Source organism: Nesterenkonia alba DSM 19423 (assembly GCF_000421745.1).
In the GTDB taxonomy this organism is placed as follows: domain Bacteria; phylum Actinomycetota; class Actinomycetes; order Actinomycetales; family Micrococcaceae; genus Nesterenkonia; species Nesterenkonia alba.
This window is the reverse complement of the sequence record NZ_ATXP01000018.1, coordinates 1-46,385: the sequence shown is the minus strand read 5'-3', so window position 1 is coordinate 46,385 and position 46,385 is coordinate 1. Positions and strand designations below refer to the sequence as shown.

Here is a 46,385-nt window from a genome sequence, read left to right as displayed (position 1 = left end):
GACTTCTTCCACACCCTGGCTTCCAGGTGTGCCTCGCCCAAGGCCTGGGTCAGCTCGGCGACCTCGGCCTCCAGCTGTTCCTCTCGGGAGGATGGTCCGGACCTGCCGGCCACCAGGGCGGTCTTGCCGGCTTCCAGGAACTCGGCCTTCCACCGTCCGATGGACTGCTCACTGACTTTCTCCTTGCGTGCCACTTCGGCGATGGACATCTCGCCGGCCAGCACGCTCAGCACTATCCGGGTCTTCTTCTCCGCCGGAATCGAGGGTGGTCTACCCATGACTGACTCTCCTTCAGGACCTACATAACGGCCCTGCCACTAAGTCTGACGCGCGACATAGACGAGTCATATGGAGACCACATCGACAGCAACGGTTCCACAACAAATACAGGTCGTGAGAACACTGTTGACTTTGCTGGTGGCTTTGGACTGGTAGCAAACAACCAGAGACACTACTTCGATTACACAGTTCCTACCGTGAGAACTGGTGGGGACATTGTTTCAGCTACTCCCGTGCAGACAGTGATTGAGCGCTGGGAACACGGTGGTCTTGGTGTTGACCCTAATGGCGACGGTGGCGTCTTCTCCGCTCGCGCACACAGCGAGAACGGTAACGAGATTGACCTGTTCCGTGGGAATGACGAGATCAATGTTCGCTGGGACGGAACCTACACTCCTGGCAGCAATGAGACCATCACTGTGATCGATGACGTAGAGAACGTATTCTCCTACGCTGCAGACTGGGCAACACCTTCTTCCAACCCTGAAGTAGTCCACGTTTCCTGGAACTATGAGCTCGAGTTCGCAAGCACTGTCCCAAGCATGGTGAGACCAGGTGGTAACACTGGTGCTTCTAATGGTGAGTCTTACTTAGGTGGCACTGAGACTGTTACAGACACTACTTACTCCCGCTGCTTCTACAACGCGGCACCTGGTGTAGGACAAGGTGGAGCAACCTCGGATGTACCTCGTGAGTTCAACGGCGTCTTTGAGAACGCTGGAACCTCCCTACCAGTATTTGAGGGAGACATGTTTGCAGGTGACGTTGCTGAGGTTGGGTTCTTGAGGAACGCGAGAGGGAACTGATCGAGGACGGTGACGAGTGATGCAGAGATATACCAACAAGTCAGCAGTCGTGGATGCTGAAGATGCATTCGGCCCTGGCGAGGAAACGTTCTGCTGGATCGTGACTCTGATCCTCTCGATTGGTACTCCGACCTATTTCGCTTGGAGCTGGAGCAATGACCTGGGAGTGAACTTCTGGATCACGCTGCTAGTCGTCATGGTTCCTGTGATCCTCATTGCGGCCACGTTCCTTGTTCTTGTCGCGCGGATGGGTGCAGGAGGTAGGAGCTGATGCTTGATTTCAAAGAGTTCGCAGCTGCTGACAATCCACATTTTGGTCAGAAGGAGCACAAGCGTCCTGGCACTATCGCGGATCGCAGCAACAGACGCGAGAACGAGGATCTTGCTGAGTACGCACAGAGACGAGCTGCTCGCTTTGACGGAGAGGAGAACAAGGACAGCTAAGAGTCCACATATGTAGACGAATTGACCTGTAACCAACTGTTCTTCTGCTAACTCTTGTTAACATGCATCCGATTTTGAAGATTTAGCACGTTCTGTGTCGCTGCTTGTTAGAAACTCTTGTAGTGGTTCAGATAATGGACGTCCATTGGTTTCGGCAGATCACGTGACTGCCCGGATTAATCCCATTAAGTTCCACGCTAACGTTACAACAGGATCACATAGGTACAGAACTAATACAGGGGTACAAGAACAGATGACAGCAGATAACACAGGGAACAAGACAAACCACTCCCCTACTTCACGCGCAGCTCGTCAGAAGAGCATCTCAAGCCGTAGACCGCTATCTGTAGGGGCAACATTCCTACTACCAGCAATAGCACTGGGAACGCTCACATCAAGTGGCACACTCGCAAACCACAGCTTTGAGACAGAAGAAAGATGGGATGACAGCGAAGCTCCTGGTTTGACAATCAACACCGCCGTTCATGACGACGATGAGCCGGAAGACCCAACCGATCCCCCGGAAGATCCTGAAGACCCAGAAGAGGACGAACCCGAGGAACCGGAGGACGAGGAAGAGCCTCCTACGGATGACCCTGAAGAGCCTCTGCCACCGTGTGAGGTTTACTGGACTTCAGACAACACACCTGTTTACAGCTTTGACGAGACAACTACTGCTTACCTTGCTGATACTTACGGTTGGGAAGGGCAACACGGTTTTGTCAGTGACTCCGGTTCAGCTGGTATCGAGACCACAACAGAAGGTGTGAGCATATACAGCCCGATTGACACGATTACCAATGATCGCCTTGGGTTCAGTATTGACATTCCAGAGGACTGGGTTGAAGCAACAACTGTGCGAGTAACACCTAACGTAACTCGAGTTGCTGGATACGAGACTTACAGCATTGAAGACTGGAGCAACGTCGAGTTTGCTTACCCACAAGAAGCTGCAGAGCAACAACTTGAGAGGCTACCGAGCCGTGTAATCGACGTTCGCTATGACGAAGCAGGCAACGTTGCTGAAACCATTGTGCGTCAATATGCGAACAGGGAAGAAGGACTACGACCTGAAGGCAGAGACTATGAACCACTCCAAGAGATAACACGCTTTGATGGTGACTGGAGCAACAACTTTGCACGTTACACATACTTTGTAGACGGAGAAGAAGTAGACCAAAACGTTCGTTCTTACTCCCCTGACGACTTGGTTGAGATGTCAGACAGTACAGAAGGACTTGAAGACGGCTTCGTTCGCTACCGTGCTCCATACGGTGACTCTTACGGAGAAGGCAGTATTCTTGGTATCGGTGATTTCGGTGGGACTACAACATTTGAAGTTGAAGCAGGAGAACGTCTCGACGTTGAAGTAGAAGCAACACCACAGAATGCTGGCCTGCAAGAGTTCCTACAAGTCACCAGACACGGTTTGGACATCAGTGTTACCAACGACTGTGTTGAGTTCGAAGCAGCAGACAGCATGGACCAGCTCGTTGCAGACCTGATTGACAACATTGACGGTGTAGACACTCCAGACGAGCTACGCGCTTACCACGTCAACAGGCTTGAAGAACTACACGAATACACACTTGGCTATGACATGGCTCGCACCCTGTTCCGCTATGAAGCCCGAGAGCAGAGCGACCTATACGAGACAGTTGGTCACAGGCTTTACCTAACTCAGTTCCTCTTTGAAGGAGACACTGAGCATGAGCTGCTCAACTCCCCGAGCGTCAACGACCGCACTGGTGAATACCCATCTGATTGGGACAACGACGAGATTGCCTTGTTTGAAGTGGAGCGTCACGGCTTCAGCACCAGAGACGAACTAACAGACTACTTGCAGGCAGACGCTGCACAAGTGCTTTCAGACGCCCCACAAGGGCTTCTGAGGGACGAACTCATTGACTACTACTACAACTCCTACACGGACGGTATCTGGGTTCCTGCAGGGGCTGTTGGCAGTGTTAGTGGGGACTATCTTGAGGTTGCTGACTTGCGAGGATTCCTTGCTGACGAGATCGAATGGAGCGAGTTCATCTCCGAGGACGATGCAGCTGTAAACGCGACTATCGAGCACCTACTCGACTCCTACGGCGGTGCTTCCCACGCTGACAGCACTGACTCAATGATCGACTATCACTTCGAGCGCTACACAGCTTCCCTTGAATACCACTTAGGGTTTGAAGGCGATGCTTACACAGCTCTTATTGCTGAGATCAAGCAGCACGTTGACAACAACACTCACTTGACCGATGGCGAGACGCTCTCTGAAGAAGAGATCATGGCTTACCTTGACTGGGCATTCACTCGTGAGGGAGAGAGCCTGCCAACACTTGAAGAAAACGCAGCAAACTACGCTGGTGACGCTCTTGAGTTTGAAGGTGAGCACAGATACGACACTGACCGTGCTGGGGCTTTAGAAACGCACACAGAGGCTTTCGATAACTGGTTGCGCAGCCTACCGACGAACACTCTGCCGTCTGAGATTACAGAGGACGAAGCAAGAGACTGGATCGTCAACTACGCGATTGACTTTGAGGAAGCATTTGGCGAGAACCCATACGACTGGGCTGACGGTCAATGGATCCCAAGCATCACGAACCTTGTAGACGAGCTTTATGCGGAAATCGATCCGAACGAGCACCTACAGGTCTACTTAGAAGAGAACCCGGAACTCTGGAACACACAAATGTTCTTGAACATGGAAGCTGAGCGTCTCGACACTGATCGCGATGGTGTCAACCAATACTACGCTTACGCAGCTCACGAGTATGCACGCCAGAACAACTGGACTACAGCTGCTATCGAGGAAGCACCACGACAGGTCATCGCTGCAGAGACTGCCGAATACTACCCAGACTTCGATGTAAGCCAGATCAACGCTTTTGACGTTGTGAACGGTGAAGAGAACTGGTACTCCGACTACAACCCACGCACCTGGGACTTGGAGATGCTACAAGCCGAGCTAATGGCAACAGGTGGTTACTTAGACCTTGAAGAGCTGTTGGAAGGCGAGAACGACCGTCGAGCAGAGCTTGGTGACGATGGTAGGAGCCAGACAGGTGCCTACTACGAGGACGTTGCTCAGAGTGGTCGTGTTCTTGAGATTGGCAACTCGCAGATCAATGTTTCCAGCTGGAGAGCATACATCGAGTGGTTGGATGAAGGACGTGTGATTGAGGGACCAGAGGATCCTGAGAACTGGGATCTGGACGACCTTGCTGACCGCATCGAGTATGTGGCCGAGGTTGAAGACGGACGTGCTTACATTGTAACTGTGGTGGAGAGTGATCTTGAAGCAAACCGTGTATACAACGCGCAACAACGCTCCATCGTCTACTTGATGGATGAATACGACGCTCCGGAAGCTCTTGCTATTGAGTTCCTCGAGTCACTGGACGTTGATGGTTTCAGAACCCAGGATCTTGACCTATGGGCAACTATTGATCGCTTCAACTGGGTTGAGAACCGTCACGGTCAGTCACCTATTCACGGTTTGAGTGACGCACTGAACCTCCAAGACTGGGACGACTTTGAAAACTCAAGTCGTATTGACCGCGATCTTGCTGAGCAAGCAGAACGCTTCAATCTGTTGATCGAACGCGACTATGACGGTGACTTCGAGGCTTGGGCAGCCGATGCTCAGAGCACACTCGATGCTTACTTTGAAGTCGGACACGTTACTGACGCACAGTTTGCAGCTTGGTTAGCTCCGTTGATCGAGGCAGGACTTGAGGTTCCAGCAAACGAGGATGGTCAGCCACTCATTTCAGTTGAGTTACTGAACAACTTGATTGAGCTTGGTATTGACCTCGGAGTTGGCAGCAGTGGTAACAACATGGTTGCTAACTGACAGCACGCTAACAGCATGGTTTGAAGCCACGCTTGTTAGAAACAATAGGGAGCCTGGTTTTTCAGTTGAGAGACCGAGAGGCCAGGCCCCTTAACGGGACACACGCATACAACAGGATCACATTGGTACAGCGCTAACAGGAGTACAGAACGAATGACAGTAGAAGGATTAGAACACAAGAAGCTCAGCCGAGCTATTACAGCGGGGGCACTGGCTAGTGTTTTTATGCTAACAAGCGCAGCTGCAGCATCAGCGTCCACAAGTGGCAATGAACCCACTGAAGAAGGACTACAAGAGATGCTGGATGCTCTTGAAGAGGATGGCACACCTGAGCCGGAACAAGGTGCAAGCTCAATCACAGCAGAGGAAGTAGAAGCGCTTCGTGAGGCTGGGATCCCAGAATCAGACGCATCCTCCATCAGCTGGCAAGAAGTAGAAGCACTTAGAGAGCTTGAGCAGGATTTCTCAACTATTACTCCTGAACAGTTCGAGGAAGTAAGACAACAAGCTTCCAGCAGTGTTCCTGTTGAGAACTATCAAGAAGCAGAAACAGACCACATTCACATTGAGAGTGAACAAACAACTTACCCACTGGCTCCAGGTGAGACAGCATACTGGTTCGTTGACGTCAGTTCGCTAACAGGTGAGGAAGCAACTGCTTACACAGACCTTAATGTAAACGGTTCCTTTGAAGCACAGATCAACGTGTACGAGGAGAACGCTGGCGAGGTTATCTACTCGGAGTCCAACGCAAACATTTTTGACACTGTTGTGCTTGACGAGTTTGAGCTAACAGAAGGTGTCAACTATGTGATCTCTGTCACTGCTGCTGACGATGCCCCACAGAGGGAACAAATCAATCTTGAATTGATCGTGTCAGCGATGGGTGAGTCAACACCGATCACACCGGAACCTCCTACAACAGAGGAGCCACCAACAGATGATCCAACTGATCCTCCTACTGACATCTCCACTCCCCCAGAGCCAGAGGATCCTGAGACTCCAGAGCGACCAGATCGTCCGGTACCACCAGAACTTGAGCACCCTGAGCGTGAAGACCCAGTAGTTCCTGAGTCAGAGCGCGATGATCCAACAGTGACTCCAGAAGAAGACGACACTATCGAGATCCCAACAGGTTATGCACCTGAAGGGCCAGTGCTATGGGGCTTCATCTTTGCTGGTGTAGCTGGTTTGGCAGCTATCGGTGTCGGAGCTTACAGACTACTTAGAAACAAGAAAGCAGCTGCAGCAGCTTCCACAATCGCTGGGGGTGGCAACAAATGACATACACAAGAGAACTTGACGTACTTGACCAGGACTTTGATCGCAGCCTTGACCTCGCTGAAGGTGAGGCACACGAAGAACCTGTAAACAAAGAGTCCACAAATGTAGACACCAAACCTAACCGCAAGAAGATTGCTCTTGCTGGGTTGGTCGGAGCTGGCGCTGTTGCCGGTGTTGCAGCATCTATCTTCTTTGTTGGAGGAACAGGCGCTGACTGGTCCGATGAGGAGTCCACAGGCGGTTCCTTCTCTACTGGTGACTTTGAGATCGAGATCAGCACTGACGGCGGCGAGAGCTGGCAGGACGGCACAGACCTTGAGAACAATGCAGGGCTAACGCTTGCAGACCTTCCAGAGGACTTCGCTTTTGAGGCTGGCGACACAGCACAGACTGTCTTCTATGTGAGAGCAGCAGAGCCGACCACACATGATGGCGTGATCGATGCTGCCGAGGTTGAGCACTTGTTCTCCATTGACGACGAGATCGATGGCGAGTTCAGCTGGACCATCATTGAGCGCGATTCGGAGGACTTCCGTTTGAGTGGTGTTATCTCTGAGGACGAGGACGCTGCCGTTGAGGAACGTGAGGGAACTGTTGTTCTCCCTGCAGACCAGACACCAGTTGTGTTCGGTTTGGCAGTAGAGGCACATGACACTCTTCCAGAGTCAGAGGAAGCCTACGAGTTGTCCGCAGCGTGGAACTTGACTGCATTTGTAGACGAGAACAGCACTCACGAGGACAACAACATTGATTTCTCAGCTGACGCAGGTGAGGACGATGACGCTTGAGGATCGTTTGACAGCTGAGCAGGTTGAACTGTTGAGAAACTTCCTCAGAGACAACAAGGAAGACATACAAGAATTGTTTGCAGAGGATGCAGACGAGGAAAAATAAGATACGGAACTAAACAGGAGTATAGGAACAGATGAAAACAGAGAAAGGGGCGAACACAAGCTCACAGAACGCTTCTAAAGCGCAAACAAGTAAGAGACGTAAGAAACTAGCAGCTGCATCCGTTGCAGGCGTTGCTGGGCTATCACTTATCGGCGGCGGAACCCTTGCAGCATGGAATGATGCCGAGAGAGCACAGGTAGACATTGAGGCTGGTGCTTTTGGTCTTGAGATTGCGACCAGTGCTGACGAGGATGGCAACCTTGAGTGGCTATCAGGTACAACACCTGGTTCCACAGCAACCATTGACTTGAGCACATTCATTGAGGACAGCGTTGGTGGAAGTGCTTGGCGACCATGTGACATGGTGACAACAAATGTTTTCTTGAGAGCTTCAGAGGAGACAACCTATAACGGTGTTATTGAGGCTGAGGCTATCGCTGAGCAGGTCAACGGTCAATTTAACGAGGACATCGCTTACTACATCGGTAACGAGCATATTGCTATTAACAATGACGGCGCTGTTGGTGAGGTAGATGTTCCTGCTGACGGTGAGCCTATCGTTCTGGATGCTCAGTTCTTGCTTAACAACACTGACAACGAGTCACAGGATCGTTCTTACGAGGGTCTTTGGACTTTCAATGCTGAGCTTGCTGATAGGGACTATGAGGGAGCGCCGCTGCTGAATGAAGGCGGTGGTGTTTCTGTTGACTGGAGCGCCATCAACCTAGAGAGCACTATCCTGACAAACCAGGAGTACAGAGACAACGGTGGTGGGAACTTCCTTGTTTTCGAGGGGCAGGATGAAGATGGATCAATCTGGGCATACGATCCGATAGCAGGCGATGTGATTCTCGGAGATCCGCCGCACGCTGAGAGCGATCTACTTGAGCACTTGGACCATGATGACTTAGAAGAACGGGGTGTTCTTACTGTTTCCGAGGGAATCGACTACACCTCACACATTGACCAGGCAGCTTGCTTGGGTGGAGCGGATGGCCCTGGTGAGCCAGAACCTGGTGAGCCTGGAGCACCTACCGAGGAAGTTATTGTTGAGTACGAATCCGACTCTGTTATCTTCAATGTAGGCGATCAAACCGGAACTGCTTCTTCTTTGAGCATATACATCGGTGACAGTGCTTCTACAGTCAACATAGCTGGTCGTATTGAACCAGACGAAGACCTCGTGCTTCTTCCTGGTAGTGGATATACGATTGACGCTGACGGAGTCGGGCACTTTGAGGGAACTGACATGGAAGCAGGAGTTTCTACTATCAACTTTGCTTCCGCTGATGGTGTAGAGATTACGCCTGATACTCACGGAAGCGTTGGTTTCGACATTGTCTTCACATCTGGTCACGGCGTTTGGCAGTCAGGTTCCTTGAGCGACACATGGAGATCGCCACTCTTCCATTTTGAGTGATCTGATTCGAGTCACAGCTCGTTAGAAACATAGGGGAGCTTGGTTTTCAGTTGAGAGACCGGAGACCAGGCTCCCTTTCACATTGAGAGCAAAGTGTCTACAGCGGCCCTACCGGACGGCAGACTTCCGCAGACGAAGTCGCGGTGGACAAATAACAGGACCGACAGAGCCTTCAGAAGGGAGGCAGAGTAGCAAACAGGAGTACAGAAACAAGATGACAGCAGAGGACACAACGGATGTAGACAAGGCAGGCACAGACCACTCCCCCGTTAAGAGGTCGAGACCCAAGACACGGAATATGAGAATAACTCATTCCCAAGTAGTGCTGAGATAACAGTTCGCTCTGAAACCACTGGTGGAAACAATATGGTTTTGAACGACTGACCTGCTCGCAGTTGCTCGCCTGCGTTAACAAAGTGAGCTGCTGTTTCCCTCGATCCTGTTGGAGCAGAGAAGAGCCCCCGTTGCACGGCGTAGCGGGGGTTTTTCGTGATCTCACCCTCCCTGACAAGTGCCCACATACAAACTCCGACAGTCTCTTTGTCAACATATGTAGACATTAATTCACGGAAACGATGATATTTCGTCACAGAGCTTGTTAGATAAATAAATACGATGTTAAACAACGTCAACACTTGTCAGCATCACCTAACGGTGAACCACCTGCATTCCAGTAGGGATGCTCACAGAGAACACAGGAGAGCACAGCACATATGTTTACAAGAGAACACAAAGTTATAGGATTAGACCTAGACAACACATACACAGACTTCACAGGCGGTTTGCGAAACTTCATCGCCCACAGTGACAACCTCGACGTTCGCACAGCACTCACAACACTGCCAACACCAGACGGCTATGACTGCGCCAACTGGGACTTCACTGACAGCAGCTTCAAAACCTTCGTGGATGCATTCAAGGCAGCAGAGAAGCAAGGCATCTACTCAAAGCTCGCTCCACTCCCCCACGCTCAACAAGCTTGCTACTACTTAGTCAACGCTGGCTACAGGTTCGTTGCAATCACAGCTCGCAAGGAACAACACCGTAAGCACACAGAACAGTGGGTACAAGAACACGCACCGTTTGTTGATGGCGTGATTCACAGCGATGACAAAGCTTCCTGGTTCACTGGCAACGGTGGGTTCATTGATCTGTTCATCGATGACAGCCCTGCACAGATCGCAGACTTCAGAGAACAAGATGTTCCGCACATTATCTTCAACCAGCTGTATAACGAGGACTTTATTGTTAACGGTTCAACACTGGATCGCATCGTGAGCTGGAAACACGCGCCACTCGCAGTCAGGTCAGCATTTGATTTCGATGTTCGAGTTAAGGATCTCGCAGCTTAATTGTAACGACATGGTAACGATCAGCACTGATTGCGGTTTTTGGACTCACTGCTGGTTAGACACAAATACATAGCCACTCATACAGAACAAACACAGGGGTACAGAACAGATGCAGAAAGGAACAGACGACAAGAAGTACACGATCCTATTCATAGATACAGAGACAACAGGTATAGATGCCAACAAGCATGCTCTGCTTGAGGTGGCAGCGATCCTCACGGATACGCAGGGGACCGAGATCAGTAGATTCGAGAGAGTTGTCCACTACTCCCCTGCTGAGTTAGATCATATTTTCAGTCTCATGGATAACAAGTGCATTCAGATGCACAACAACAGTGGACTACTGCGGGAGCTGGTTAAGCAAGCAGATGTAGACAGCGGTCTTCAAAGTGTTGACACACAGTTTGCTAACTGGATCCAGGCGCAGACAGGTGGGAGCCGACCTTACCTGGGTGGGAACAACACTGCGTTCGATAGGAGCTTCCTTGAAAAGTATCTGCCTGCTGCTAACGAGTGCACACATTTCCGCACAGTGGACGTGACCTCAATCTGGTTGTTTGCAGAAGCAGCCAGTGTGCCATCACCGCACAACAAGGCGAACTACACGCACCGTGCTATGGACGACATTGAAGAGTGCGTCAACGCATACCGCACATACTTGCAGACCATGAAAGCAGGACAGGAAGCCGCTGAGGCAGTCCAAGCTCCTGCACCACAGAAGCAAACACGGTTCACGTTTCACCTGTCCTCAGAGGAAGCCCTTGAGAACTTGAAGACTGCACTTAACGGTGAAGCACCCAGAGAGCTAACTGGAGCCGGTGTGAGATGAGCACCGCTGTAAGGCCACAGGAGCCATTGTCAGCCGTTGACAGATACAGAGAGCTAGTAATCCTCCCACACGGGAAGGAACAGCGACACAACGCCGCCCTGGAGGATGCTCTACGAGGACGAGACTCAAGCCTCAATCTCCCAAGCACAGAGAAACTGTATTCACTTGAGCGCATCTATCTGCGCAAGCTAACTGACTTGTATTGGTTTAACGAGCTCACTCCGGCAACACCAGTAGACAGTCAACTCATCGTGAACACATGGAACCTTGAGTCATATGAGGACAGTATGGACATCTATCTGTCCACGGTCATTGAGCGCTTGGTCGTGCTGCTCACCGAGTACAGGACAGCCGTTGTGGACATCAATACAGGAACAGAGTTTAGGCCAGAAGACAGTGGACTCATTGAAGCACTGAGCACAGACCTCCCGCTGGACTGGAAGCTTGACTTGATAGCCAGCATGCGACCGGAGAAGCAAACAGCCGCACAACAGCAGACAAACAGGATACAAAACTAACAGGGGTACAAGAACAAGATGAAAACAGCATTAACAGTAACAAGGAAGATTATAGACAAGATAGCAAGTGCACTCTTATGGGTGCTCGCCATACTCGGGATCAGCGCCATCGGAGCAATCGGCGTAGCTGCCTACTACGACGCAGAAGTTGTCTTATTCAGCACAGGGTCTATGGAGCCAACCATTCAAACAGGTGCAGCTGCCATAGCGATCCCACAGGATAACGAGGATATTGAGGTCGGAGACATCATGCTCTTCGATCCAGGACGTAACGCCGACAGGATCACTCACCGTGTTATCGACGTGAACAACCCGGAGACTATCGAACAGGTAATTGAGAACCAATACGATTATTGGACCTGGGAGGGTGAAGCTGACTGGTACTACGACATCACACGTGGGCACTTGGGTGAAAGCACGCTGGTTCAAGAGTTCGAGATCGTGGAACACAGCGATATCGAGGATGGCACTGTAACGGTTGCTGAAATGCAGGGGGATGCGAACGATCTGCCAGATGCTCGCCCATACCTATTCACTGAGGATAACGGCTTAAAGATCCTCTGGAACGTTCCCTATGTGGCACCTGCGATTGCTTGGCTGCAACAGTACTCAATCTGGTTATTTGGTCTACTCGGTGCACTGCTCACATGGGCTCTCTGGCCAAAGGACGAGGACGAGATCGCTGAGAACGACAGCAAGCAAGATGACAGCACTGGCGAACCAGAGGACAAGGAAGCAGCTGCTGACTCTGAGAACAGTGACGATGCAGAGCAGGAACCTGCAACAGAGGATGCAGATGTCAGCAGAGTTCTCTTGACTGATGTCGATGCTGCTATCGAGGAGAACCGCGAGAGCTGAGCAGTCACTGAAAAACTTCAGAAGACTTTTCTCGCGAGCATGTGGGCAGGATTAACAGCTGAGAGCACTGGGGAGCGATCTTCAGTGCTTTTTCTGTGTCAATGCTTGTTAGATAAATAAACACGATGTTAGATAAAGCAACAACAGCCAACATTGTCAACAAAACAAACACACAAGAGGTACAAGAACGATGATTTTCAGAAGAAAAGCAACTTCCGCTGCCGGAGGCGCGGTCAAGCAACTAACGACTACAACAGCTATCGCACTATTAGCACTCACAGGATGCGCAGAAAACAGTGTAGATGCAGAAGCACACGACACAACACCAGTAAGCACGTTAGAGGTTCCAGCAAGCAATACACAGATAACAGAACCAGTCACTGTTGACACTGATGTACAACCAAGCATTGACCTACCAGTATTCAGCACAGAGAAGTTCGCACCTGAAGTAATTGAGGAAGGACTTGAAAACGACGCCAGCATTGAGGAACTACGTGAGCTGCAAGAAGCACATGAGATAGCAGAGATTGAGCGTCGCGTTCAAGAACTCAACGAACAACGCGAACAAGAGCGACTCGAGGAAGAGCGTAAGGCACAAGAGGAAGCAGAACGTAAGGCTGCCGAGGAAGAGGCACAAAGACAAGCCGAAGCTGCAGCAGAGGAAGAAGCTCAAGCTAACAGTGGTAGCAATAACGGTTCCGGTTCAAGCTCCGGAGGATCCTCCAGCAACGGTGGCAACAGCAACTCAGGAGGCTCCAGCTCCAACAGTGGATCCAGTGGAACAGCCGAGGATGCTGCTCCTATCAGTCTTGAAGGCAAGAGCAACCAACAGATAGCAGACGAAGTAGCAGCCAGACATGGTTGTGGTGACTTCCAAATTGTTTTCAGAAACCAAGACCAGAGCGGAAACATTGTCTGGTATGAGGGTGGAGCACCAAAGATCGAACCATACATCTACTTGAGAAATGATATGGATGCTTACCAGACAGCATATGTAACTGCTCACGAGTGTGCGCACATTCGTCAATGGCAAGCATATGACGGGCACGTTGAGGAACTCTACGACGATGCCAACGCTGTTTACGGTGCTTTGAGAGCGGACTATCCAAGAAACGTCCCAGGTAAGTGGCACGGTCTGGAACAGAACGCAGACTGCATCGCCCAAAGCTGGGGGTACAGAACAGGCGGGTATGCCTATTACACAACCAACTGTGATGGAGCACGTGGAACAGCTGCAGACCAGATCAGCAATGGCAACAGGATCGGTTGAGAGCAGCTGACGACAGGAGATCGCTGAGTCGCGCGATATTTAGGCAGGACTGGAGGTGAGACGGAAGTGACGACATACAGATCGGATACAGAGCAGACAAGAGAGCAGCAGCCCTACGGGACTGCAGACCTGCATACGCAAGCGGATGCCGACGACGATCAGATCAATGACAACAGCAAGAACGCAAGTGACTCCCCGTTCCTCCGCATCCTCTGGTGGTTCAACCTCATCGCGGTCCCCCTGTCAGCAATCATCTTCATAGTTTCCTTGACTGCTTATGTGAGCGCTCAGAACGAACGAGAAGCCCTCGAACAAGAACGCGAGGAAGCACAACTTGCTCGTGAACAAGAGTTAGCCGCACAAGCAGACCTGATAGCTGAGTTAACAGAAGAAGAGCACCCGCTACGGGAGGATGCAGAACGGTTCCGGGACCGAGTGCCTGGATGCGAGGACACACGCATTGTCTTCACTGATCCTCAAGAGAACAACCTCTCCCCCGACATTGCAGCAGAAGGACGCTACGACGGCGTGCATCACAGGACACACAATGCTATTGAACTGAATGCTGAGCTGGACGTGAACCAGTACCACTTGAACCAGATCATCGTTCACGAGTGCGCTCATGTTCTGCAAGCAGCTGTATACAACCAACCTGGAGACTGGACTGAGCTGCGTGAGGTTACCTATGAGATCTATGGGGACGTTGAGCGAGATCGACCACTGCATCCGACAACGGTAGAAAACAACTCACAGGGACTCGAACAGCACGCGGACTGTATTGCTTATGTGTGGCATAGCCAGACCTATAGCAACTCGTGGGAGTCACTGAACTATGTCCCGGATCCTGATACCACTTGTTCCGGTGATGGTTGGACTGCTGCTGAGCAAGTTCTCAATGGCGAACGGATTAACCTTGAGTGGGATCAGCAGAAGTGACCCGGTTAGCAAAAAATCTCGTTAGAAACATCTTCGTAAGGGAGTTGTCAAACTAAACGCAGAGTACACAACAAAACAGGAGTACAGGAACAGATGAGTAAATACCACATTAGTAAGAGCGGCGAACCAGCACCATGTAAAGCAAGCAAGGGTAACTGTCCGTTGGGCGGTGAGAGCGATCACTTTGAGAGCAAGCAGGATGCTACTGCTGCAGCGGAACGCAGGTTTGCTGAGGAAGCAGGAGGAAGCTTTGGGAACGGCGATGACACGGCTGAAACCCCAGCGCTGCAGGATCTTTCTACCGATGAACTCTACGAGAAGCTTCACCAAAGCGAGCACAAGAGCTTCAAACAGAAGACCAACGTCAATAGTGCACTCGCCAGCCTCCGACGCAGAAGTGGATCAGAGGACTTACTCGAATACAAGGCACTCCTACAAGTAGAAGACGATTTCCAAAGCAAAGCATCCATTGAGGACACAGGAAGTGTTGGAGAAGAGCTATACAGACGTGCTGCGCAAGAGACCAGAGACAGGATCTCTGCCATAGACGCGGAGGAAGAGCAGCTGCGTCAGAGCATCGGCGAACGAGTTCTTATGCCGGAGCACACAAAGATGACGGATGACATCTACTACGACAACGCTTACACATTGATTGCCTTCACGTCAGATCGCCTACGTAACTCCGGAGCAAGCGAGACAGCCATCGGACGCTACCAGCAAGAGGCAACTGCAGGCGATCACTCACATCTTCAGCAAGTTTCAATGAACTACGGGTGGAAGATGAGGGTTGGAGGTCAAACAGCTTGGCGTTCGTTTCAAACAGAGGATCTTATGGACACTACTGTTTACTCGGTCGATGGCAACAACAGAACGGCATATAAAGGAACTTCTATTGAGACAGCATGGGAGACAGGGACTGCTCCTGCTGGACTTACAGAACGCCTGTACAACGAAGGTGTCGAACACTATTACGAGGATGGAGAGAAGAAGTTCAGGGCATTACCGGGTGGGAGCATTGCAAGAACGAGCACTGAAGCAGAAGACTTCAACAAGCTCCCTTACGAGTGGCAACGCGACATGATTTTCGGTAGCGAAGAGGAAACAACCGGCTAAACATCAATCGCACGAGAGAGCACTGAGGACGAGAGCTTCAGTGCTTTTTCTTTGTCCGGATGCTGTCAACAGTCCTTAACTGACTGCGAACACTCTGATCGCTGTGTCTACCCGTGTTCTCGGTGTTATCGCTGATCCTGCCTAACCACTGTCAACACTCGTCTATGTCAACAAAGTGACGACGCACACAATTAGTTCCCGAAAAACCGCACATTTCTGACTTCAGCTGGTTAGACAATCCTATGAGCGCATATAACACCTGTTAACGCAGGCCACACAACCACAAGCACAACCATATAAAAGTCGCTCAGGGTACAACATGAATAAGGCAACAAACAGCAAAAAGGATTACACAACAGAAGAAGCAGAGCAGTTAGTAGCAGACCTAGAGGCACTGTTAGCAGACGATGAGGACACAACAGGCAGCGACTTCTGGGATGACAGCACAACGGATAGCAATGTCAGCGCATACACATGGAAGCCGAAAGCTGACCTACTCCCCCGCAAGCACAAGAACCTATATGGGGTTACAGAAACCTCCTACAAGATCATTGCAGACGAGCTCGCAGCTGGTCGACGTCACTTTGGAGTCCCAGCAGCCAACCTTGCAGACAGCGACTTTGAGGACACAAAGGTCAAGGCCGGAGAAGCAGAAGCACTCACAAGCCAACACATTCTCAACTGGATCTACGACAGAGAGATTAACAACGCTGTATTAGTAGACAGCGTCAACATCCCTGGTCTACACGACAATAAAGACACCGACCATATTCTTATCCTGGGGAACACTGTCCTGGTTGTAGACACGAAATCATTCAAAGAGGGGTATCACTACAAGCTCCAGGATCGTGGAGGCAGCGGAGGCGGTGGAGCCAGACTCCTCAAGCACCCAATCGTTGAAGGCAAACCACTGGCACCATCAAGAGGTTTCCAGTTCCACTGCACACTGAGCACAGACGCACTGTTGGGACTATGGAGACGCTATCTGATTCCAGACGCCAACGTGTTCGGGATGATCTACATTAACTCATTCGACACGAGAGTAGAACGCAACCGTGAGTGGTTCGATGTTCCGTTCCCAGTAGTTGACAGGGAGAAGCTCTACACCTATCTGGACCGCCTATATATACACACAAGTGCCGCTGTGGACGCCGCAACCGGAGAGCCTGCAGGAAAGATGCTTAACGGTGAAATCATCGCTCAGATAGCCGTTGCTGCTACTAAGGGCGAGGGGGCTGACGTTCTAGACGCAATCACCAGAGCACAAGTAGAAGCAGATACCAGGACAAGCAAGCTCACAGACATTCAAGAAACAGCAGCTGCTCAACAAGCAGATTATTGGAACTCTACGCACTATCACATCTCAAGTTCATGGACGATTGCAGAGTGTGAGGACGAGGACTGTGGAGCACGTTCCTTCAAGTTGGACGAGGCTATGCGACACCTGCACTATCAGGGCGAGAAAACATACGGCATCGGTGACGACTACTGGTTGTCCCGCAACCAATACACGGTCGCAGCAGATGGTTCACAGGCTCTCGGCAAGGACGCTAAGAGAGGTTCCTACCGCTTCAACAAGCTCGGGGATCTCAAGCTACACCTGCTGACAGGTCGCATGGGTGACGAGGCGTACAGCCGCATGCTCAACAACATGGTTCAGCGCAACCCGAACGTTGGTCCCGTTGAGTTCGACAAGGGTGAGGAGTTCCTGGAGAAGAGAAACTCTAAGCTGCGCAAGGAGTATCAAGCTGGCGACCCACTATCCCCTCGTAAGAGCAGTGAGTATGCCAACGGTCCTCTCAACACTGTTAGCAAACTGTTCACGAGCTGGGATGAGGCGATGGACAAGGCAGTGAAGTCATCCGCTAAGAAGCTGGAGAAAGAAGGGCAAAAGTGGAAGGACTACGAAGCCAACAGAGATAACCGTGATGCTACCGAAGCTCGCAAGAAGAGGATCAAGAGCAACAAGCACTGATCGCTCTGATATTCATGTCACGTTCAATGGTTGTATTCACAACTAACCTGCATTCCAGCTGGGATGCTTGAGAACCGTCAGAGCAATGACTCCTGTAACGTTTGATACTCTGGCGGTTTTCTTATGTCCAGCTCACAAGCGAACGAAAGTTTTCAAAGTGACGACACACAGACTGGAACATTTCTGATATTGAGTTGTTAACATAGGTATACAACAAAATCACACGAGGTCATCTTCAGAGAGTGGTTGCTCTGAGGTTAGACCAAGCACAACAGAACAACACTGACTTGCTGTTTGTCGGACTATCTTCTGTATGTAGCGTTTGTACCCTGCTACTTGTTGTTCTGCTGTTATAGGGGAGGCTCCAACGTCCCGACTCACCGAGATCGCGGAGCTTCCTCTTCTTCTCTGGCCTCAGAAGAGCTGGACAGTTGCTTTCTCATCCTCGCCTGCAGAACCAAAATAGGCATCTGCAAACCAGCGACCGAGCTTGCTGTTCATCCACTCAAAAGCTTTCTCGCGCGAGTATCCGGCCTCCGAGAGAGCACTGAAGACCTTCATGTCAGCTTCGAGAGCAATGTCAAAACGATCCTCACGTGAAAGCTGTGCAAGCAGCTCTGGGTCAGTCTCGTTCAGGAAACGATACCGCTCTCCCAAATAGCCGAACCCCGCATACTCTGAGCGTTCCTGGTAATCCAGCTCCACCAGTTCTGCGAAGCTGCCCATCTCGTTCACAGCATCTGCCAACGACTGCTGTCCAGTGTTATCGATGATGGTTGCTGACATCTTGTTCCTCCTGCTCGCTCTCTGTTCTGGTCCGGTTCCTCGTCAGCAGCTCAGCTGATATCGACCCACTTCATGCAAGTGGCCAGAACGTTGTCGTAGTCGCCGCTGGTGGCCTCGTTGCGGAACTCGTTGATCTCGTCCTCATCCACGCCTGCTCGCCGGAGTGCAGTGGAGACAAGAGCGATGATGTGAAAGGCGTTCCCGTCCTCACCGATCAGCGTGACCTCGACGTCGGGATACTTGGGCGCGAACTCAGCAACAGTAGCCATCTCCCCATTGTCCCGTGCTTCCGCCTTGCAGTGAAGTGCCTCGCCGCCGTTCGGCTCATTTGCGCTCTCCGAGTAGTGATACTTCGTCATCTTCTTGTTCTCCTTTGTTGTCATGTTCTCTTCCTGCTTACGACATGACATTATCTCGAAGATACAGAGAGTTCCAGTCGATTGACTAACGTCAAAGCATCTTGCACTGCCTTCGTCGTGCTCTCAAGAATGTTTTTTGAGAACAATTCTGGGGAGCAGTTAGAGCAATGTGACGACGATCAGTTCGTTCTCAAAGTCACTGCTCGTTAGAAACTCATACAGGAGTCAAAGCATAGCCAAGACTTCAAACAGGATCGCAGGTTTGACGAAGGTCAAAGCAATCTGCATTCCGGTAGGGATGCTACAGAACAGCAGGAGAAGACAGTGAGGACAGCACTTGAAGTAATAGAGACAGACGCTTTAAAGAAGCAACGAGAGTTAGCTCGGAAACTTGTTGAGCACAACATAGCTATTATGGAACAACTTGAGGAACGAGAAGGACTAGATGCAAGCAGTGTTGAGTTCCACCCTGAAGGTAAGACCCTCTGGTCAGAGATCCTCTCAACTGTTGATTTCATAGAAGTCCTCAACCGTGAACTTGTAGAACGTGACAGTGAGTACGTCAACCGCAGCACAGCAGAGTTAGAAGTCCAACTGGACCTCGACAAGAAGGAAGCTCGTGCAGTGTCTACAGGAGGGTATGGACTGGGAAGCGATCTCGGTTGCCTTGTAGGAGCCGGAGACCACAACTCCGCTCGTGCACACTTTCAAACTCAAGATGATTTCAGCATCAAGGAAGCTCAGATCAAGCTGGTTGAGAAGGAACTGGAACGCCGCCAACAAGCAGCCTTAGCAAGCACTGGTGGTGACAAGTGATGCCGCATGTCTTTGAAAAGCACACGCTGGACAAGCTCACTGTTGACCAGCTGAAGCAGACCCATCAGACCTTAGTCGATGAGATGCACATCCTCCTGTTCGATCAGAAGCAAGCATTCCTGGCCGGTGACACTCGTGCCATCAATAGCACTCAGAAGCAGCTGCTGTTCCTCCGTGTGGGACTCGCTGAAGTTGGTTTCGAACTAGAGAAGAGGACTCGCTGAGCAGACGGACGGTGACGACAACAATGGACCGAACAGTAAATCCCCTCAGCATCGAAGAGATAAGAGCAGCAGAAGACGTTGATCTCATAGACCGCAAGATCCTGCTTGGATACCTCAAGGACAAGCTCTCCAACGACATCAAGATTGCTCGCTACTTCGGCAGGCACCCTGAATACGCAGACATCACACGTGAGCTGAACGCCATATTAGAAGAGCAATACGACGTGGACAAGGAGCTCTACCGTCGACACATGCTCAAGAAGGCCGAGGAAGAACGAACCCTCACTGGCGAGTTGGCAGACGATCAAGAGTTCGATGCTGCAGTCAGAGAACTTACACAGCTCCGTTCAGAACGCAACGACCAACGCATCGCTCAGTTAGCAGAAGAGTCCCTTGAAGAGTATCGACGCGAACAGAGAGCAGAAGCCTTCAGGAAAAAGAACGAGCAAGCAGCAGAACAGTGGCGAGAGAGCCAACGCAAGCTCGATGACTATATCCGTCGTGGAGTAGAGCACGTTGCACAGTCACTCGAGGAAGCAGGAGTCACCGAACGACTACAGAGAGCACAACAACGAACAGCACGCACAGGTGAGCATATGAGGACCAAGATTGAGAAGACAGTACAAGCAGCTCAGGACAAGCTGGCAGAAGAGAACAGGCAAAGAACTGCCCAACAAGCATCTGCGTTACCGACAGTCCCAACAGAACTGTCCCCTGCTGAAAACTCAGACCTTCGTACGGGTTCGTTGCCAACGGTGATCGTGGAACCTACTGATCCCCCAGTAGAAAAAACACCTGTTGCTCCTGCTCCCGCTAAGAACAGCACTGCTACCAAAGCTCCGGTAAGACGACAACGAGTCGCCACCAAACAAGCACACGCTGAGAAGCATGCTGCCACTACTCAACAGAAACGTTCTGGACTCCCCCACGACTACTCAAAGCAGCTCGCACGCAAGAAGCAAGCACCTGCTCTCAAGAAGGACAACGGTAAAGAGAACTTTGACTCCTTCATGGATGGTGTCGAGGAGACCTACCGCTCAGAGGCCGCTGCAGTAACGAACTCAAAGGACCAAGAACAAGAAACTGGTGTCTACAGGGATGGCACTCGAGTCATCCGTGACGAGAAAGAAGCCAAGACCCGCGAGCACATCAAGAAGCAGATGAGCAAGGCACTGTCAGACATCAAGGCAGCCTATGTAGACGAGCTCAAGCACCAGATAGCTGAAGGTATCCAAACACAGAACACGACCATAGGTGGAAAGCCACTGCTCTATGAATACTTTGCCTACATCTTCTTTGACAAGGCGCTCCCTCACATCTTGAGTGAACTGTCAGAGCAGACCGGGGAACGACTAGCAGAGATACAACGCGAGACCACGACAACCAAGGAACTACTGAACAAGGTTGAGGTCTACAAGAGAGCAAGGATCACTCTGATCCCGGAGTGGGTGGAGAAGGATCTCAACCGCAACCTCCTGGATGCCATTGCTGACCTTGACGAGGTATCTCCTACTGAGGCACGTGAACTGATCGATGAGTTCAAAGAATCAGCAAGCAAGTGACCAGCAGTTGCCTAACGGCATGACCTGCATTCCAGTCGGGATGCTTAAGAAAGCATGGAGATAGCAGTTCAGTAGGGCACGATCCGCGTTTCCTCCGATAACACCGCCCACATAACCGATCCTGCTCCCCTTGTTCGCTTGTTAGCCGTGAGAACAGGCCAACTCTGAGCGAAAATTTCTTCAAATTTTTTATTTCGCCATCTCACCGGCACTTTCTGCCAGTGTTCTCACCCTGTTACCACTTGTCTGCGTTCAAAGTGTTCTCAGTGTTGTTAGATAAATAAATACGATGTTAGATAAAGCAACCACGCTAACAGAGTAGAACAAACAAACACAACACAGGAGAACAGATAACGATGAAAACAGCAACAGTAACAGCACTAAGCAGCCTAAGCATCCTCGGAGCTATCGCATTCAGCGTATTCACTGGAACAGATGTAGATGCAGTAGAAGAAGCAACCAACGAGGACGCAGTGGTCACAGCATTAAGTGATGGCAACGAAGACCGCGAACATGTCAACTTCGATTTTAGGAACTGAACCGGATCGCGCGAATCTGAGTTAGAAAGCAAACAGGGTACAAACAAGCACAGAGGTACACAAACGATGGAAGCACTACTGAAAGGAACAAGGAACGAAGAACTCTACAGATTCTTGTTGGAGCAAGCTATCAACGCCTGCCAACGAGAGGAGAGCAAGTGAGCAACGATGGCATCACTCGAAAAAGCAGGATTAGGGATCGTAGGAATATTGGCAGCAGTCTTTGTTCCAGTATTCACAGACTACGACGTAGCAGAAGCACTCAGCCTTGAGGACAGTGTAGTAGCACCAGTGTTTACAGACATTGGAGACAACATGGACAACTTCAGCGAACGAGCACAAGGACTCGAGACCCAACAAGCAAACTTTGACCGCAGTTTAGAACAGCTCGGTACTAACTGAACCGATCAGCACAAAAACTCGTTAGATAGATAGCAAGGACTGAACCGGAACAGTTTGGCAACATAGAACAACAACAGAACAGGATATAAAACGAACACAGGAGAACAGATAACGATGAAAACAGCAAGCATACTAGGAATCACAGCACTACTATTTGGAGCACTGTTAGCAGCAGTATTTATTGTCGACAGTGTTACTCCAGACACGAACGGTTGGGGTGTCTCCTGCCGAGAAGACCACGACACTCAAATCATGGTTGAACAAGGCATGGCTGAATCCAACTGTGAACAGGAAGCACCAGACCACAATCGAGCACTTGTCATAGACAACGAGTGATCGCACAACAGGATCAACATATAGGTACAGAACTAACAGGGGTATAGGAACAGATGACTAAGTATCACATCAGCAAGAAGACAGGGTCACCAGCGGTATGTAAGGCAGAGCCTGGTAACTGCCCACTCGGAGCAGCGTCAGAGCACTTTGAGAGCAAGGTTGAAGCACAGCAAGCAGCCGAGAAGAAGAACGCTGCCAAGTTTGGACTCTTCGCCAACATGAAGAGTGGAGTTACAGGACACGCTAACGCGAACAACCTGCAGTCCAGTGGGGCTGCTACAGCAAAGCCACAGAAAACAACTTCACAGGCCACACACGCGCCAGAGAAGGCTTCGGAAGCAAACAGTGGGCCGTCAGCAGTGCAGTCAGAGTTCTCCCGCGACAGGGACGTACAACGCTTTGAGCAGACTTACTTTGAGATCAACCGTGTCTACCACAAGCAAAAAGAAGTAGAGCGTATGTACCAGGGTCAAGTGGCTACAGAAGAACTCGATGCAGCACGTGTACTGCTTGCACGCGAAGAGGTTCGGTTGTCTAAGGAACTGACCAAAATAGTTTCAAGGTTCAATAACCCGCAGTTCTCCGCTGCTTACGCGCACTGATGTTGTTGCCAGCACTGAGAACAGGAGATGTTAGTCGCCACTGCTTGTTAGAAACATCAATATTACAGGATCTAACACGTTGAAGCTTTATCTAACAGGGTGGCAGCAGGAGTTAGAGAACGAGAACAGGACATAGAACAGGATCGGAACACAGGAGAAGGACAGAACAATGGCTATTTACAAGATAGACAGCGAACAAGAGTGGTTCAACGCCACAGAGGTTGCGCTCATTTTTGGCTTCAGTGGTTACTCCGCGTTCTGTCAGGCAATCCGTAGAGGAGGTCACGCTGATCTCGTTGGTGAGAAGCTCGGTGACCATAAGAACGCTAAATACCGCTTCCACAGGTCAGACATAGAAGAGCACCTGAACGAGCTCACGAAACCAGTAGGCATGATGCACGCTGCTCGCGTGGACTACTTTGATCCGGATGTAGTGGCCGCAGCAGTGACAGCAGACGAGGACAGGCTTGTTCTTGTGGCTGTAGATGGTGCCAGTTGGTTAGACGCTCCACAGACAGCGAAAGCTCTTGGTTATCCATCACGAGAGGCTTTCTACATGGCTATCAAGCGTGGGAAGCATGATCTCTTGCTTGCTCACAGGAACGGGATCCGCACATATGCCTTTCACGTAGACGATGTGGAGAAGCACAAGCAGGAGCTGTTGGCAGCTGAGGGAGCTGTGGCACACAGAGGAACAATGGCGGCTTTTAGGAACTGAACAGGATACATATACATAGGAATCAACAACAGGAGGTACACCGCGATGGCAGGGAAGGAGAAGAACAAGAAGAAGGCAGGCGCAGCAGACGATGGTCGCAGAGTGACTGTGCTGGAGCAGAACAAGCCCGAAGAGTTCAAGACGATGGCAGAAGTGCACAAGATACTTGGTTTCAAGACCCAGACAAGCATGCGTAACGCGATCTCAAAGGGACGCTTGGATGACTTGCCTGCATACCGTCCAGAGGGATCAAAGCAGTACTTCTTCAAGGAGCACGAGGTCAGAGCATACGCGGAACAGTACTACCGCGAGGTTTTGGAAGAGAGTCGTGCAACTATCGGTGAGCTGCGCCGCAGCCACAATGAGGAAGCTGTTGAGAGAGCCATCCAGAGAGCAGCTCGCCTCAAGGAAGAAGGCGCATTCGACGCGGAGGATGCGGATTGATCTCCAGCTGCCAACAGTTGCAGACGTTTGATCCGATTGACGAAAAATCTGGTTAGAAACTCCTGTACGTAAAGAATTAACAACTACAGGAGGATGCTCAGATGTCACTACCTACATCAGGACAGAAGTTTCATATCGGAGAGAACGGCGAACCAGGCAAATGTACAGCTAAGAAGGTATCTTGTCCGTTCGGAGGCCCGAGTGAGCACTTCGACACTCAGTTGGATGCCCAGAAGGAAGCTGAGCGCAGGTTTAACAAGGAGTTCGGCGGAAACTTCAGCGAACCGTTCAAAACAAGGGACGACAAGGATTTACTCGATCAGGCACTCAAAGGCAGTCAATTAGCTCGCACCAGCACGAACGCCAAGTTCATTGCTCACCAGAAGGAAGCACTGCAGACGTCACTATCTTATGCGCAAGAGAAGAAAGCGAAGATAGACCGACTTCTCGAAGAGATGGACGATGACACTTACCCACATCTCAACAGTGAGAGCTTAGAGTTGTTTCACGAAGTAGTGGCCGATGAGATGGAGGAGTCAGGAAAATCTCTCAAACACGATATGACTCCGCTCGACTTCATCGAAGCTCACAAGAAGAGATACGACGACTACGAAGCTCGTCTCAACGAAAGAGCCGAGAAACTCGAGGATCGCCTTGAAAACCGCGTAAACACGAAGCCACTAGAGACCATAAACAAGAGAGAGCTTAACCTCCTCAAGAAGACCTCCCAACCGCACTACGACAACACTGAGAACGCCGATATGAAGTGGGATGCACTGGGTCAGGGCGTTAGCAGCAGAGATCGAATCCTTCACGCGATGGGCGCTGGTCACTTCAACATGCGATTGACCAAAGACAGCCGACCTAACAGTGTTCTCGTATCCCACGACGAGATCAACGAGCTGGTCAAGACAGCTGAGGATAAAAAGGCATCTGCCCAAGCATTCAAGATGAGTGGCAAGCATGCACATCAAGCAGTGGCCAACCTGAGAGCCAAGTTCCACGAGCCAAAGTATGTATCGGTCGGACTTGAAACAACCGTCCCTGCTGACAAAGCCAACGAACTGTATTACACGGCGAGATACAACCAGCTTCAAGAGTATTTGGACCGACCTCAATCACAGACAGACCCAACAAAGCGAGCCAAGTATGAGCGTGACCAGGAGAAAATTCTGTTCCGCTGGAGAAAGATTAACCCTAAACGTAAAACACCGAATCTATGGGATAAGTGGATAAAGGGGGTGCCGCGCCTCTGAAACACAACGATATTTCCGGCGTCTGCTTGTTAGAAACAACAGTATTACGTGAGATAACACGTTGTTGCTTTATTTAACAGGTTGGCAACCACTAACTGCACGTATAACAGGATCAACAGGATACACAACGAAACAGGAGTACAGGAACAGATGACACACAATACTGAGATCATAGACGGCGTTGAGTACAGAGTGCTCGGCAAGATAGAAGACCTACGCAAAGAGGTCAAGAGCAAACTGGACGCACTCGGGGATCCAACACCGGGAACAGAAGAGTTCAAGCAGCTCGTTGGCTTACAGATGGAAGAACTATCTCTGGGCATCGCTGAACGCAAGTTCTCCGATGGGATCTACCGCGTGGAGATAGACAAGACAGTTTACGATCCAGCGAAGCTCTGTGAGGAGATTGAAACCCTTAAGGCGCTCGAAGCCTACTGGGACGCGGAACTCGATGCCTATCTCGAAGTAGAGAAAGAAGACGAAGGCTACAAGCTGGACAAAGGTATCCGAGACTCAGTCCGTAGGGATCGCGAGAGAGAAGAAGCCAAGCTTAAGGATGTTGAGTCCGGCAAACTCTTGAGCACAGAGAACGCTGGGTGATCCACAATGCGAGGACTGCTCAAATTCTTAACCATAGTCATAGGCGCACCGTTCGCACTGTTCCTCGTGGGAGCCACCTGGACCTTCATGTTCTATGTGGTCGGCTATTTCGCAGTTGAAGCGTTAGCACTGGTAACAAGCCTTGCAGTCCTCGGTGGATGCATCTTCGTAGGAATGAGAATATTCCGTGCCATTGACCAAGTAGGAGTCAAGAGCTTCCAGTACAACCCTGCAAACGACGCTGACCTGGTGAAACGCACTGAGAACAGAGCACTCCAGATCGATGAGATCGCTGAAGTCAAGCAGAAGGAACAGATCGAGAAAGCACAAGAGCAATCAGAGATCGATGACCTGCTTGCACAAGTCAACAAGGGCAAGGAGAACAGCGAGTTCGACGTGACTGCTATGTACGAGGACGAGTATGGCAACGCTCTCGATGACCTAGCTGGCACAGCATTCGGGCAAGACGACGAGAGCAGCTATGACGATCTATCGGGGAGTGTATTCGGAGGGGACGACACTACTCCAGCAGCCCCACAACGAGCTGCGCTACCGCACAGCAGATCTGCCGTCCAGCAGGGCGGCTCTAAGCCACGCAAGCAATCACGTGGCATCCCAACACCGGGCAGCACTGACAACGGCTCACAAGGCAATTCACGCGGTTTGCCATCACCTGTAGTCGGAAGTGGACGTTCGTTACCAGAACCGGACTTGAGCACTGCAGACGATGAGGTTCTGCCGCCAGAACTTCAAGAACAGATCAACCAACGTAAGAAGGAGCGCGGGTTGCCGCAATTTTGAGGAGGTGAGAGCAGATGCTGAAGGATACCCGTGAAGTCATTGTATGGACGTACATCATGTTTTTCACTGTGAGCTTCGTTCTCGCCGTGCTGATGCACTTTGTTTTCATCGACCCAGTGATTGATTGGGGAGATCTTAACCAGGATCGTCGCGCGGAAGTCGCAGAACAAGGCTGGTAACGAGGATCCTGCCCACCGCTGCTCTCCCCTGCTAACACCTGTTAACGAGGCCAACACAACAGTTCTCGCGTTCTTAGAATTAGGATCGTTTCAGAGATCGTAATCGTTGGTTACAGCATGCAGTCATGTGGTTAGTCGTGGCTAAAACTGCCCATATAACCTGACATAAGAACCATTATGGGAACAAATAATCGCGAAACTTCGATCCCATGTACTAATCGACAAACCGAAATCGGGTATTAGTGCATGCGAATTAACGCGAGCAAAGCAGGTAAGGCTCTCTTCAGAAGTGTCCCATATCGAGTGATCCACATCACTCTGTCACCACTGTTAACTGAGGTCGACCTCTGCTGTCAGTGCGTTCTCGCTTGAGATCCATCCTCTCACTGGCCAGTTCTCAACGTCCACATATGTAGACACTGGCGTGTCGTGGGCGAAGTTCCCTCAGATCCTTTGTTCTCACCACCACTCCCCTGCTCTCGGCGCTTTCGCTCAGCCAATTGGCAACATGTCTGCACTTGATCCGCAGGTTACGAGTGACTGCTCGTTAGAAACCACCCTCGAATAGTTCATAGAGCTACTCAACAGGATCGAGAACAGTTCTGAGAACAAGCTCAGAGCTGCAGACAACAGGAGAAACAGAACGATGACACAGGAAGTAAAGAAGAAAAGAGGTTCAGGTAGCCCCAAGGGAAGCAAGAACAAGCCCAAGACCACTGTAAGCGCCGCTGACAAGCCTAAGAAGCGCGGTCATGGCCGTCCAAAAGGCTCAAAAAACAAGAAGCAGGAACCAACACCGGCAACACAAGCGAGCACAGCAGCTCCTAAGAAGAAGCCTGGTCGTCCGAAGGGATCGAAGAACAGCACTGAAGTACCCAAGATCGGTGAGTATGACCCGAACTTATGGGCGCACTGCGTGAAGTGCCGCACTGTCTACCGTTCCAACAACAAGATTGGTCACTGTGGAGCCTGCTGCCGCACATTCAGCGGCCTCGGTGCATTCGATGCCCACCGTCAAGGCAATCATGGTCCAGAACGCCACTGTGCAGACCCTGCAACCCACCCTGAGAAGGAAAAGTGGTGGACTGACCAACTCGGTATCTGGCACAAGGGAGATCGCTTCGATTCGGAGACTCTCGCAGGGTTCCTCAAGCAGGTTAAGGCCGAGAAGTAGGCGAAAACCCCAGGTCAGAGCACTTTTTGACCGCAAGCTCGTTAGATAAATAAACACGAACGCACAGTTCACAGCTGCTCACCGTGAGTAGCAGAAAGGAGCCGCAAGGCAACAACACAGGAGAACAACAAAACAATGACAGCAACAGCAAACACACAGGAAGGAGCCACTGAATACAGAGAACCAGTAGTACCGCTTACTGGTGAGTTCTATCTGATACCGGAGAAGCTTCCAGGAGAACGTCGACGTAAGAACCCGAAGCTGAGAGTTGACTTGACTCCATCAAGCGTTGCAGGGAAGACACTCTCCGAAGGCTATTTTGAAACAGTCTCCAGCAAACAGGGTGGGTTCAATCGGTGGTTGCAACACTGCTGTTTTGTGTCGATTGTAGCTGGTCGGCGAAGACTTCTGCCGGGGTTCTGAAACCTAGGACTTTGCGTGGTCGATTATTCAGGGCTAACGCTCACGTAAATGGGAGACTCAATATCATCGGAGGAAGAAGGCCCCGGGACAGTGATGCTTATTGCATCTACTGGCCCGGGGCCTTCTCTATTAGGGGATATTCATATAGGGGATTACATTAGACGCTCATAGCTAAGCAACTCTAAAAATTGCGTTGTTATATGAGGCCTTCCGCCACCTCAGGCCCTTAGTCACCCAAGACCCCTTAGTGTGCGAAACATTCGTCAACTAGCTCTGACGAAAGCGGCGAAGAGCGCTACCAGCGACCATAACTGCACCGGAAACAAGCAAGGCTAGGCTCAAGGTAACTGAACCGATATTGGCATCGAACCCAGTCATAGCTAGGTCCCCTCCGCCAACATCAGTTACGGAACCGGCAAAGGTGCCGTCATGGTCCTCTTTAGGCTGCTCAGGTTCTTCTGGCTGCTCAGGTTCTTCTGACTGCTCAGGTTCTTCTGGCTGCTCAGGTTCTTCAGGCTGCTCAGGTTCTGGTTCCGGTTCTGGTTCTGGCTCAGGTTCCGGCTCCGGTTCTGGTTCAGGCTCTGGCTCTGGTTCCGGCTCAGGTTCTGGTTCTGGCTCAGGTTCTGGCTCAGGTTCCGGTTCCGGTTCTGGTTCAGGCTCTGGCTCTGGTTCCGGCTCAGGTTCTGGTTCTGGCTCAGGTTCTGGCTCAGGTTCCGGTTCTGGCTCAGGTTCTGGCTCTGGTTCAGGCTCTGGTTCCGGTTCTGGCTCAGGTTCCGGTTCTGGCTCAGGTTCTGGCTCTGGTTCAGGCTCAGGTTCCGGTTCTGGCTCAGGTTCTGGTTCCGGTTCCGGTTCAGGCTCTGGTTCTGGTTCCGGTTCTGGTTCAGGCTCTGGTTCTACAGGGACGGGGGGCTGGCCGCCTTCACCGTAGTGCTCGTTATACATATCGATCTGGACCCAAACGATAGAGTCCCCTTCTCCTGGGCCGTCTTGGAAAGCGCTCCAAGGAAGGAAATCTTTTCCGATCCACTGGCCACTTGGCTGATCGTTTAGAGATTCAAAGTGGATTCCAGCGCTGCCTTTACTTCCGTCCGCTTTGAGCCACTGAATGTTAACGTGGCCGCCATCTTTAAAAGTGTCTCCGCCAGTTAATTGGATACCTTGGCTTGTCACCTTGTACGGTGTTTCGCTATCAGAACCTGACATTTTTCTCCTCTTGAATACGCCCCAAAGTCACGAGTTTCGAGGCACCTTCCAGGGATGCGGGCCCGGTTACTCTGTGAAAACAGTGATGGCAACTTACACAAGGGAAGGGAATACACCCCCCACTGCAGGGAAATTATCCACTACGGATTGGGCTGTGTCAAGTTTTTTGGACAGTTTGCTCGGGCTTTTTCTTCTTCTTTGTTAGGCCGCTTGGGTTGATGGCGTCGTGGTGAGTGTTTCGTGGTCGGTCCAGGCTTGAACCGGGGTGCGGTAGTCGAGGCTGGAATGGGGCCGTTGGCAGCTTGCTGTGCTTTCCACTGCGCAACACCTGCCCGATAGATCGGTTTGCCACCCCGGGTGGCAGCATTACGCCGTAACTCGCGTGAAATTGTCCCCGGATCACGGCCAAGGCGACGAGCAATCTCACGTACCCCCACCTCTTGGGATGTCAGGATCGCAATCTCTTCACGCTCATCAAACGTCAAATACCTGCCGACCGGCTCTTCTAGACTAATCGGTGTCATCCCACCAGCATGCCGGAACCAACGGATCCCCACCGGGCTTGACACACCGACCTGCGCTGAGGCCTCGACTGTCGTAATCCCGGTGGCGATCAACCGCCAAAATTCGCGCTGCACCGCACGGGACGGCTCAGGCCGCCCAGGGGAACGCATCGGGGCACGCAAGGCCCGATCCGCTGCCCATTGCCGGCGACCACCCGCTGACTTTTCCAATGTCGACACGTTTTTCTGTCCCACCACACACACCTCCATGATCAAGGTGTTGCGACGACCATTTGAATCCGCCCAGTGGGCAAAGATCACGATGGGTGTTCGCCACAGAGCCGGTTGGAAGTGCGAGATCTGCGGAGTTCCCGAGGGACACGAAGGAAAACCGCTCGAGTGTGACGAAGTCTGGTCATACAACGATGACAAGAAAACACAGACTCTCGTTGGTTTCGAGGCCCTATGCCGCAGCTGCCACGGATTCAAGCACCAGAAAGGCGAAATGAGGCCCACTGGCAAGATGGCACAGCATGTGATGGCAGTGTCTGGTTGGAGCATCGATGAGGCCAACAAGAAGGTTCGTGCCGCTGTGAACAAGAAGAACAAGCGCGACGACATTGACTACATCCATCAGGACATCAGTGTGATCGAGAAATTCCTGAACAAGGAGCCACAGAGCTATCCGGTCAGCCGTGGTCGTCTCGGTCGCGATGTAGTGCTTACAAAGGAAGAGCTGGAGCTGGACGACGATAAGCTCTTTGAGATCCTGCAGCGCAATGCTTTCAAGACCCTCCTGGAGTCAGAGATCTCAAATGACAAGTTCGTGCTCTACGAAAAGATGGCGGACGTTGAGAGCATCAAGGGTAAGCGTGTGATCGAGTTCCACCACCCAGAGACCGGCGAGAAGCTCGCATATGTGAGCAAGAAAGACGATGTTCCATTTGGTCGCATTGACGTTGCTGACGAGGAAGCAGTGACTGCGTTCAATGAGTGGTTTGAGACAAACTACCCAGATCACATGAGGAAGAAGCTGGAGCTGCAGACGGAGGTCTTTGGTCCGGAGACTCCTGAATACCAGGAAGCGTTTGCTGGTTTCGAGGATGAGCTGAACGATCCAGAGGTGCTTAAACCGGAATTCTTGACCTTTACCAAACCAGTATTGCTTGGTGTTCCTGATCCAACGAAGGTTTCATTGATCTTCGTAGAGGCGACGCTGGACTTCAAGAACGATGCTGTTATCTCTGCAGACACTGGTGAGGCGATCCCTGGTGCGATCATTGATCCGGACATCCACCGCCTGGGGAACTTCAACTTTGTAGACAACAACGCTACGAAGCAGGCACTTGTTGAGCAGCTGCCAGAGGAGTTCAGGAAGTTCGTCAAGCTAACAGATGCCGACTTGAACTGATCGTCGTCACTTCGAGAGTTAGTTCCTCTCCCCTACTGAGGCCCCGAGTTCCGCGTGTTCTCGGGGTTTTCTCGTGTCTGCACTTGTTCGCACGCACTGCTCTGAGAACTCCCTGATCCATGCTGTCAAGCAGAAGTCAACACGATTTCGGCAACTTTTTGAAACCGTTACCATTTTGTTATCTTATTTTCTTCTCCCGCGTCATTGCTGGGAAGCAGACATGTTTACTTGCTCAAAACTGCCAACTTTTAGCTCAAAAACCCCTTTTGTTGAAGATTGTTTGTTGACAAAGCTAATTCAGTCTGTCAGTATTTACATTGTTGGCAGAACAAAGGGTCAACAAGAAGACATAACAGATTGAAAGGCAGAAACATGAACCACGAACTGGTAACCAGCGGAAACGCTCTCCTCGCGAAGTGGATTGCGAGCATATAGGCGGCAAGCAGGTCTCAGCGATTGAAAAACAAATACCGGGGTCAAACCCCATAGAAGAGATATGAGGCGCACAGAGCGCCACACAAAACCTCCTGAAGCTGCACGGCAGGGAGGACAAGCAAACACACAAGACACAGTCCACCAGGACTACAACGAAAGGAAACAGATAAAAGATGGGTAAGCGTAGCAACCACAAGAACAAGCAGGCACGTCAGGCTAAGCAGGAAGAGTCTTCTAACGGAGCGCCGTCTCTGGTCACGCTTCTGAAGGCAATGTATCGCAGTGAATACTTTTCATCGAGTGAGGAGGATCGCGAGAAGGACTGCTGGCTGGAGGAGCATGTCTTTGATGGCGGCCCTCGCCTGTGGGCAGACGAGCCGGAGGGATTGTTCCCTTATGTAGCGCCTGGGAAGGAATTTAGCTACACCGGAAGCGAACTTCTCGCGGCATACGAACAGGCGGAGTCAGAAAACTTCATCTTTACTCAGGTAGATCTAGAGAATGACCTGTTCGAGCACTTGCAGGAGAACACCCTTGAAGACATGGTTTCAGACCTTCGCCAGATGAAGGACTACTTCTATCAGCGGGGCACTGAAGACGGCGACGAAGGCTGGATGACCAGCGTACGCCTGAGTGCCGATCACATCTGTGGATTCTTCACCTATGACGCTCTCACCGGGGCACTAGAAACCATTGAGAACATGGCACGGGACTCCCGTAACGCCTGAACCAACTATCAAACAGAAACAAAAGGTCTGAGAGTGAGTGCTCTCAGACCTCAACTAAACACGTCTAAATTTAAGGAGAAACTCCCAAATGACTATCAACGATATGTTTAACGATACCACCATTGAGGATGTTATGGCACTGATGGGGGCAACGGATCCTGAACTGGAGTTCAGCGAAATGGCAGTCCACGTCGCCTATAACAAGGAGAGCATCCCCGCTCTTGGGACTCCCAACCTGCTCTCAGGGCACGACCTGCTCCACAATTTTATTTCGGGCAGCCAGGTCTTTCCCGCTGCTCATACGAAAGCACATGCCAACAAGCTCCGTGAGCTGCTGGACCAGGTAGAGCACGTTCCTGACAGCCGTTGGCTCGGGCTTACATTCACGGAAAGCCCTCGCATCTCAATGTGGGCACCTGCTGACGAGTTCAAGAATGCTATCAAGGTGTTCTGGGGGATGCAGAACCCTCCTGCTGATGGGAAGTCGACCATGACTGTCGATGAGCTAGTCCTGGACTACAAGGACGAGGTTCGTATTCGTCTGATGTCTGGACACACTGACCTTGAAGAGTTTGTGTCCCACAAGCTTGAGTGGTCAGAGAAGCGCGAGAAGGACCGCGAAGCGCTGAGCGCTCGTATGGACATTGAGCAGGGCATTACCCGCTGGATCTCTGGAGCCGATCACGCAGAGGCATTCCGCCGTGCGCTTGCTGAGGACTTCGTTCTCAACGAGGAAGAAGTCCTGCGTCGCTTGAGGGTAGTAATTCAGAAGGAAGTAGTTCGGGGAGGCGACAAGGTTGCTATCCCGCAGGTGGCTGTCGAAGAAGAGCTGGGTACCAAGTATAAGGACGTCTACTTGAGCGAGCTTGGTCTGGTTCACGAGAACACTCTCAACAGCGTTCTTCAAGACCTTGTATCTGAGCTGGGAGGTGCTGCCTGATGGGTAAGCGTTCAAACCACAAGAACAAGACAGCACGTCAGGATAAGCAGGCGAGCTCTCGCTCTCCTCTGTACAACGTGACGGTACTTATGGCATCAGAGGATAGACTCAATCGTCTACGCATGGCCACAGACCACCTCATGAACAAGCGCCCCTTGGACGACCCACATCTCATTGCTCACTTCATGGGAATTACCGTTAACGAGGTGCTGCGTCACGTCGGCGTTGAAGACAAGGATGACTACACAACGAACGAAGTTCGTACATGGGTTCAATCGCTCTGCACGCTCAAGTACCACTGGTCAGAGTTCGGGTCATTGGAAGAAGTAGCCAAACTCTTCAATTTCCTCCAAATGGGACTCGACAAGGTAATGCTGGCCTACAAGCTCAATGGGCCATATAGCTGGCACGTCACGTACTGGGTTGACGAGATTGTGCCTGACCTCTTCGTTGACGGTCTAGACACTGACTTTGATTTCGAAGACCTGAAGATAAAAGAACCAACCGCCTGAGAACAACACAAACCATCAGAAAGGACAGACCAACGATGCTGACACCTACAAACATCGCTCAAGTCATCGATAAGGCATGCGAGGAAGCTGAGGATCTCGGGCAGAGCGCTACCGCTGAAGCTCGTGCGGTCTACTACTTCTTCGACAACTACGGGTTCTTGAAGGCCGAGGATGATATCCGCCCTGCGCTGCGGAATTACATGAAAGCAACAGATGTCACCCTGCCTTCCGAAGCGATGACAGAGATCTCCGAGAAAGAGTTCTATGAGACCTCTCGCCCAAAGCTCCTGCTCCTTCTATGGGAGGAGCAGTTCAAAGACAGGATCGTTGAGCGCCCTGAGCGCATCGAAGATTTGAAGAACAACATCGCAGTTGCGAACGAAGTGCTGACAACTGATCCCGCACGTGGTCGCTCAGACGGAGACGACGAGTTCTACGAGGACGTGCATCGCATCTTCACTGGTGACTGGGTGGACAGCAAGACCACATGGCTGGAGAAGCTCACAGCTAAGCAGGAAGAACTCCTCGCTGCGATGGAGAGCAAGAAGTAAGCAACTCAAAAACAAACAACTGAATAAAGTAACTCGGTCCTGAGCGTTGCCGCGCTCTCGACCTTAGAGAGTCATGTTCAAAAACAATAAGGAAAGAGGAATAATCCCAATGACTACAACTAACGATAACACAACTGACAACGCAATCACGTTCGCTGAATGGCTGACTCGCGAGATGAAGCGCGAGTACATGGATGCAGTACTGAACTCTGACCTCATTCCTGCTGTCGCAGTCACTGTCGTAGAGAGCGATTTCCGAGAACAAGCACGCGAGTGGGAGAAGAACCCCGAGCAGATCTTCACTGATGTTGTTGTAAGTCCTGAAGGCGAAGAACTTGCGGTCAGTGCAGGCGAACTGCTGGAGTCATACAAAGCTGCTGCCGCAGACAAGTTCCTGCTGACAGCGGATGAGCTGGAGGGGGAAATCTATCACTTGCTGAACTGCAAGCAACTGCCACCAGAACAGTTTGATGCCACTGTACGCAGGCTCTACTGCCTTGCAGAGCACGAAGGCAACGGTGACCCGAACAACGTTTTCATGTTCGACGTGATCCCTGGCCACCCAACGATCCCAGGTCTGTTCACCTATGGGACGTTCTCACAGATCATTCAGATCGAAACCGCAAGCAAGTGACCGCACCTGAAGAACACGAGGAACAACGATAACGATGAGCAAGAAGAAGACCAACAAGCAGAAGCGATACGCCACTCAGAAGGCACGTACGAAGAACAAGACTCCGAAAACTCCACGCCCCAAGGATCCCTTTAGCGGCGGCACTAACGAGATGCAGCGCAGGTTCCTGGAGAGAGATAACCGTGGATACAAGTTCCTTCCGCCCCGCGAGCTCTACCAGATGCTCTGCGATGAGTACGAGAAGGCTTTGAGCATGGGCAAGGGAGACGAGTACCTCGAGTACATCTCCAAGGACATTGAGGACAAGTGCATCCAGGAACTCAAGACTGACTTCCCTGGTGCTATCTCATGGACGGTTGTCGATGAGTTCCTATACAAGGGACAGCACGTTGGCGGTGCCTGCAAGGACTGGGTGATCGCTATCGAACAGTTCAAAACACAGAAAGCAGGTGGCCAGCGGTGACTACACCACTCGTTCAGATCGATAACACAAAGTTGGAAGCACTCTATGAGGCCGAGTTCGTTGGCTACTCACCGGACTCCTATCACGGCAAAGTGCTGTACTTCAATTACGACAGCGATGCGTTCGCAGATCTTGTTCTGAAAACTCACAGTCGTGTCAACACAGCTCCCTACTCGCAGGAGAAATACGACAGCGGCTTCTACATGACTAAGGAAGACGCCTACGAGATCATTCGTGACGAGCACGGCGAGGACATTAGTACCTCTATCTCAAACGAGCTGGAAGTAGACGATCCAGACGAACGTTACCTGCAACAAAAGCAGGTAGCCGATGCTTACGAGAAGCAGCAGGCGGAAGGTCGCCTGAACACGACTGATGGCCCTGAAGAGCAGATCTTCTATGACTACATTGAGGACTCCGAGTTCAGCTACTACATCAGTCTTCATGAGCGAGAGCAGCTGAACAGCATCCAGCAAACTTTTGATCGCTGGTTGGGAGTTGCCTTCAACGAAGAGACTCGCAAGGAGGAACTGATCGACGGCACCGAGCCGATTGAGTTCTTCTTGAAGTGGGTCACGTTCTTCAACCGAACCATTGCCTCCCTGAAAGAGAAGAAGGTCAGCAAGAGTAGTGACCTGGTTCTTCTGTCACCTGAACTGCGAACTACGGTGGAGACACTGCTACGTGCTCTGGATGAGTACAACCAGAAGATGTCACACGCACACGAGCCGTTCAACTTCCCACAGTTTGATCTGGTGAAGACACCGTTGAGGATGTTGGAGCTTGGGTATAGCGCCATCACATTTGAAAGGGGGGAAGTTGAGCGAGAACTGTCAACAGGTGGGACTGTCACTGTTGAAGAGTGGGCACCGATTGTCCTCAAGCATTCTGAGTACATGAAGCTTGCAGACAATGATTTCAAGAGCATGCCGTCTGAGTGGCAGATTGAGGTCTTGAAGAAGATCTCGAAGTGAGGGCGATCAGTTTTGCAGTGTTCCCAGTGCTGATCTTGAGGACTCTGCTGGGAAGCATGTAGTCATGCAAGCAAGTTAATGCTCGCAGTTGTCAGCACTGTTGGGAAGCAGTTGTTGACAGTGCTCTCGATTCTCATTGAGGACAGTGCTGGTGACAGTGAGAACAATGCTGGGAAGCATGCTGGCAGCGGTGTCTTCAAAGTGAGGACATACAGATTTTCGCCGCTCCCCCAGTGTAAGCAAAGTGATCGTCAACAGATCGATGACGCTGCCTCCCCTGCAAAACCAGCACCGTTAGCACTGGTCGCAACATCTGAGAACAACACTGTGAGCAACTGCAATCGTTACCATTTCGTTACCAAAAAAGCCCGGATCAATCGGAGTGAATCGTTAGAAACATAAATATAGAAGCAAACACAGGAGAACAATAAACACTATGAATGACGCACAGCCAACATGGAAGGACGACGACTACTGGGACTATCAGTCAACTCGTTTCAAGAAGAACACTATAACTGGCAAGCTCGGTGAAGGAACATTTGGATTCGGTGCAATCAGCAGTGCATACCTAGCTCACGAGGAGAACCTTCCAGAAGACCATGCTTACTGGACTCTTGACCGTGACGAGGTAGCCGAGTATCGCAGAGACTTCGCTCAAGACTTCCTGAACGACATTTTGAGCAGGATGGACGAAGCAAGCAAGGGAGAGAGCATCACAGTTCTCAAAGGTCACTACACCGTCGCCTCAAGCACAGAGCCTTTCACGATCAAGAACACGCCCAAGAACAAGGAAGCAGTGGAGTCGCTCAAGAGCTTCCTTACAGAGCAGGACCGGAGAGAGCGCCTGGAGGAAGCTGGACTCATCGTCTCCGAGCTGGACACAACGCCGACTGAAGCCGCAACCCAGTATCGTGAGACCAAGCACAGTGCCGACGAGGAGGACAAGTGATGGCCATTGACAACATCCGCTTCACTGAAGACATCCCAGACGACGCCGAGGAACTCGAGTTCGAAGAATACTGGCTGGAAGATGTGCTGGGTGACGACGGCATCCTCTACACAGACGCTTTCTACGAGAACCTCCGAAAGATCGTGCCACTGGCAGACCAAGCACTCGAAGACGGCAAGAGCTACATTCTAGACACCGACGAAGACGAAAACCTTGTCTACATGGATCTCGAGGAGTTTAAGGACGAAGCAGAAGCACTGCTACCCGAAGCGACCGACCTCAAACTCGTTATATTCAAAACAGAAGACGAAGCAAAAGCATCGGGTCGCGCCAGAACCGATGAGAGCACGGATACTTTCACTGCCCTCGCAGAAGAGCTGGAAACAAATCACGGCTCAATGGATGAAGTCCTCAATGCGCTGGCAACAGAACTTAAAGAAGCGCAAGCCAACGGATACAAGTTCTTCTCTTCTGATCACACCGCAGACACTGCAAAACGCTATTACAGCATCGAGTGGGTTCTCGGAAACCCTCATATGGAGGAAAAGTGATCCCAGATGACAACCATCCCTGAACTCGAAGAAAGCACTGCGAACGAGCAGCTCGAGAAGCTCTACCGTGAAGGCAAGCTCTACCACTACCCAAACTGGTTCTACAGGGAGCGTCTCGCCAACATCGAGACCCTCAAGGGGGAACCCATCACCTACTCCCCTACTAATCTGCTGCGCTACTACACCTCAGAGAAGATCTGCGATAAGGCCGAAGAAGTTGTAGAAGATCCCAGCGCCTCTGAAGAGCTCAGGCAAATGGCATGGGCTGTTGTGGAATTATTTAGATCCGAATCCAGCTTCAAGCACGAAGCACATGAGTTCGCGGAAGAGCTCGGTGTTGTTTATCTCGGTGGCTACGGCTTCGACCACGAAGAAGAGTTTGAGAGCGCGGTCTCCGCCATCGGACGCCTGGTAGACGCTCCTTTTAAATCAGGCGACACCAAATACGAGGACTACACAGCTCAAGAACTCGCAGACGCTCGTGCACGCTTTGCCATCACAGCAGAGCACTACTTGAACGCTATCGAAGAACTCGAGAACAGCGATAACAACGGCATCCTTGTAGAGGCAGAATTCTGGAAGCAGGAAGAGTTCGTCTCCGTCTCGCCACTCGCGATGGCTCAGGCACTCGATTCTTACTATCAGCGCTTTTCCGAACTGCTCTGGCTCAACGCTCACCCCCATCGCCCAGTCGAGATCACAGAAGACGACTACATCAGGCAGATGCTGACCAGTGGTTACTCTGCTGCAGTGCTGGACAGCCAGCAGGACGCTTCCTCCGGGCTTCTTAAGCAATCAGTGCGGCTCTACAAGGTGGACGATCTGAAAACCGCTTACGATGGCGATCTCGGCAAGCTGCCAGAGGACTGGGCAATCTCCCTGCTAGAACCTGAGATCATCGAGCTGCCGGACAAGGACAATCGTCCTATCTTTTCTCAAGACGAGCTGATGCAACTGGTCGGACGCGTCGAGGACAAGGTCACTGCAATCCAAGAGCACCCAGATCTCATAGAACATGCTGTAGACCTGTTAGCAGAAGCTCAAGAGGGCGACGTCGACTGGGATGGGACGAGATCTTCGAGGCAACACAGTCAGAAGATGGTTCGGAGAATTTCACACAAGCAGAAGCCACTGCAATCAATCTGGCACGTGACATCGTTGATGTTGTCAATGGCGGGAGCGATGACCCGAACCTGCAGCTCAACGATCTTATCGACAAGTTCTCGGCAGCACTCAATGACCTGAAAGCAGAAGAAAGCAACGACAACGAGGGGGAACAATAATACTATGACTACTCAGGCGCACCCAGAAAACAACCAGGAACAGGATGAGAAGCTGGCAGGAAGAACACACGAAGAATTGACCTATGCTTGCACCTCAGCTGAAGATTTCTACAAAAACATCCATAACTTGCCAGCACATGTGTGCAGTGACAACAGGATAACGCTCAAAGCATCTGAGGTAAGGTTCTACGCTGATTCAGAAGAACTCTCCATCTATGCGAGAGAAAGAGTCGAAGAGGGCGACGAAGAAGAGCAAGAGATCGCTTTTCAACTCCACAGTGCTATTGAGAAGCATGGCAAAGACAGCCCACAAGCAGAAGCACTCTTTATTGAACTTGCTGAAGAGAACTGTGATACCTACTGCTCAGATCAAGAGTGGCAGGAGATGAGGAGTGCACTCGATTGGTTTAATACCACTCTAGGGGAAGCGGAGAACAAGTACCAAGCATGGCTTGAGTTGTCGCATTTTGTCTTCGACTTCCTTTATACAAGCGAGAGTCCAGAGACGCACCTCCACTTATCTGACGACGATCACACGGTCCTGTTTGTTGACAATCTTGCTCGCGCGATTGACATGTACTTCCATTCAGACGAAATTCAAACACTTCTCTCAAAACAAGAAGAAAGCAACGACAACGAGAGGGACAACTGATGGCAACAAAGCAACCACCGCCCATCGACAGGAAGACAGGCACTATCAATGTGACCCCCGAGAGAGTAGAAGAAGCACTCAGGTCTGGTTATGCGTGCTCAGCACACCCCCTCGTGCATCACAACATCTCTAAGCTGGCACACGAGACCATTGGATACTCGGAGGTCACAGGCAACCCTCGCTATCGCCATAGTGACCAGCTCTACTACTACACCGCCGATGAACTGATCTCGGTCGCTCGCTCACGCCTCGAAGACAGAGAAACCGACGAGGACTTCGACTGGGGCGACGCTGACGAAGAAGACGAGCTTGCACGCGCTATTGTCAAGAGCGTTGATGCCGGTGAGGAAGAAATCGGAGACCACCTGCAAGCATATGCAGAACTGCAAGACGTGGTATATCTCGTAAATACACACTGGAGACAAATCGATGCTGCGCTCGGATGGATCAAGACCTGCCTTGAAGGAACAGACGAAGACTTCGGCAGCAAGGTAGACCCAGAAGACCCCAAAAGTGTCCTCACAGCCCACGCTCGCTGGTTGATCCTCACAGCAGACATCTTCAAGCGACTCAATGATGCCAAGCTGTACTACAGCACAGTTCTCAAGGTCGTTGAGAAGGATGGACTCCATATAGAGAAGAAGAGCGCCAGCGGCAAAGAAGCCATATTTGTTGCTCCTATCTCATTGGCCCGAGCACTCGACATCTTCTGCTCAACCAGTGAAGGCGAAGAAACCAACTGGCAGCACTTCATCGGAGAACTCAACGGCAGCATCGTCTACAACGGCCACGCCTCCAACTACCAAGAATTCATGTTGAAGCATGGATACATGGCGCACGACATTGAGATGGACGAGGACAATGAGAAGCCATCCAAACTGAAGCTCTACTCCCCTACTGCAGTCCAGGAGCAATATGGCGACGAGTTCAAGAACTTCCCTGTCGACTGGTCCCTGAGTGTCATCGAACCAGAAATCATTGAACTCTGAGTGTCCACATATGTAGACACTTGAAGAGAAACGCTGTTAACATGAGCAGTGTCAACAACAAGCGAATAAAGAACAGCCACTCCGTGAACCGAAACCTTCCCAGAAACCGGCGCAGAGTGGCTGCTCTCTATGTATTAAGTTATCTCTCTGCTGTCAGAGCATCAAGCAGCTTGTTTCTCCTTAAACCATCCCGGATGCTTCCGGCGATACTCTGCAAGCACATACTGAACAGCAGATGCAGTGAAGTCCTCACCGTCTTCTGAGAACTTGAGCGTCAACTCAATCTCCTCGTCAGTATCCTCAGCATTGCCGAGATACTGCTCGATCTGAGACGTCCACTGCTTCATCTTGTCATCGCGGTTCAAGTCATCGAACTTCTTTGACTGCTTCTCAAAGATCTCGCGGAGCTTACCCAGCTCGCCGCGCTTCATCTCAACGGCAACCAGTGTCATATCTGGTTCCTCCTTACCGCTCGTCAGGGATCCGAGCGTCCTTGTCAACAACAAGCAGGCAACGTCTGCCCACCTGCCGACACCATAGCTCCGAGGTCGGACACGCAAACGAGACTCGCCGCGCAGCTAAGAGAAACGTCATACAAACGGCCACACGAGGCCACAGACGCCGCTGTGTGCGCCTCAAAGCTCAGCCGAGCAGTTTCCCTACCAGTTCCGCACTCTTCCCGCCTGAACGCCACAGAACAGCCGAGATAGGTCGATTCATACTCAACCGCCAGTTCTCAGGCCCGATACCAAGCTTCCTGTCCTCGTCTGTGAGCAACGGAGGAAGATGCTGCTCAAGGAACGACCGCCAGAACTTGTTCTCGCCTGGAGCACTCATCTGCTTTCCGCGAGGACTCGTGAGTACATATGGTTGCTGACCGAACTTGCTCATCTGCTCGTCCCGCCAAGCACGGAGAGCCAGATCAAGCTCCCAGTCAATATAGATTTTCCTGAACCCGCCGCCACGCTTCCCGTTGGGAACATGGATCATCGAATCCCGACCATCGCTGTCGCCACCCGCACGCGATCCTCTGTGAACCACCTGCTGCCAAAGAAGCTCGTGCCGCTCTGTTTGCCTCAAACCATGAAGAGTCAGCTGGATCCAACAGTGCTCAAACTTCCCGACCTCAGAAGCAATCTCTGTTAACTCGACTGCCAGCTCTGCATACCGATCAAGTTGTTCTTCTGTGACCAGTGCGTTCTTCTTCTCCGCCATCGCTACCGTCATCCTCGATCAGTCCTTAACTCGCTCGGCCTGGAGCTTCCCAATCTGCCGGAACAACTGCTCGGTCAAGTCGGCTTCGATCACGTGCTCATCGAAAGCAGCATCAGCATCCGCGCCAACACGCGACAACACCCTGCTTTTCAGCTCGTCAGTACCAATGATGCCCACATATGCCAACCCGGTTTTCAGAACATTCAGCTCGTCCTCGGAACACTCCGACAACATAATGTCTGCATCCAGACCATCTTTGAACCGTGCATCGATCTGATACTGCAGCTCAGAAGCAACCTTGACCTTGTTCTTGTGTTGTTCTGCGTTCTCGCCAATCAGCGCAACCGCTCGCTCAGCACCACCAAACTGGCTCAGTACCTGCTGGTTCTTCTTCTCGACTCGCTCTGCAGCTTCTGCCAGCAAAGCAAACTTAAGATCGTTCTCTGCTCCTGCAATCATCTTCATCTCCGACTGTGTCATCTGTATCTATATCAACAGGCATGACATTAGCTCGAAGATCAGCAGAAGAGGAGTCAGCAAACAAACATAGTCAGCTCTGTTTGCTCAGTTCATCGGATACTGCACGATACAGAGCATTCGGAAGCTCTTCTGCCTCAACATTTTTCTTGAAACTCTCCACGAGTGCCTCACGATCTGTGTCTACACGATCAGCAACATAGTTTTCGATGTTCTCAAACAGGTCAGGACCACTCATTCGATCCACGATCAGAGCCATCCCCTCCTTCAACACCTCCAACTCAGCAACACTGAAATCAGAGATAACAATGTAGAGCAGCTCGTCACGTGCTTCGAACTTCTGTGTCAGAGCCTCCGCAACCACGTTCTGCTGCCGATACTTCTCCAGCTTGTCCTCACTGAGAACCTGTGTTGAAGCGTTCAGTGCATCCTCGTTCGCAGCAAACACTTGACCTGCTGCCTCCCAGAGCACGGCCTGCTCCCACTCGATCTGCGCCATCGTCCTGCCTCTCCTGTTGTCCATGCTTACAGCGTCAATCTTGACCATAGCGGAGAACCTGGACCCACAACCCGACGACTCCCCCGCAGTGCCCACAACGCCGCCTTGATCGCTATGTCAACGAACTGATCGTCGCCACATTGCTTACATATGCCTACTGGTGACGATCTGTATGTCGTCACATCCTTGACCACCAGCAAACACCCGAGAACAGGCCCACAACGGTTCCCAATGGCCGCACCTCGCTCAAACCAGTTCCTTGCTCCGCTTACGCAGCTTCTTGCCGTCTTCACGCTTCCGCAGGTTCACAATCGCTTCCAATGCTTCCTCCTGCTCCGACTGCACATGTTTGCTCGCCCTGTGTGCAGCAGTATCTGAAAGCTCTGGAGGCAGGTTGTCGCTACCCGTCATGGCCACATACCGCTTCTGCAGTGTCTCCAGAGGAGACTCGTTCTCCTTCTCCGCTTTCTCAATCGAGCGACCAGCGTCCAAGATGCGCTTCTTCCTGTTCTCAACTGACATCTCATAGAACTCGTCCACAACATCAATAGAGGGTCGCAGGCTGTTAGCTGCCATCGCAGTGTAGTAGCGGGTCATCTCCCTATCAGAGTGTCCAAGCACCCTCATCGCAGTCTCAATGTCCACACCCTGACTGTGGAAGATCGTCGCAGTGATATGACGGTTCAAGTGCCCACGCCAATCAATGATGTGCGGCTTATGCTTCGGGTTCTCGTTGTCCAGATGCTTCTCGCGGAACTTATGCCACTTCGTCGTGTCCCGACCGTTCTTCCAAGGCTTACCCTCCTCGGTCGTGAGAACCAAGTCCTCCAAGCCCTTCTGCGGCCTCCACGTGGACTGCGCCTTCAACTCATCCTGCTTCTTCTTCCAAGCCAACAGAGCCTGCCTCAAGCCCTCACTGATCGGGAACACACGCTCCGAATGCTTCGTCTTCGTCTGCGGTTTCAGCGCATACCCATAACCAGACTCATAGAGGAACTGACGCTCAACACTCAACAGAGCCTTATTCGGTGTCTCCAAGTCCGTAATCGCTGACCAGCACAAGCCAGCACGCTCACCCTGTCGCAGACCCCAGTAGTTCAGTCGGAGCCAGACCTCAGTGAACTCATCCTCAAGATCACGAACCTTATCCAACAACAACAGTGCAAGCTCAGTCTTAGCCAGCACCGTCTTCAAGTCCTCTGGCGGCTTAATCTCACTGTTCTTCGGAACATAGGACTCACGAACAGGCGAGTCATAGAACAACTCGTCTTCCTCAACCGCATAGTTGAACATCTTCTTCAGGGGTCGATGCACGTTCCTGATACCAGAAGCGTTCAGCAGTGGCTCATCCGTCTCAACCCACTCACCCTCTTCTTTAACCTGCTTCTTCTTCGCAGGCAGAGTGTCCCGGTAGAACCTCTTGATGTCCTCCTTCTCAACCTGCCACATCTTCAAGTGACCAAGTGCAGGCAGAATGTGGTTCCGGAACGATCCCTTGTAGTGGCTCACAGTGTTAGCAGCCAGCTCCCCTGCTTCCACCTTCTTCTCTAGATCAGCAATCCAACGGTCGTAGTACTCCTCCAGAGTCATCTCCGCCAGAGCACGAGCACCCTGCTTACGAGTCCGACGCTTCTTACGAGTGATTTTGTCGTTGCCCTCGTGCGCCCTTCGTTCAGCGTTCTTGATACAACGCCGGTACGCCTCAATAGGTGACTTCTGCGAACTACCGAACACCCGTCTGCGATTGCCCTCGCTGTCCTTACCCATCTCAATCGCATACTTGTAGACCAGGATTTGCTTCCCAGTCTTCGGATCCTTACGCAACGTGGTGTAGGACGATCCTTCGCCATACGTGGTCTCGATCTTTGAACCCTTGACGTTGCTCAAGAGCTCTTCCTCAATCAACTGCTCAACACGACTCTTCCGTCCGCCAGCAGCAGGAGAACTGTTCACAAACTCTTCTTTGTCCTTGACACTGCTCTTCGCCATCAGCAGCTCCTTCCCTTATGTACCCTTGTCGCGCGTCAGACTTAGTGGCAGGGCCGTTATGTAGGTCCTGAAGGAGAGTCAGTCATGGGTAGACCACCCTCGATTCCGGCGGAGAAGAAGACCCGGATAGTGCTGAGCGTGCTGGCCGGCGAGATGTCCATCGCCGAAGTGGCACGCAAGGAGAAAGTCAGTGAGCAGTCCATCGGACGGTGGAAGGCCGAGTTCCTGGAAGCCGGCAAGACCGCCCTGGTGGCCGGCAGGTCCGGACCATCCTCCCGAGAGGAACAGCTGGAGGCCGAGGTCGCCGAGCTGACCCAGGCCTTGGGCGAGGCACACCTGGAAGCCAGGGTGTGGAAGAAGTCCGCGGAGGGC

At 51.5% G+C, this 46,385-nt stretch carries 52 protein-coding genes and 1 pseudogene; 43 read left to right on the top strand and 10 right to left on the bottom strand.

The window, feature by feature from the left end; translation table 11 throughout:
- Positions 1-278: transposase (locus H578_RS0111155; RefSeq protein ID WP_022873761.1), on the bottom strand; the 278-nt coding region annotated here is incomplete at its 3' end.
- Between the two features lie 198 nt (positions 279-476).
- Here H578_RS0111155 and H578_RS16300 point away from each other — a divergent pair.
- The 15 genes from H578_RS16300 (at position 477) to H578_RS0111075 (ending at position 17,834) form a co-directional block, all read left to right on the top strand.
- Positions 477-1,085: a hypothetical protein gene (locus tag H578_RS16300; protein WP_156837324.1), complete on the top strand. Its 609-nt coding sequence runs from the start codon at positions 477-479 to the stop codon at positions 1,083-1,085.
- Positions 1,086-1,104: 19 nt separating this feature from the next.
- On the top strand, positions 1,105-1,356 hold the full coding sequence (locus H578_RS0111150; protein ID WP_022873760.1) for a hypothetical protein: 252 nt from the start codon (positions 1,105-1,107) through the stop codon (positions 1,354-1,356).
- Positions 1,356-1,529, top strand: coding sequence for a hypothetical protein (locus H578_RS16295; protein WP_022873759.1), 174 nt, complete (start codon positions 1,356-1,358; stop codon positions 1,527-1,529). The genes H578_RS0111150 and H578_RS16295 overlap by 1 nt, the downstream gene beginning before the upstream one ends.
- Before the next feature lie 253 nt (positions 1,530-1,782).
- Entirely contained in the window at positions 1,783-5,385 is a 3,603-nt protein-coding gene (locus tag H578_RS0111135) for a hypothetical protein (protein ID WP_156837323.1), read from the top strand.
- A 153-nt stretch (positions 5,386-5,538) separates the two neighbouring features.
- Positions 5,539-6,669, top strand: coding sequence for a hypothetical protein (locus H578_RS16290; RefSeq protein WP_156837322.1), 1,131 nt, complete (start codon positions 5,539-5,541; stop codon positions 6,667-6,669).
- A complete protein-coding gene (locus H578_RS0111125; RefSeq protein ID WP_022873755.1) occupies positions 6,666-7,457 on the top strand; it encodes a hypothetical protein in 792 nt (263 codons plus the stop codon). Before H578_RS16290 ends, H578_RS0111125 begins: the two co-directional genes overlap by 4 nt.
- Before the next feature lie 137 nt (positions 7,458-7,594).
- Positions 7,595-8,983, top strand: a complete 1,389-nt coding sequence (locus H578_RS0111115; RefSeq protein WP_084710209.1) for a TasA family protein — start codon at positions 7,595-7,597, stop codon at positions 8,981-8,983.
- A gap of 713 nt (positions 8,984-9,696) precedes the next feature.
- Positions 9,697-10,335: a 5' nucleotidase, NT5C type gene (locus tag H578_RS0111110; RefSeq protein ID WP_022873752.1), complete on the top strand. Its 639-nt coding sequence runs from the start codon at positions 9,697-9,699 to the stop codon at positions 10,333-10,335.
- Between the two features lie 109 nt (positions 10,336-10,444).
- Positions 10,445-11,164 (top strand): exonuclease domain-containing protein, encoded by a 720-nt coding sequence (locus H578_RS0111105; protein WP_022873751.1) that lies wholly within the window; start codon positions 10,445-10,447, stop codon positions 11,162-11,164.
- Positions 11,161-11,682 (top strand): hypothetical protein, encoded by a 522-nt coding sequence (locus H578_RS0111100; protein WP_022873750.1) that lies wholly within the window; start codon positions 11,161-11,163, stop codon positions 11,680-11,682. Before H578_RS0111105 ends, H578_RS0111100 begins: the two co-directional genes overlap by 4 nt.
- 18 nt (positions 11,683-11,700) lie before the next feature.
- Positions 11,701-12,540, top strand: coding sequence for a S24/S26 family peptidase (locus H578_RS15765; protein ID WP_156837321.1), 840 nt, complete (start codon positions 11,701-11,703; stop codon positions 12,538-12,540).
- 190 nt (positions 12,541-12,730) lie between these two features.
- Positions 12,731-13,810, top strand: coding sequence for a hypothetical protein (locus H578_RS16285; protein ID WP_022873748.1), 1,080 nt, complete (start codon positions 12,731-12,733; stop codon positions 13,808-13,810).
- A 66-nt stretch (positions 13,811-13,876) separates the two neighbouring features.
- The gene (locus H578_RS0111085; RefSeq protein WP_022873747.1) at positions 13,877-14,746 is read left to right on the top strand and encodes a hypothetical protein; all 870 of its coding nucleotides are present in this window, start codon (positions 13,877-13,879) and stop codon (positions 14,744-14,746) included.
- A 93-nt stretch (positions 14,747-14,839) separates the two neighbouring features.
- Entirely contained in the window at positions 14,840-15,859 is a 1,020-nt protein-coding gene (locus tag H578_RS0111080; protein ID WP_022873746.1) for a hypothetical protein, read from the top strand.
- 319 nt (positions 15,860-16,178) lie between these two features.
- The gene (locus tag H578_RS0111075) at positions 16,179-17,834 is read left to right on the top strand and encodes a nuclease-related domain-containing protein (RefSeq protein WP_022873745.1); all 1,656 of its coding nucleotides are present in this window, start codon (positions 16,179-16,181) and stop codon (positions 17,832-17,834) included.
- A gap of 414 nt (positions 17,835-18,248) precedes the next feature.
- Here H578_RS0111075 and H578_RS0111070 read toward each other — a convergent pair whose 3' ends face one another.
- Positions 18,249-18,620: a hypothetical protein gene (locus H578_RS0111070; protein WP_022873744.1), complete on the bottom strand. Its 372-nt coding sequence runs from the start codon at positions 18,618-18,620 to the stop codon at positions 18,249-18,251.
- A 50-nt stretch (positions 18,621-18,670) separates the two neighbouring features.
- Positions 18,671-19,003 (bottom strand): hypothetical protein, encoded by a 333-nt coding sequence (locus tag H578_RS0111065; RefSeq protein WP_211215205.1) that lies wholly within the window; start codon positions 19,001-19,003, stop codon positions 18,671-18,673.
- Between the two features lie 300 nt (positions 19,004-19,303).
- On the opposite strand from H578_RS0111065, the gene H578_RS0111060 reads away from it, so the two are divergent.
- The 14 genes from H578_RS0111060 (at position 19,304) to H578_RS16255 (ending at position 28,632) form a co-directional block, all read left to right on the top strand.
- On the top strand, positions 19,304-19,795 hold the full coding sequence (locus tag H578_RS0111060) for a hypothetical protein (RefSeq protein WP_156837320.1): 492 nt from the start codon (positions 19,304-19,306) through the stop codon (positions 19,793-19,795).
- A complete protein-coding gene (locus tag H578_RS0111055; protein ID WP_022873741.1) occupies positions 19,795-20,019 on the top strand; it encodes a hypothetical protein in 225 nt (74 codons plus the stop codon). Before H578_RS0111060 ends, H578_RS0111055 begins: the two co-directional genes overlap by 1 nt.
- A gap of 11 nt (positions 20,020-20,030) precedes the next feature.
- On the top strand, positions 20,031-21,581 hold the full coding sequence (locus H578_RS14955) for a hypothetical protein (RefSeq protein ID WP_156837319.1): 1,551 nt from the start codon (positions 20,031-20,033) through the stop codon (positions 21,579-21,581).
- Between the two features lie 356 nt (positions 21,582-21,937).
- The gene (locus H578_RS16280; protein ID WP_156837318.1) at positions 21,938-22,120 is read left to right on the top strand and encodes a hypothetical protein; all 183 of its coding nucleotides are present in this window, start codon (positions 21,938-21,940) and stop codon (positions 22,118-22,120) included.
- A 168-nt stretch (positions 22,121-22,288) separates the two neighbouring features.
- Positions 22,289-22,522: a hypothetical protein gene (locus tag H578_RS16275; protein ID WP_156837317.1), complete on the top strand. Its 234-nt coding sequence runs from the start codon at positions 22,289-22,291 to the stop codon at positions 22,520-22,522.
- A 114-nt stretch (positions 22,523-22,636) separates the two neighbouring features.
- Positions 22,637-22,858 carry a hypothetical protein gene (locus H578_RS16270; RefSeq protein ID WP_156837316.1) on the top strand — a complete coding sequence of 74 codons (222 nt, stop codon included), beginning with the start codon at positions 22,637-22,639 and terminating at the stop codon, positions 22,856-22,858.
- Positions 22,859-22,911: 53 nt separating this feature from the next.
- The gene (locus tag H578_RS16265; RefSeq protein ID WP_156837315.1) at positions 22,912-23,460 is read left to right on the top strand and encodes a hypothetical protein; all 549 of its coding nucleotides are present in this window, start codon (positions 22,912-22,914) and stop codon (positions 23,458-23,460) included.
- A 169-nt stretch (positions 23,461-23,629) separates the two neighbouring features.
- Positions 23,630-24,178: a hypothetical protein gene (locus H578_RS0111045; protein ID WP_022873738.1), complete on the top strand. Its 549-nt coding sequence runs from the start codon at positions 23,630-23,632 to the stop codon at positions 24,176-24,178.
- A 45-nt stretch (positions 24,179-24,223) separates the two neighbouring features.
- Positions 24,224-24,622, top strand: coding sequence for a hypothetical protein (locus H578_RS0111040; RefSeq protein WP_022873737.1), 399 nt, complete (start codon positions 24,224-24,226; stop codon positions 24,620-24,622).
- A gap of 101 nt (positions 24,623-24,723) precedes the next feature.
- Positions 24,724-25,878: a hypothetical protein gene (locus H578_RS0111035; protein WP_022873736.1), complete on the top strand. Its 1,155-nt coding sequence runs from the start codon at positions 24,724-24,726 to the stop codon at positions 25,876-25,878.
- A 150-nt stretch (positions 25,879-26,028) separates the two neighbouring features.
- The gene (locus H578_RS0111030; RefSeq protein WP_022873735.1) at positions 26,029-26,478 is read left to right on the top strand and encodes a hypothetical protein; all 450 of its coding nucleotides are present in this window, start codon (positions 26,029-26,031) and stop codon (positions 26,476-26,478) included.
- Positions 26,479-26,484: 6 nt separating this feature from the next.
- Complete coding sequence (locus H578_RS0111025) at positions 26,485-27,279, top strand: Asp23/Gls24 family envelope stress response protein (protein WP_022873734.1); 795 nt, start codon at positions 26,485-26,487, stop codon at positions 27,277-27,279.
- A gap of 14 nt (positions 27,280-27,293) precedes the next feature.
- A complete protein-coding gene (locus H578_RS16260) occupies positions 27,294-27,458 on the top strand; it encodes a hypothetical protein (RefSeq protein WP_022873733.1) in 165 nt (54 codons plus the stop codon).
- 646 nt (positions 27,459-28,104) lie between these two features.
- Positions 28,105-28,632, top strand: coding sequence for an FDXHR family putative zinc-binding protein (locus H578_RS16255; RefSeq protein ID WP_156837314.1), 528 nt, complete (start codon positions 28,105-28,107; stop codon positions 28,630-28,632).
- Positions 28,633-29,322: 690 nt separating this feature from the next.
- Here the strand turns inward: H578_RS16255 and H578_RS16505 are convergent.
- Positions 29,323-30,258 (bottom strand): hypothetical protein, encoded by a 936-nt coding sequence (locus H578_RS16505; RefSeq protein WP_211215204.1) that lies wholly within the window; start codon positions 30,256-30,258, stop codon positions 29,323-29,325.
- Positions 30,259-30,512: 254 nt separating this feature from the next.
- Positions 30,513-31,031 (bottom strand): annotated as a pseudogene (locus H578_RS16635) (helix-turn-helix domain-containing protein); the annotation flags it as partial.
- Between H578_RS16635 and H578_RS0111010 the strand changes: the two are divergent.
- The 13 genes from H578_RS0111010 (at position 31,030) to H578_RS0110950 (ending at position 41,833) form a co-directional block, all read left to right on the top strand.
- The gene (locus H578_RS0111010) at positions 31,030-32,172 is read left to right on the top strand and encodes a hypothetical protein (RefSeq protein WP_022873731.1); all 1,143 of its coding nucleotides are present in this window, start codon (positions 31,030-31,032) and stop codon (positions 32,170-32,172) included. The pseudogene H578_RS16635 and the gene H578_RS0111010 overlap by 2 nt on opposite strands.
- 608 nt (positions 32,173-32,780) lie before the next feature.
- The gene (locus H578_RS0111005) at positions 32,781-33,335 is read left to right on the top strand and encodes a hypothetical protein (protein WP_022873730.1); all 555 of its coding nucleotides are present in this window, start codon (positions 32,781-32,783) and stop codon (positions 33,333-33,335) included.
- 88 nt (positions 33,336-33,423) lie between these two features.
- Entirely contained in the window at positions 33,424-34,275 is an 852-nt protein-coding gene (locus H578_RS0111000; protein WP_022873729.1) for a hypothetical protein, read from the top strand.
- On the top strand, positions 34,275-34,787 hold the full coding sequence (locus tag H578_RS14935) for a hypothetical protein (protein ID WP_022873728.1): 513 nt from the start codon (positions 34,275-34,277) through the stop codon (positions 34,785-34,787). Before H578_RS0111000 ends, H578_RS14935 begins: the two co-directional genes overlap by 1 nt.
- Before the next feature lie 35 nt (positions 34,788-34,822).
- Positions 34,823-35,338 carry a hypothetical protein gene (locus H578_RS0110990; RefSeq protein ID WP_022873727.1) on the top strand — a complete coding sequence of 172 codons (516 nt, stop codon included), beginning with the start codon at positions 34,823-34,825 and terminating at the stop codon, positions 35,336-35,338.
- 109 nt (positions 35,339-35,447) lie between these two features.
- Positions 35,448-35,972 (top strand): hypothetical protein, encoded by a 525-nt coding sequence (locus tag H578_RS0110985; RefSeq protein ID WP_022873726.1) that lies wholly within the window; start codon positions 35,448-35,450, stop codon positions 35,970-35,972.
- A gap of 34 nt (positions 35,973-36,006) precedes the next feature.
- Complete coding sequence (locus tag H578_RS0110980) at positions 36,007-36,435, top strand: hypothetical protein (RefSeq protein WP_022873725.1); 429 nt, start codon at positions 36,007-36,009, stop codon at positions 36,433-36,435.
- On the top strand, positions 36,432-37,409 hold the full coding sequence (locus H578_RS0110975; protein WP_022873724.1) for a hypothetical protein: 978 nt from the start codon (positions 36,432-36,434) through the stop codon (positions 37,407-37,409). Before H578_RS0110980 ends, H578_RS0110975 begins: the two co-directional genes overlap by 4 nt.
- Before the next feature lie 436 nt (positions 37,410-37,845).
- A complete protein-coding gene (locus H578_RS0110970) occupies positions 37,846-38,358 on the top strand; it encodes a hypothetical protein (RefSeq protein ID WP_022873723.1) in 513 nt (170 codons plus the stop codon).
- Positions 38,358-38,909 carry a hypothetical protein gene (locus tag H578_RS0110965; protein ID WP_022873722.1) on the top strand — a complete coding sequence of 184 codons (552 nt, stop codon included), beginning with the start codon at positions 38,358-38,360 and terminating at the stop codon, positions 38,907-38,909. Before H578_RS0110970 ends, H578_RS0110965 begins: the two co-directional genes overlap by 1 nt.
- A gap of 6 nt (positions 38,910-38,915) precedes the next feature.
- The gene (locus H578_RS0110960; protein WP_022873721.1) at positions 38,916-40,154 is read left to right on the top strand and encodes a hypothetical protein; all 1,239 of its coding nucleotides are present in this window, start codon (positions 38,916-38,918) and stop codon (positions 40,152-40,154) included.
- A 42-nt stretch (positions 40,155-40,196) separates the two neighbouring features.
- The gene (locus tag H578_RS0110955; protein ID WP_022873720.1) at positions 40,197-40,844 is read left to right on the top strand and encodes a hypothetical protein; all 648 of its coding nucleotides are present in this window, start codon (positions 40,197-40,199) and stop codon (positions 40,842-40,844) included.
- Positions 40,844-41,833, top strand: coding sequence for a hypothetical protein (locus tag H578_RS0110950; protein ID WP_156837313.1), 990 nt, complete (start codon positions 40,844-40,846; stop codon positions 41,831-41,833). Before H578_RS0110955 ends, H578_RS0110950 begins: the two co-directional genes overlap by 1 nt.
- A 161-nt stretch (positions 41,834-41,994) precedes the next feature.
- Here the strand turns inward: H578_RS0110950 and H578_RS0110945 are convergent, their stop codons facing one another.
- From H578_RS0110945 to H578_RS0110925, 5 genes are all read right to left on the bottom strand, one after another.
- On the bottom strand, positions 41,995-42,285 hold the full coding sequence (locus tag H578_RS0110945) for a hypothetical protein (RefSeq protein WP_022873718.1): 291 nt from the start codon (positions 42,283-42,285) through the stop codon (positions 41,995-41,997).
- 190 nt (positions 42,286-42,475) lie between these two features.
- Positions 42,476-43,048 (bottom strand): hypothetical protein, encoded by a 573-nt coding sequence (locus H578_RS0110940; protein WP_156837312.1) that lies wholly within the window; start codon positions 43,046-43,048, stop codon positions 42,476-42,478.
- A gap of 18 nt (positions 43,049-43,066) precedes the next feature.
- Positions 43,067-43,513, bottom strand: coding sequence for a hypothetical protein (locus tag H578_RS0110935; protein WP_022873716.1), 447 nt, complete (start codon positions 43,511-43,513; stop codon positions 43,067-43,069).
- 85 nt (positions 43,514-43,598) lie between these two features.
- Complete coding sequence (locus tag H578_RS0110930) at positions 43,599-44,072, bottom strand: hypothetical protein (RefSeq protein ID WP_156837311.1); 474 nt, start codon at positions 44,070-44,072, stop codon at positions 43,599-43,601.
- A 198-nt stretch (positions 44,073-44,270) separates the two neighbouring features.
- On the bottom strand, positions 44,271-46,013 hold the full coding sequence (locus H578_RS0110925; protein WP_022873714.1) for a tyrosine-type recombinase/integrase: 1,743 nt from the start codon (positions 46,011-46,013) through the stop codon (positions 44,271-44,273).
- Positions 46,014-46,097: 84 nt separating this feature from the next.
- On the opposite strand from H578_RS0110925, the gene H578_RS0110920 reads away from it, so the two are divergent.
- Positions 46,098-46,385: transposase (locus H578_RS0110920; RefSeq protein WP_022873474.1), on the top strand; the 288-nt coding region annotated here is incomplete at its 3' end.

What these genes read in the sequence shown, in the direction of transcription:
- H578_RS0110980 (WP_022873725.1), top strand. Translation starts at nt 36,007, where the DNA reads ATGAGCAAGAAGAAGACCAACAAGCAGAAGCGATACGCCACTCAGAAG.
- H578_RS0111000 (WP_022873729.1), top strand. Translation starts at nt 33,424, where the DNA reads ATGACTATCAACGATATGTTTAACGATACCACCATTGAGGATGTTATG.
- H578_RS0111070 (WP_022873744.1), bottom strand. Translation starts at nt 18,620, where the DNA reads ATGTCAGCAACCATCATCGATAACACTGGACAGCAGTCGTTGGCAGAT.
- H578_RS16265 (WP_156837315.1), top strand. Translation starts at nt 22,912, where the DNA reads ATGACTAAGTATCACATCAGCAAGAAGACAGGGTCACCAGCGGTATGT.
- H578_RS16290 (WP_156837322.1), top strand. Translation starts at nt 5,539, where the DNA reads ATGACAGTAGAAGGATTAGAACACAAGAAGCTCAGCCGAGCTATTACA.
- H578_RS0111125 (WP_022873755.1), top strand. Translation starts at nt 6,666, where the DNA reads ATGACATACACAAGAGAACTTGACGTACTTGACCAGGACTTTGATCGC.
- H578_RS16255 (WP_156837314.1), top strand. Translation starts at nt 28,105, where the DNA reads ATGACACAGGAAGTAAAGAAGAAAAGAGGTTCAGGTAGCCCCAAGGGA.
- H578_RS16280 (WP_156837318.1), top strand. Translation starts at nt 21,938, where the DNA reads ATGAAAACAGCAACAGTAACAGCACTAAGCAGCCTAAGCATCCTCGGA.
- H578_RS16270 (WP_156837316.1), top strand. Translation starts at nt 22,637, where the DNA reads ATGAAAACAGCAAGCATACTAGGAATCACAGCACTACTATTTGGAGCA.
- H578_RS16505 (WP_211215204.1), bottom strand. Translation starts at nt 30,258, where the DNA reads ATGTCAGGTTCTGATAGCGAAACACCGTACAAGGTGACAAGCCAAGGT.
- H578_RS0110925 (WP_022873714.1), bottom strand. Translation starts at nt 46,013, where the DNA reads ATGGCGAAGAGCAGTGTCAAGGACAAAGAAGAGTTTGTGAACAGTTCT.
- H578_RS16260 (WP_022873733.1), top strand. Translation starts at nt 27,294, where the DNA reads ATGCTGAAGGATACCCGTGAAGTCATTGTATGGACGTACATCATGTTT.
- H578_RS0111045 (WP_022873738.1), top strand. Translation starts at nt 23,630, where the DNA reads ATGGCTATTTACAAGATAGACAGCGAACAAGAGTGGTTCAACGCCACA.
- H578_RS14935 (WP_022873728.1), top strand. Translation starts at nt 34,275, where the DNA reads ATGGGTAAGCGTTCAAACCACAAGAACAAGACAGCACGTCAGGATAAG.
- H578_RS0111115 (WP_084710209.1), top strand. Translation starts at nt 7,595, where the DNA reads ATGAAAACAGAGAAAGGGGCGAACACAAGCTCACAGAACGCTTCTAAA.
- H578_RS0111055 (WP_022873741.1), top strand. Translation starts at nt 19,795, where the DNA reads ATGCCGCATGTCTTTGAAAAGCACACGCTGGACAAGCTCACTGTTGAC.
- H578_RS0111105 (WP_022873751.1), top strand. Translation starts at nt 10,445, where the DNA reads ATGCAGAAAGGAACAGACGACAAGAAGTACACGATCCTATTCATAGAT.
- H578_RS16285 (WP_022873748.1), top strand. Translation starts at nt 12,731, where the DNA reads ATGATTTTCAGAAGAAAAGCAACTTCCGCTGCCGGAGGCGCGGTCAAG.
- H578_RS0110945 (WP_022873718.1), bottom strand. Translation starts at nt 42,285, where the DNA reads ATGACACTGGTTGCCGTTGAGATGAAGCGCGGCGAGCTGGGTAAGCTC.
- H578_RS15765 (WP_156837321.1), top strand. Translation starts at nt 11,701, where the DNA reads ATGAAAACAGCATTAACAGTAACAAGGAAGATTATAGACAAGATAGCA.
- H578_RS0110940 (WP_156837312.1), bottom strand. Translation starts at nt 43,048, where the DNA reads ATGGCGGAGAAGAAGAACGCACTGGTCACAGAAGAACAACTTGATCGG.
- H578_RS0111065 (WP_211215205.1), bottom strand. Translation starts at nt 19,003, where the DNA reads ATGACAACAAAGGAGAACAAGAAGATGACGAAGTATCACTACTCGGAG.
- H578_RS0111025 (WP_022873734.1), top strand. Translation starts at nt 26,485, where the DNA reads ATGCGAGGACTGCTCAAATTCTTAACCATAGTCATAGGCGCACCGTTC.
- H578_RS0111005 (WP_022873730.1), top strand. Translation starts at nt 32,781, where the DNA reads ATGGGTAAGCGTAGCAACCACAAGAACAAGCAGGCACGTCAGGCTAAG.
- H578_RS0110965 (WP_022873722.1), top strand. Translation starts at nt 38,358, where the DNA reads ATGGCCATTGACAACATCCGCTTCACTGAAGACATCCCAGACGACGCC.
- H578_RS0111030 (WP_022873735.1), top strand. Translation starts at nt 26,029, where the DNA reads ATGACACACAATACTGAGATCATAGACGGCGTTGAGTACAGAGTGCTC.
- H578_RS0110970 (WP_022873723.1), top strand. Translation starts at nt 37,846, where the DNA reads ATGAATGACGCACAGCCAACATGGAAGGACGACGACTACTGGGACTAT.
- H578_RS0111150 (WP_022873760.1), top strand. Translation starts at nt 1,105, where the DNA reads ATGCAGAGATATACCAACAAGTCAGCAGTCGTGGATGCTGAAGATGCA.
- H578_RS0110955 (WP_022873720.1), top strand. Translation starts at nt 40,197, where the DNA reads ATGACTACTCAGGCGCACCCAGAAAACAACCAGGAACAGGATGAGAAG.
- H578_RS0110990 (WP_022873727.1), top strand. Translation starts at nt 34,823, where the DNA reads ATGCTGACACCTACAAACATCGCTCAAGTCATCGATAAGGCATGCGAG.
- H578_RS0111010 (WP_022873731.1), top strand. Translation starts at nt 31,030, where the DNA reads ATGATCAAGGTGTTGCGACGACCATTTGAATCCGCCCAGTGGGCAAAG.
- H578_RS0110935 (WP_022873716.1), bottom strand. Translation starts at nt 43,513, where the DNA reads ATGAAGATGATTGCAGGAGCAGAGAACGATCTTAAGTTTGCTTTGCTG.
- H578_RS0111035 (WP_022873736.1), top strand. Translation starts at nt 24,724, where the DNA reads ATGTCACTACCTACATCAGGACAGAAGTTTCATATCGGAGAGAACGGC.
- H578_RS0111080 (WP_022873746.1), top strand. Translation starts at nt 14,840, where the DNA reads ATGAGTAAATACCACATTAGTAAGAGCGGCGAACCAGCACCATGTAAA.
- H578_RS16295 (WP_022873759.1), top strand. Translation starts at nt 1,356, where the DNA reads ATGCTTGATTTCAAAGAGTTCGCAGCTGCTGACAATCCACATTTTGGT.
- H578_RS0111110 (WP_022873752.1), top strand. Translation starts at nt 9,697, where the DNA reads ATGTTTACAAGAGAACACAAAGTTATAGGATTAGACCTAGACAACACA.
- H578_RS0110950 (WP_156837313.1), top strand. Translation starts at nt 40,844, where the DNA reads ATGGCAACAAAGCAACCACCGCCCATCGACAGGAAGACAGGCACTATC.
- H578_RS0111100 (WP_022873750.1), top strand. Translation starts at nt 11,161, where the DNA reads ATGAGCACCGCTGTAAGGCCACAGGAGCCATTGTCAGCCGTTGACAGA.
- H578_RS0110930 (WP_156837311.1), bottom strand. Translation starts at nt 44,072, where the DNA reads ATGGTCAAGATTGACGCTGTAAGCATGGACAACAGGAGAGGCAGGACG.
- H578_RS16275 (WP_156837317.1), top strand. Translation starts at nt 22,289, where the DNA reads ATGGCATCACTCGAAAAAGCAGGATTAGGGATCGTAGGAATATTGGCA.
- H578_RS0110960 (WP_022873721.1), top strand. Translation starts at nt 38,916, where the DNA reads ATGACAACCATCCCTGAACTCGAAGAAAGCACTGCGAACGAGCAGCTC.
- H578_RS0111075 (WP_022873745.1), top strand. Translation starts at nt 16,179, where the DNA reads ATGAATAAGGCAACAAACAGCAAAAAGGATTACACAACAGAAGAAGCA.
- H578_RS0110985 (WP_022873726.1), top strand. Translation starts at nt 35,448, where the DNA reads ATGACTACAACTAACGATAACACAACTGACAACGCAATCACGTTCGCT.
- H578_RS0111135 (WP_156837323.1), top strand. Translation starts at nt 1,783, where the DNA reads ATGACAGCAGATAACACAGGGAACAAGACAAACCACTCCCCTACTTCA.
- H578_RS0111040 (WP_022873737.1), top strand. Translation starts at nt 24,224, where the DNA reads ATGGCAGGGAAGGAGAAGAACAAGAAGAAGGCAGGCGCAGCAGACGAT.